The sequence below is a fragment of the Salarchaeum japonicum genome, assembly GCF_049705945.1.
Taxonomy (GTDB): domain Archaea; phylum Halobacteriota; class Halobacteria; order Halobacteriales; family Halobacteriaceae; genus Salarchaeum; species Salarchaeum japonicum_A.
The window spans coordinates 56,433-113,671 of record NZ_JBNAMV010000001.1 but is presented as its reverse complement, the minus strand read 5'-3'; the positions used below and the strand labels follow the sequence as shown (position 1 = coordinate 113,671).

Below are 57,239 nucleotides of genomic sequence, written 5' to 3'. Positions count from 1 at the left end.
ACGCGCGTTCGAGGAGTTCCGCGACGCTGAACAGCACCGCGAGCGTCGCCGCCTCGAAGTAGAGCGACTCGCCGAACCCGACGCTCGCGGCGAGCGCGCCCGTGATAGCCAGCGTCATCAGGAAGTCGATGTCGAGGCTGTAGTTCCGCGCGGAGTAGTAGCCGTTCCGCACGATCTCCTGTCCGCCGACGGCGACGGCGACCAAGAACAGCGCGTCCGCGAAGTGGATCGGTTCGCCGAGCACCGCCGCGACTTGCGGGTTCGTGGGGGCGAGGAACTCGAACACCAGTCCGACCGCGAGAAACACGCCGCTCACCGCGGTCTTCTTCGCGCGCGAACTCCGCCAGACATCCACGCTCGCGTCGCCGTGGTCGTGACCGTCTCCGTCGTGGTCGTGACCGTCCGTATCGTGGTCGCTGGCGCGGTCGTCGCGGCCGCCCTTGACGTTGACGACCTCGTAGCCGGCGCCTTCGACGGCCGTGACGATGTCGCTCTGGTCCGCGTCGGCGGGGTCGAACCGTGCGACGACCTGCCCGGTGGTTGGGTGCGTTTCGTAGGACTGGAGGCCGGGGACGCGGTCGAGGCCGTTCTCGACCTTTCCGGCGCAGGACGCGCAGTCCATGCTCGGCACCGAGAGCGTGAGCGTTACCACGCTGTCGGGCGTGTCCTGCTCACCCGTCCCGTCGGACGGCAGGTCGGGTGCGTCGTCGGAGGGAGTCATTACGAGAGACTACCCGCTCGGGGACTATTAATTCGGCTGCTATAAACCCGGGCTGTTCTACCAGAAATTATTATTCGATACGCACTCAGTTATTAACTCGACTGGTCGTCCGTGTGCACCGTGAGAACCGGCATCCCTGCATCCCGGGCGACACGCTCGGTCGTACTCCCGAGCAACCGCCGAGAAACGCCGTCGCGGCCGTGCGTACCCAGCACGACGAGGTCGGCGTCCAGCTCGTCAGCGTACACGAGGATCTCCTCGTCCGGCACGCCCTCCCGGAGCACCGCTTCAACCGTCACACCCCGGTCGCTCGCCCGGGATTCCACGTCCGCGAGCACCTGGTCGCCGGCGCGCTCGCCCACGTCCCGCAGCGTCTGTTTCACGTCCGCCTTCGAGACGGCGAGCCAGCTCGTCTCCGTGTCCACGACGTACAGCGCGTACAGGGTCGCGCCCGTCTCGGCCGCGAGTCCGACCGCGTGTCGCACGGCCGCCCGCGCGGGCTCGCTTCCGTCGGTCGCGACGAGGATTCGGTCGTACACGTCAGAGCACCCCGAAGCCGAACTGACTGTACGGCCACACGTAGTGCAGCGCCACGCCGACGATGAGCGCCGGAATCGTCGTGTAGATGGTGGCGACGATGGCGGCCTTCACGTCAATGGCGAGCAGCGGGAAGAGCGCGTCGCCGTCCTGACTGATGGCGTTCGCGGTGAGCGCCGAGAACGGCAGACCTCCCTCGGCGTAAATCTGCGCGAACACGATCTGGGGCGCACAGCCCGGGATGAGGCCGAGCAACGCGCCACCGACCGGTGCGAGCACGCCCGCGGCCGCGGCGAGTGCAGCGATTTCGATGCCCGAGACGACGATGGCGTACTCGTAGATGAGGTAAGCGACGATGACCCAGACGGTCACCATACTCGTCTCCATCGCGGCGTGCTGCAAGGTCTCGTACGCGCTCTTGAAGTCGTCGCGGACGCGGCCGGCTTGGCCTTCACCGATGAATCCGCGGCCGACGAAGTGGAGGTAGAACGACGCGGTCGTCCCCAGGAGGCCCGCGACCGTGAACAACCCGAAGAACGTCGGCGTGAACGCCACCGGAACTTCGGGCGCACCGCGAGCGAGGTAGAGAACGCCGGCGACGAGGCCCGCGAACGCGAGAACCCACCAGCCGACGTGGACGAGGTGGCTGAACGTCGTGAGCGCGGGCGTGAACCGCTGAACGAATCGGTCCTTCACGCCGCGAACACCGGGGCGCGGCGTTCGGTCGGTGTGGCCCGTTTCGGCGCGCTGGTGGGCGTGCGCGTCCATCTCGAAGTCGGGGATGCTCGGCCCGCCGTCGGCGACGTTCTTCGTCGCGAACCCGCCGTCGGTGACGGGGCGGCTGATGCGACTGACGGCGCGGTCGACGCGCGAGACGCCGAGGCCGTAGCGGTCGACGCTGTATCCGAAGAGGACGGCGGCGATGAACGCGAGTCCGTACGCGTACGCCGCGGCTTCGGGTGCGAGCGCGAGGATGACGAACGCGGAGTCCCCCGCGGTCGCGGCCAACGCGGCGATGACGGTTCCGAAGCTCACGGTTCCCCGGATGTAGAGCGGCATCGCGATGATGGCGCCGCCGCAGCCGGGTGTGAGGCCGAGCAGCGCGCCGGCGAGCGGTTGCATGTGTTCGTTCTCCGTGAGGTAGGTGACGAGACGGCCACCCGTCCGGTACTGGATGTAACTGAAGATGAGGACCGTGACGGCGACGAACGCACTCACCTGCACGAAGCCGTCGCGCACCGAGAACACGAAGATGTCGATAGCGTCGTTGAGCGTGAGGTTGAGCATGTCTGAGAGCCCAGCGAGGAAGAGTGGACTCGCGGTCAAGACGCGTCCACCTCCGTGTGGCTGTCTGTGAAAATACGCAGTGAACGAATAGATTCGATCATCCTTCCCACTATACTCTGTCCCACCAAACTATAAAATAGTTTCTAGTAAAACCGGATTTAGACGCATCTAATATGCGGTGGGGCGTGCGAAGTCACCCTCTGAACCAATTCCCTCCCACGATACTGTGACCGTACTTCACCGCTCCGACCATGTCGTCATCGCGAAACGTGTCGACCTGAGGCGAAGGACTGCAGAGATATTCCGCCCTGAAACCGGCTTTGGGCGCGGTAAAAGCGGTCGCATACACGTCGACCCCGTCGTGAACTTCGCGTGAAGCGGTATCATCGCCGAAGGTGGTGGACCGATGCCCGAGACAAAGACCTCAATCAATTAGTAGATTTGTCACTTGGGGCTACGAGCCTTTTGTCACGGTGATGAGTCGTGTGTATGCCTGCAAAATATAGAGCAAGGAGCTTACAGAGAGTCATCTTCCACCTGGCTTAGGTAATTATTTAATGTGCCATGTTTACAAGTCTGTAGGTATGATGGGTGGGCCGATATCGACGAGTCTGATTGCTACCGCAATTGCGGACGTAGCTTCTGCCTCAGGCGTAACTATCTATGAAAAAATTCGCAACCGGGTTTCAGCGGAGGATGCAGAACAACTGGAGAAGAAGCTTATCTCGTCATTGAAGGGTCGACTCGACGAAGAGAATTCTTCTAGCCAGGTTATCAATGAAGCTATTGAATCAATTGACGCCAATGCTGTAGAGTCTGTTTATTTGTCTCAAGACGAGATTGCTGTTCAAATCGGTGAAAGACTATCTAGTCCAACAAACTCCATTAATATCCCCTCAGATTCTACTGCACCAGCGATCGCAAGAGAAGCCATTGACGAGGCTCTTGAAAATTGGCTCGATTATATTTCCCGGGAAGACCGTGGCCAAAAGTACATCCTTGAGGGGATTTGGGACAACAAAAACCAACTTCAGGAAATACGGCAGAAGTTGGATGCAGTCGTTGAGCACCAAGGGCCGGAACTGCGATACTCCACAATTGAGGTTGTCAACGATGGTGATGCAGCAAAAGAAGTGTCGAAACACTTAGAGTCAGGTCGACCGGTGACCTCTGGGATTTTCGTTGACCGTCCAGAAGTTCCAGAGAAATTCACGGAAAAGCGGTATCTGGTTATTGGCCGTCGGGGGATGGGTAAAACACGCACGCTAGATTATATTCAGAAGAAGGTGCTCGAAGAAGAGGAGATTGACCATGTGGTGATCCCGGAGAACGATTTCATGGCGTTAGAGGATACTGAAGGTTTTAGACAAGCTACCTTTGACGGCGATGTTCTTCTGGTTTGGGATGATATCCAAGGACTTCGAGCTGGTGAACAACAAAGTACGGTACGACAAAGTATCGTTAGGTTGTCTGAAGCTGTAGAGAACTCAGGTAATTCGTTGTACGTAATAGCATCACTTCGGTCAGAATTTCTTGATGAGATTCCACATTTGGATCGGACCAAGGATAGAGCCTGGCAGGAATTTGAGGAAATTAGACTGCAGCCGTTAAACGACGAGACAGTAAGAGAGCTATTCACGAAAGCGGCAAACGCACATAACCTTGAATTGGATGAGAAGGTGCGGGAAGGCCTTGTTCAAGAGATTCAGTACACCGACCCATCCCCGCTATACGTTGAGTCTGTTGTCACATCTATCGACGAAGATCAAGACATTGCTAAACAGATCGATGAACTACCAAGTAACGTTAAGGAAATCTGGGAAAGCCAGTATGACCGGTTAACCAAAGAACATCCGGAGACTCGTTTTGTGGGGAATTGACCTGCTCCGAATGGGTGCAATTCCGCTTTACAAGCCAACATTGAGGATACTCTATTCGGAGGTTTTCAATCAGGACCGCTTTCAATTCCAATTGTCTGCGGATATCCTGAAACAGAAACAATGGATATGGGAGACCACCAATCCTGGTCCGGATATTACTGAAACCGTTTATGCTACTCGGGCGGCCCAGATGTCAGCTGTTTCTGAGGATCGAATGCGTGTCATTGACGAATACATCGATTTCCTTCTGAACACACTTCCTGAAACCATCCCAGACGAGGTAGAAGATTGGATTCCCATCTACTACGCAAATACAGCCATGTTTTTGATTGAGATCTTCTCTGGTGAAACAGCCGAATATACAGAGGCTCTTCTTGAGAAAGCTGTTGGCTTAGACCCCTACAATCCGATGGTTCGGAATAACTTTGCTACGTATTTTCAGTTAATCGGCGAGCCTGAGAAATCCTTGGAACATTACGAAGTCGCACTATCTGTGTCTCCCGAGTGGGCCGAGCTGAGGAATACATACGCAGCTACACTTGACGACCTCGGTGAGGTAACAGAGGCACAGAAACAGTACGAAAAAGCGATCCAATCTAGTCAGCCACAGCCACAGGCGCATTTCAATTTAGCGTCCCTGATGGCTGATTTGGGGCAGTTCGAAGAGGCAAAGCACCACTACGAAAAGGCACTTCTCAGTGGCTACCACGTCCCTGAGCTATACAGTAACCTAGGTGTTCTTCATACGAAATCTGGTGATTATATTGAGGGAATCAGAATTATGGAGGAAGGACTAGAAGTCTCTGAATCAGATATTATGCTCCGAATTAATCTTGCAACATCATATCTAGACATTGAACGGCCAGATGAGGCTGTTGACATTCTGAAACCAATGTTGGATGACGAGAGCGATTCTAGAGTTCACGGCCTGCTCTCATACGCGTATTCTAATCTTGGAGCGCGTGAGAAAGCAGTTCATCATGGAGAGCGGGCAAAGGACACTGAGTCGGGGCAGAATCCCTTGGAAGAAGAGTATCTGGAAGATCTGGAGGTAAACGATGTTCGTGATGACCCTGATTGGGAAGAGAAACCAGACTTATTCCGCGTATTTTACTTTCTTGCGAGCGAGGAGAACTATTCGAAAGCTTGGGAGAAAGGGAATGAGGTGCTGGAAACCGGCTACGATTCATCTGAGTTCCGTCGCATGTTAGCTGACGTGGCTGAGATTCTCAATTTAACTGAGGATGCCGAGCATCACCATGAAAAAGCGATTCAGCTAGATCCAGAGGACGGACTTGCTCATCACCACTATGGGAACTTCTTAAAACACCAAGGTCGGCTTGATGAAGCGGAAAAGCGGTTCAAAGAGGGGCTCAAAGTATCAGACAATCCGGAGATATACACTGATTATGGTCTCTTGTTACTCAAAATTGGAGATTACGAAGAAGCCGTAGAAGTCCTATCCTTGTGTTTGGAGAGATTCCAACAGGCAGAAGATACCGTTATCGGGGAGGCTCAAATCCACCATAATTACGCTCAGGCTCTCTTCCATCATGGGAGTGAAGAACTCGCGAGAAAACATTACGAACGAGCCATTGAACTCAGGACCGAGTATCCAGAGCCAAGGGTTGGGCTCGGGCAGTTGGAGACAGAAGCCGGAAATATCGACACCGGTGTTGAGTATCTTGAAGAGGGCATGAGACTACTTGCTCAGGATGGCCAAATTGAAAAGTGGAAGGATACGCTGAGATTGGCCATCGATATTTTGGAAAACGCTGGACGAAATCAGGATGCGATAGATAAGTGTGAGTATGGCATCAATACGCTCCTGGATATTGGAGGAAGCCACTTACCAATTTTTGGCGCGTTGCAGCAAAGAAAATCGGGGTTGGAGAAATGAGTTCAGAGGTGGCGAGGTGAAAATACACCGTCGTATTGACTACGTCCAGAACATGAGCTGATGAGCGTTGAATTCATATACGTGTACGCGCCAACCGCTGGAAATATCGCGGAGACCGCCGCCACCGGCCCCGCCGAGTGAGCCGCCCCAGTATCAGCACTTTCATCGCGGCGGAGCCACCCAGCATAGACAGATGGGTTTGCGAACGGAACTCCGCCGGGAGGCGGCCGGGCTCTGGAACGAGGGCACGGGCGTCTCGCTCGCCGCGGTCGCGACCGGCTGGGGGCTGCTGAACGGCGTTCGAATGGTGTACCCCGTGGTCATCCCCTACCTCCGATCGGACTACGGGCTGAGCCTCACGCTCTCGGGATTCCTCGTGACCGTGCTGTGGTTCTTCGCCGCCATCGGCCAGCTCCCCGGCGGGATGCTCGCCGACCGGTACGACGAGCGCGCGCTCATGGCCGTGAGCCTCGCCGCCGTCGCGGGCGCACTCGCGCTCGTCGCCACCTCGACCTCGACGCTCGTATTGTTCGCGGCGACCGCAGTCTGGGGTGCCGGCCACTCCCTCTACCCGATCGCCCGCATCACCATTCTCTCGAAGCTCTACACGAGCCGACTCGGCAGCGCGCTCGGCGTCACGATGGCGACCGGCGACATCGGACAGACCATCCTGCCGCCGGTCGCCGTCGCACTCGCGACTGCGGTCGCGTGGCAGGCCGGCCTCGGGTTCGTCGCCCCGCTCCTCGTCGCCGCCGCCATCGCCATCTACGTTCTCACACCCCGGCAGACACCCGCGGGCGGTTCCACGCAGTCGCTCCGTGACACCCTCGACATCGTCTCCGAACTCCGCACGCCCGCACTCGGATTCATGACGGTCATCCTCTTCCTCTACATGCTCATCTGGCAGTCGTTCACCGCGTTCTACCCGACCTACCTCACGACCGTGAAACACCTCTCCTCCCAGCAGGCGAGCGTGCTCTTCGGGTTCTTCTTCGCCGTCGGCGTGGTCGTGAAACCGCTCGCCGGCGCGGCCTACGACCGGGTCGGCATCCGGCGGTCGCTCGTCGCCATCCTCCTCCCGGCGGCCGCGGGCTTCCTCCTCCTCCCGCTGCTCGACAGCGCGTGGCTGCTTGTCGGCGTCACCGCGCTCGTCAGCACGATGCTCGGCACCGGTGCCGTCACCCAGTCCTTTCTCGCGGACGCCTTCTCCGACGAAATGCAGGGCACCGGCCTCGGCGTCATCCGCACCCTCACCGCGTCCCTCGCGGCCGCCGGCCCCGTCGTCTTCGGTATCGTCGGCGACCACGGCTACTTCGACGAGGGATACATCGCGCTCGCCGTCGTGATGGTCGTCGTCATCCTCCTCACCTACCGGATGCCAGACTCCACCACCGCCTAATTTCGTTGACTGCTCGCTGGTGGTCGCTCTCGCGGCAGAAAGCTTTCACCACAGCAACTGTTCTCTCCGGTATGCGACGCCGCGAGTTCCTCGCCGGCGGCACCGCCCTGCTCGCCCTCCCGCTCGCCGGCTGCGCTCACCCGCCGGTTGTCCTCGACATGGAGAAGGCGACACCCGATCGAATCGCCGACGAGCGCTCGCTCGCCCCCGACCCCGGCTCCGAGGAGTACGAGGTGGTCGCGGCGGCCGCGGAAGCCGGCGAAAACGAGTCCGTCACCCGCAGTCACCGGAACGACCTCTTCTACGACACCGACACCGTCCGCGTCAACAATACCGTCTACGAGGTCTCGGAGACCCCCATTGAAACCACTGAGGTGACCGAGTACGAACTCCACATCGACTTCAACCCGGACGACGCGACCGCGACCCGCGGCGAAATCGCGTACACGGACCTCCCGCAAGCGGACAAAGAACTGCTCGACATCGTCGTCACCGACGAGTCGAAACGCACGGTCGACGGCGTCGACATCACCGTGAACTACGGGACGGCCGCGGAAGCCGGCGACTCCGTCTTCGTCCCCGACCCCCAGTACGACATCCTCGTCTACAACGGCGACCGATACCGCGTCACCGTCACGTCCCAGCAGAGCACTCGAACGACGTACCGCTACGACGTGACGACGGTCGCGGACAGTGTCGGCGCGTTCGTCGACCGAATCCGCGAACAGTATCGGTTCACGCTCTCCGGCCTCTCGGCGGCCGAGCGCGACGTCGTCGACGACGCAATCGAGGGCGGGTACTTCGAGGAGAGCGAGGCGTTCCAGTCCGTCGCGGAGCGTTTCCGCGCGTACGACGCACTCTCCCGAAGCGACTCCTACGGCACCTGGCTCGTGCGGTACGAGAGCACGGAGTACCTCGCGTACATCGAGTGGTAGCCCGGGGTGTATCGGACCGTGCGTAGGTCGTCACAGCACGATCGAGATTACTGCGAGCACGACGAAGATGACGACGAACCATTTCTCGCCACCCCCAAACGATTTGCGGACCCGGATGCATCTCCCAAGTATGTACGACGACGTTCTGCTCCCGTTCGACGGGAGTGACGGCGCCGCGGCAGTCCTCCAGCACACCGCGGACCTCGCGGAGGGGTTCGACGCGACCGTGCACGTCCTGTTTGTCGCGGACACGACGCGCGACTCCGTCACCGTCGTCGAAGGTCAGACGGTCGATGCACTCGCGGAGCGGGGTGAGGATATCGTCGGGGAGGCCGAACGAACGCTTCGTGCCGCGGGCGTCGACTACGATTCCGACGTCGTCCAGGGGAATCCAGCCCCGATGATCGCCGAGTACGCCGAACAGTACGGCTACGACCTCGTCGTGATGCCGACGCACGGCCGCCGCGGCGTGTCGCGCTACCTCGCCGGCAGCGTCACCGAGAAGGTCGTCCGGCTCTCCTCGGTGCCCGTCCTCACCGCGCGCATGCAGGACGACGAACGCCTCGCGTTCCCGTACGAGAACGTCCTGATTCCGGCGGACGGGAGTGCCGGCGCTATCCGTGCGGCGAAACACGGGTTCGCGCTCGCCGACGCGCTCGACGCGACCGTACACGCCCTCTCCGTCGTCGACACCGCGTTCGCGGGGTACGACGTTCGGTCGCCCTCGGCCGGGGAGGCGGCCGCGAACGACGCGCTCGACGAACTAGAAATGGCCGCTGCTGAGCACGGCATCGACTCCGTCGTCCGCCACGTAGACCAAGGGGGTCCGGTGGACTGCATCCGCGACTGCATCAAGACCGCCGACATCGACGCCGTCGTGATGGGGACGACCGGCCGGCGCGGCGCCGACCGCATCCTCCTCGGCAGCGTCGCCGAGAAGACGGGTCGGTCCGCGCCCGTCCCCGTCATCACGGTCGGTGGCCCCGATAACGCCTGACACGCGACCGTTGGCCGCGTTCCCGGCGTGGACTTATCCGCGTGAACCGCCTACGTGTTCTATGGTCGATTCTGCGGGGTCAGGACGAGAGGGGTCGAATACGGTGTCCGTGGCGAGCGCGGACCAGGGACCGTCGTTGCTCGTTCGCGCGGTCTACTTCGTTCTCATCGGCTGGTGGGCGAGTGGTATCTGGCTCGGCGTCGCGTGGCTGCTCAACGTGACGATCATCCTGATGCCGCTCGGTATCAAGATGATAAACTACGTTCCGAAGGTCGTCTCGCTGAAGGACCGGACGCTCGAAACGACGGCGGTCACGGAGGCGGACGGAACCGTCACGGTCTCCCAGCGCGGCCGCGACCAGCACTCCCTGCTCGTTCGTGCCGTTTACGTCGTTTTCGTTGGTTGGTGGGTGAGCGGCGTCTGGATGAGTCTCGCGTGGGCTGCATCGATTACAATCATCGGTCTCCCGCTCGCCGTCTGGATGTACGACCGTCTCCCCTACGTCGTCTCCCTCTACAAGTACTGAGCTAGCCGATCCACTCGCCCTCGATGTCGTCACGCACGCGGTCTATCCAGGATTCGAAGCTCTCCCGGCACGCGGGCGTCGCGTCGATGTGGTCGATGAACCCGCTGCCGCCGTCCGTGAGGGGCGTGCCACAGAACGGACACTGCTCGGGGCTATTCCACTCCGTGTCGTCGCGCGCCGGCGCGTCGTCGACCACGGTCAGTCCTCCAGGTACGCGTACAGGAGTTCCCGGCCGCGTCCGCAGCTCGGACAGCGCTCCGGGAGTTCTTCGAGGTCACCGAGTTCCCCGCACTCACTACACCGCCACACGAGGTAGCCCTCCCCGCTTGACTTATCGGGTGCGCGTTTGAGCGACACCGTCTCGACACCGCCGTGGGTCGCTACCTCGACACCATTCTCTGTTGGCGCTCGAACCACGCCGATTTCGCGGCCGCTGTCGTCGTACACTTGTTGCCCGCGTTCCAGCGGGTCGGGCGTCGTCTCGGGCGCGTTCGAATCGCTCATGCGACGCCGTTCCGGCCGGTCGACCGTTCCGCGCGTCCGCCGCGCGCCCCCGGTCGACTGGTGGTATCGAGTCTGCTTCCATACTGTCCGGACACCCGACGCGCCGAGTAAGTAATACTCCACCTACGCGCCACAAGCGACCAGTAGAAACTCTCTACTCTTCGGCCGTGACTGGATTAGAGTTGTTTCTGGTAGCCGACGTAGTCGTGGTCGGCGTCGTCGTTCTCCCAGACGGTGTACTGTTCGTAGCCGCGGGATTCGTAGAAGTCGATGAGGAACGGGTGACCCGAGTACGTTCCGAGTTGGAGCTGGTCGTAGCCCTGATTGCGGGCGTACGCTTCGGCGCGCTCGAACAGCGCAGCGCCGATGCCCGCGCCTTGTTCGTCGGGAGCGACTGCGAGGCGTTCGGCGAACGGATACTCCTCCGTTTCGAGTACGCGAACCGCGCCGACGACCGCGTCGTCGCGTTCGGCGACGAACTCCGCGGACGGTTCGTCATCGGCGAACCACGACCGCACGTACTCGCGCTCCACGTCGGTCATGCCCGTCGGATAGCCGAGGTCGGCGGTCGTACGGTAGGCCGCGCGGTACAGCGGGACCAGCGCGTCCACGTCCGCGACGGTCGCACGCCGGATCTCCACCGTCTCACTCATTCGACTCTGGATACGCCGCGAACGCGGCAAAACCGTGTCGATGCCCGACGCCGTCCGCCGATACACCGAACGAACTTTGCCCACGTTACTGACGCGGGAAACGTCAATTAACGCATGATTTACGTCAGGGGGCTTGGAGGAGGCGGCGAACGTTGTGGACCGTGACAACCGTGTTGAGAACGGCGGGCACGCCGTACCCGACTATTCGAAACGCGACGCGGTCCCGCGATGAGAGGGTCGCGACGCGCTGTAGTCCCGCGAGCAGTCCCTCCATCACGAGCAGCGTCGCGAGTAGCGCGACAGCCGTGCTCGTGGCGAGTGCGAGTACCGTCCCGTGGTCCACGTACTGGCGGGAGTCCTTATGCCCTCGTCGTGGGTGTCGGTTCGTCCGTCCCGCGTAGTGTTTCGAGGAAGTCTTGCGCGTCGAGCGCGGCCATGCTTCCGGTTCCAGCAGACGTAATTGCCTGCCTGTATCGAGGGTCAGCGACGTCGCCAGCGGCGAATACGCCGGCAACGGTCGTCCGGGCCGTCGGTCGACCGGTGTCGTCCGTCTGCGTGAATACGTAGCCACGTTCGTCTCGTTCGACGCCGGTGCCGTTGAGGAATCCTGTGTTCGGTGTGTGGCCGACGGCGTAGAACACGCCGCCGATGTCGACTGTCTCTCGGTTGATGTCGTGGCCGGATTCGGATTTCTCTGTGGGGTAGCCGTCGGGGTGGGTGACGAGCGTCGCGCCGGTGACACCCTCCTCTGGGGAACCATGGATAGCTTCGAGTTCCGTGTTCCACTGGAACACGATGTCGTCGTGGTCGCGGGCGCGGTCCGCCATGATTTCGGACGCGCGCAGGTCGTCGCGGCGGTGGACAACCGTCACGGAGTCCGCGAACTTCGTGAGGAAGAGCGCTTCTTCCATCGCGCTGTCGCCACCGCCGATGACGAGGACGTCGTCACCGCGGTGGAATGCGCCGTCACAGGTCGCACACGTCGAGAGCCCGTACCCCATCAGTTCGTCCTCGTTCTCTGCGCCGACCCACCGCGCGCTCGCGCCAGTTGCGACGACGAGGGTACGCGTACGAATCGTCTCGTTGGTCGACAGCGACAGTTCGAGGGGCTGGTCGTCCAGCGCGGCGTTGTCGATTCGGCCGTGCCGGAACCGGGCGCCGAACTGCTCGGCCTGCTCCTTGCCGCGCTGGATGAGGTCCATGCCGCCGACGCCGTCAGGAAACCCGAGGTAGTTCTCCACGTCGGTGGTGAGGGTGAGCTGGCCGCCCGGTTCGTCGCCCTCGAGCACCAGCGGGTTGAGATCGGCACGAGCCGCGTAGACCGCCGCCGAGAGGCCGGCGATTCCCGATCCAGCGATGACGAGGTCGTGTACGTCCGTGCTCATTCAGTTCGTGTACGAGTCGACGAGCGTTCGAAGTTGTTCTTCGCTTTGTAGGCCGACGAGTTCCTCGACCTGCTCGCCGTCGGCGAACAGGACGAGCGTTGGGACGCCGCGGACACCGTATTCGGCGGCGAGCGGTTGGTTCGCGTCGACGTCGACCTTTGCTACCGTCGCATTTGTGTCGGCGGCGATGGTTTCGACGATCGGTTCGAGCATCTGGCAGGGGCCACACCAGTCCGCGTAGAAGTCAGTCAGGACGATGTCGTCTCGGCTGACGAGGGTATCGAGTGCGGCTGCTCCATCGATGTGGAGCGGTTCGTCGCTTGGTGTGGCGTGCGCGTCGGTTGCGGTATCAGTTGCCATCACTTGGGTCTACGCGTTGGCGCCGATTAAGTCTTGCTCTATAAATACAATACTATACAATTGTACTGCGTGGGGAATTGCGGCACCAGCGAGGTATAATATGCGCAAACACCGGGGTACAGCTCGACCCCAAGAATCAGTCGCTGTACTGGGCGATGAGGTCGCGAAGTGTCTGTTCAGTTTGGCCGCCACGAAGCTGTTTTACGGGCTGTCCGTCCGCAAACAGGACGAACGTCGGCGTGCTCTGTGCACCGAACTCGATGGCGGTTTCGAGGTGCGACTCAATGTCGACCGTCATGACCGTCGCGTCCGTGTCCTCGGTGAGCGCGTCCAGAATCGGTTTTAGACGCTGGCAGGTGCCACACCACTCGGTATAGAACTCGACGAGCGTGATGCCGGTGTCGTTGATGACGGTTGTTAGGTCGTTCTCACCGAGCGAAACCGCCCGGTTCGTCTCCGCTATCTGCGTTGCCATAACAGAGGATACGTACGCACGACGTAAATAGTCTTGCCTAAAATATACAATACTACTTGTCGCGAGCCCTCAAACAGCGGAAGGAACGAGCGACGGTACATACCGTCACTCTGGTGGGGGCGATTCGTGCGTTCCAAACTCGGGATGGGTCTCCTCCATCCAGACGTAGACGAGTGCGCCCGAGGCGAACATCAAAAGTCCGATTACGTAGAACGCGGCGCCGACGTTCAGGAACTCCATCACAAGTGCGATGAGAATCGCGCCGACACCGTAGCCAGTATCACGCCACATTCGATAGACTCCCATCCCGGTCGCGCGCCACGTCGGATGCGCGGCGTCTCCGGGTACTGTCATCAGGTTCGGGTAGAGAAGCGCCATCCCGAACCCCGACACGCCGGCGAGCACGACCCACGCGAGGTACCCCTCAACGAGTACCATCCCGAGGACGCCCGCGCCGGCGAGGAACATCCCGGCGAGGATCGGCGGCCGACGGCCGATGCGGTCGGCGAGTCCACCGGTCGCAATCTGGAGGAAGTACATCGCGCTGTGAACGGCGACAACGAACCCGACCGCTGCGATGCCGAGACCCTGATTCGTGAGGTACAGCGGAACCGCGAGCCAGAACAGCGTATCAACGAACTTCTCGACGTGGCCCGCTTGCGCCGCGGCGAACAGCGTCCTGTCGCCATAGGTCGCACGTTTCAGAACCTCAATGAAGGGCAGGTTCGCATCGTAGTGGTTGTCGCCTCGGACCTCCAACTCCGCGAGGTGGACGGTTTCCTTGATAAGGAAAATCGAGACGAAAAGCGCGAGCACGACGACGACAGCGAGGAAGAAGAACGGCTCGGGGCGAAGGCTCGTCCGAGCGGCGATGACGCCAGTGACCCAGGCACCGACAGCGACGCCGGTGTAGCCGAATGCCTCGTCGATGCCGACCGCAAGTCCGCGCTGCGTGGGGCCTGCGATGTCGATTTTGGCGTTGATGGCCATGCTCCACGTCAACGCCTGATTGACGCCCAGGAGTACGTTCCCAGCGGTTATCCACGTCCAGTTCGGCGCGTAGACGAGAATGAGTGGAAGTGGGAGTGCGGTTGCCCAGCCGAGGACGAGCACTGGCTTGCGGCCGTACTCGCCGCCCCACTTCCCAGCGTAGAGGTTCAGGAGGCCCTTGACGAACCCGAACGAAACGACGAACGACCCGATTACAAGCAGCGACTCGACGCCGAACACGTCGCGTCCCAGCACCGGGACGACTGCCCGCTCGGACCCGATTGTCAATCCGGTTGCGAACACCAGCAGAACGTGAAGTGAGAACTGCCCGACGTGTTCACGGATGCCTTGTTTATCGGCGAGGTCCGTACTCATCGATACGCGGCGGTTCGGTTGTTTGAGCGCACGTTCGCGTTAGTTAGCCGCGCAGTTGTTCGGGCCGAGTTCGAGGGATTCGACATCTCCTCCGGGCTGGGTTTTCCCCCAGTTGATCTGTTTTATCTCGTTGTAGTTCGCAGGCTCGTCGGAGAGGCTTTCGACGATAGTTTCGACAAACGCCGTCTCGTCGCTGTCCGCGACGTAGCTCAGGAGTTCGTTGTTGGCTTCCGCGGTGAGGTCGTCGAGTTCGGTTGCGACGGGGCGAACGCCCTCATCGCTGAAGTGCCCGGGCAGGACGACAGTGTCGTCGTCGAGATCGGTGAGCCGGTCGAGGCTGTCGAACAACCGGGACGCGGCGTCCCGAATCGCGTTCTCGGAACTGTCCTCGAGATCAGGGCGGCCGACGCTGCGGAGGAACAAAGTGTCTCCGGAGAGGAGGGCGGAGCCGAACTGGAAAGACGCGCTACCTGGCGTGTGACCGGGCGTGTACAGCACGTCGAGGCCGCGGTCGCCGACGGAAACTGTGTCCCCGTCGGCGATTTTGGTGATATCGTCGAGCTCGCCCGCGTCGGATTCGTGGAGGTAATACGGGATATCGAGTTCGCCGGCGAGGCGACGCGCGCCAGAGACGTGGTCTGCGTGGGCGTGTGTGTCCGCCACGCCGACGATGGAGAGGCCGTGTGCGTCGGCGATATCGAGGTACTGGTCGATGTACTGTGTTGGGTCGACAACGATGGCCTCCCCGTTGTCGTGGACGAGATAGGAGACACAGCCTGTGCCGGGACGGACAACTTGTATAACGCCGTCCGTGGTGCCGTCGTACTCGCGGTGGACGCGGCCCCACCCATTCATGCCGTTCTCGACGGACGCCGCGTTGAAGCCGTGTTCGCGGAGGAATTCGGCGGCGCGGGCGGAGGTGAGTCCGCCGATGCAGACGACGGCGATTTCTTCGTCTTCGGGGAGGTCGTCGAGGTGGGTTTCGAGTGTCGAGTAGTCGTAGTCGAGTAGGTCGTCGTATATCGGGAGGTTGGCACTCTCAGATATCTGCCATTCCTCGTAGGCGTCTTCGTTGCGGATATCGAGGACGAACAAGTCCTCGGCGTCGTCTTCGGTGATGCGTCGTGCGACCTCGGACGGGTCCAGAGTAGTATTGCTCATTACAATCAATACTATAGGCGGGTTCGGTGTAAATGTGTTGGACTCGGCGAATTGCGGAAACGGATACTATACGAAAAAAGCCTCCACTGGGCCTGGAACCGTTCAGAAAAACTCGATACCGGCCGTCTTCCCCGACCACTATTTATTTCACAGTTCTCCCACAACTACGGGATATGGGACACCACACGTTCGACGCGTCACGGGCTGCAAAGCTCGAGGACGCAGCCGCACGATACCAATACGTCTCTCGGGAAGAACTACTCTGGGCGCTCGACCCCAGTGGAGACGAGACGGTCGCCGACCTCGGAAGCGGCACCGGCTTTTACACGGACCTCGTCGCGTCCCATGTCAAACACGTGTACGTCGTCGACGTACAGGACTCGATGCACGAGTTCTATCGCGAGAAGGGCGTCCCGGAGAACACCGCGCTCGTGACCGCAGACATTGCCGACCTCCCGTTCGACCAGAACCACCTGAACGCGGCGGTGTCGACGATGACGTACCACGAGTTCGCGACCGACCAAGCGCTCTCGGAACTCGCGCGCGTCCTCGCGCCCGGCAGCCGACTCGTCATCGCCGACTGGTCGGCCGACGGAACTGGCGAGGACGGACCGCCGTTAGATGAGCGCTTCGACGTCGACAGCGTGACGACCGCGCTCCGCGACGCCGGCTTCAATATCGGCTTCCGGGCGTTGCGACCGGAGACGTTCCTCGTCGTGGGTGTCGCGGATGAGTAGCATCGGCCCCGCGCGGCTCGACGAACGGCGGGCGGACGGCGACGTGTTCGTCCTCGACATCCGCCCCGAACAGGACTACCTGGAGAGTCACATTCCCGAGAGCGCCAACGCGCCGGTGTACCACGAACTGCGAGGCGGAAACGTCGACGCGCTCGACCCCCATCTGTCAGCGCTCCCCGACGACACGGAAATCGTGACTGTGTGCAAGGCCGGAATCGTCGCACGGAACGCCACCGACTACCTCGACGAAGCCGGCTATACGGCGACAACACTCACCGGCGGCTACACCGGCTGGCGACAGTACGAACAGAACACGGTCCCCTACCGGATTGTCGCGTTCCTGCAAAATATCGTGTCCCGGAAGTGAGACGCTCGCGGAGCCGGTCTAGCTCTCGGCGGGCGTGGCGGGTCGAGGTTCGTCGCCGTACTTCTCCTCGAACTCGCCGATGAGCTGCCCCATCTTCGCGTACCAGTCGTTGAGCAGGCGCTGCATCTCGTTGGTTATCTCCTCCGCGCTCCGGGACTCGTAGACGTGGTAGTAGCCACCCTGTTCGTAGTTCACCTGTTCTTTCTGGATGAACCCGGCCTGAAGCAGGCGCTGGACGGCTCGATACGCGGTCGAGCGTTCACGGTCGACTTGGTCCGCGATTTCGTCGACGGTCAGCGGTTCCTTCGTCTCCTGGAGTAACTGGAAGATGTCTCGGTCGATCGCCTTGAGGTCGTGGAAACACTCGAGCAGGCCCTCGCACTGCATGTCCCGCCGGAGCATCTCACTCATGGAGTCAGCCATTGATACAGAATTCTAGGTGACACAGCCTCAAAAGTGTTTGTTTAGTCGGTACAATACTGTGCGCTCGTGGTGTCGTCGCGGGGCTTACGAACCGACGAGCCGACACCACGTCCCGTGCCCGTCGTCCCGCAGTTGACAGACAGCAGCGAGGACGACGGCAGCGCTGACGAGCAGCGCGGACCCGAAGATAAGCGCGGTACTCATCGTGTTGAGCAGTTCGATGCCGTAGACCGACCCGAGCTTGTTCGACGCGACGGCGAGGCTGCCGGCGAGCAACATCGCGGCGAAGTACCCCTTGATGTCGTCCTCGTCTACGAGGTTCGTCGCGCCGGCGCCGACGCGCGCGCCGAGCGCGCTCCCGAGAAGGAGGAACGCGACTACGGGCAGTGCGACCGACCCGGACTGCGCGTACGTGAACGCGCCGAACGCTCCCGATATCGTGATCTGGAGGATGTCGGTCCCGACGGCGATAGCTGCGGGAATCCCGAGTCCGTACATCATCGCGGGCATCAGGAGGAACCCGCCGCCAACACCGAGGAACCCGGAGAGGACGCCGATGACGAGTCCGACCGCGAAAACGATGGCACCCGAAACGCGAACGCCGCCCCGGAACGTCACCATCGGCGGGATGTGGATGGACTGCACGCGGTCCGCGAGGTCGTGCCCGTCGTCGCCGGTCGAAGTTGAGCGCGCGTCGCGGAGCGTGAACGCGCCCACCGTCGCGAGCAGACCGACGTACGCGACGTTAATGATGAGGTCAGCGCGTCCCGTCGCCTCGAGGAAGAACACGACGCTCTTCCCCGCTTCGATGCCGATGGTCATGGCGGCGGTCATGATGGCCGCGAGCTTGTAGTCGACCTGACCGTGGTCGCGATGCCGGAGCGCGCCGATGACGCTCGTTCCGAACACGAACGCGAGCCCGCTCCCGACGGCGACCGTCGAGGAATACCCCATCACGAGCAGTGCGGGCGTGACGAGGAACGACCCGCCCATGCCGAAGAACCCGAAGAGGGTGCCGATGAGCAGGCCGAACCCGACGAACACCGCGACCATCGCGAGACTCATTCCGAGAATCGCCATCGTCAGTCACCCCCGAGGGCGTCGAGGACGGTCGCCCCGACCGTTTCGCTGAGCGCACCGTACGCGAGGTAGAGGGCGATAGCCTCCGCAAGGACGGTTCCGACGGTGATACCCGCCTGTACCGACGCGCTCGCGGACTCTATGCCGAACATCTTACGCACCCCTCATACGAGTGTTTTGATGTGCTAATACTATACAATACTGCTGGCGTTGTCGGGTTTCGAGTGGTTTCGAAGACATGAGGTTTAGTTCCCCTCCGTAGTGCCGCTGAGACGCGAACGGACGTATCCCTGGGCGTACGCGCCGAGGAACATGCCTGCGATCGCCCAGAGGATGATGTAGTTTCCGACGCCAAAACTCGCGTAGGCCGCCCCGGGACAGATGCCGGAGACGCCCCAGCCGACGCCGAATATCGCACCACCCACGACGACGTTGCGGTCGAACTCCTTCACGCGACGCGTGTACTCGCTCGCGGTGAGCGGCGCATGGTCGAGGTACCGCGTCGCCACGGCGAACGTGACACCGGTGACGACAGCGGCGCCGCCCATCACGAAGACGAGGCCGAAGTCCTCGAACTGGAGGAAGTCGAGAACGACCTCCGGGCGCGCCATGCCGCTGACAGCGAGTCCGAGCCCGAACACGAGCCCGCCGACGAAGATGACGGGCAGGAACAGCGGGCTCTGCGCGTCGTCGCTCACGGCGACACCCCCGCCGCTTGGACGAGCTGTGCGGTTCCGATGGCGAACACCATGAACGTCGCGACGTTCACGAGCGACGTGTTGGAGAGCGAGCCGACGCCGCAGACACCGTGGCCGGACGTACACCCCTTCCCGAGACGGGTGCCGATGCCGACGAGCACGCCACCGCCGAGCAACCGCCACCACTGAACGTCAGTCGTCCAGATGCCGGGATCGGGTGCGAGCACGAGCCCCCAGACGGCCGCGCCGACGACGATACCGAGCGTGAACACGACCCGCCAGTCGCGCGACTGAACGTACTTGAATCGATTGAACCGCTCGACGCTCGAGACGTACGAGAGCGTGGATTCGAGGAACGTGCTCGCGCCCGCGATGATTCCCGTCGCGAGGTAGATGACTGCCGCGCCGAGGCCGACGAGGAGGCCGCCGGCGAGATACGGCAGTATCCCGCGCGGGAAGAGCGAGTCGGATACGAGCAGCGGTGTGAGTGTATCCATCGTTAGTTCGTCAGCGCCTCCTCGCTTGCGGCGCAGTTGTTCGGGCCGAGTTCGAGTTCGAACGCCTCCTCGTCGTCGGGCGACTGCCGGCCGAGGTTAGTCGCGATGATGTCCTCGTAGTTCGCCGGCTGCGGCGGCATATCCGAGACGATGAAGTCGACGAACTCGTCTGCGTCCATCGTGAGCGCTTCCATCCGCTCGGTGAGGTCGCCGAGTTCGGCGGTGTACGTGCCGTCGTCGTTCGGAGTCGCGGCGTCGCTGAAGTGCGCGGGCGCGACGACCGTCGCGTCGGGCCACGAGAGAACCTTTCCGTGGAGGCTGTCGTAGAGCGTGCGTGCGGCGTCCTTCGCGGCCTCGGGGTCTTCGAGGTCGGGACGTGCGACGCTCTCCGTGAATAAGCCATCGCCCGTGAACAGGACTGGCCCCACCGCGTACGCGGTCATGCCCGTGGTGTGTCCGGGCGTGGCGACGACGTCGATTTCGGTGTTGCCGAGTGTGAGCGTGTCGCCGTCCGCAACGGTCTCGTAGGGGGTATCGTACTCGACGCCGCGCTCGACCGCCGCGTCGGGGAGGACGGCCGTCGCGTCCGTCTCCGCCGCGAGGTCGCGGAGGCCGGAGATGTGGTCGGCGTGAATGTGCGTGTCAAGCGCGTACGTGAGGTCGGCGCCGAACGCGCGTGCGTCCTGCACGTACTCCTGGGTGAACGCCCGCAGTGGGTCGACGACCGCTGCCTCACCGTCCGAAACGATGAGGTACGCGAGACAGCCGCTGGAGGGGCGCTGGTACTGGACGACCGTCGCGTCGGCGTCCGCGTCGAGTTCTTGGTACTCGTAGATGCGGGCCCATCCCTGCATTCCGCGTTCGAGGTGGTCGACGTCGTAGCCGGCGTCCGCGAGGTTCTCGGCGACGAGTTCGCTGGAGCCGCCTTTCGCGCAGAGCGCCGTGATGCGGCGGTCGTCAGGGAGGTCTTCGTGGAGGTCTGCGGGGATACCGTCGAGCAGTTCGAAGTACGGATAGTTGACGATGTCGACGTTCTCGCCGTCGATATGCCACTCTTCGAAGTCGCCTTCGGCGCGTGCGTCGAGGATGAACACGTCCTCGCCGTTGTCGATGCGCGCTTTCAGGTCAGTCGGTGTGACTGCGTCGATCGCCGCGTCGTCGTTCTCAGTCATCTTCACTGCCTCCTATCGACTGCTCGCAAATAAGACTTTGTATAGTAATTCATCTATTGCACAACATCATAGCGGCCGTAAATGGCCTAATAGGCCTAAATTACGCCTTTTCTGCCGTAAAGCAGCACTCTGTATTGTTCTTTATCTGGATTACTACCGATACGTTTTTCTAAGGCCGCACAATATTGGGTAGTGAAGTCAAAACCATGACGCAGTACGAAGTCACTGAGACGCTCGACGTGAAAGGACAGAACTGCCCGATGCCCGTCGTCAAGACGAAACAGGCGACCGACCAGCTCGACACCGGCGACGTGCTGGAGGTCCTCGCCACCGACCCCGGAAGCATGAGCGACCTCGGCGGGTGGGCCGATACGACCGACGGCGTCGAACTCGTCGACCAGCGAGAGGGCGACGACGTGTACACGCACTACGTCCGGAAGACGGAGTGACGATGAGCACGGACACATCCGATGCGCCGGCCGAGGCCGCAGTGGACGCCCCATCGCGTGCAGAGCTTGCCGCGCGTATCGACGAACTCGAACAACAGCTCGCCGCGGCGACCGACGACGACCAGCAGAAGATGAGCATCATCGCCACGAAGGGTACGCTCGACATGGCGTACCCGCCGCTCATTCTCGCCAGCACCGCCGCCGCGTTCGGGTACGAAGTCACCGTCTTCCACACGTTCTGGGGACTCGACATCCTGCACGAGGAACGCTCGAAAAACCTCAAACTGAGCTCGGTCGGTAACCCCAACATGCCGGTCCCGAACGCCGTCGCCGCGCTTCCCGGCATGGATCGCGTGACCACGACGATGATGGAGCGGAAGATCGAGGACAACGACACGGCCACTATCGAGGAACTCATCGACACCTCACTCGACATGGGCGTCGAATTCCAGGCCTGCCAGATGACCATCGACCTGATGGACTACGACGAGGACGACTTCTACGACGGCGTGACGACAGGCGTCGGTGCTGCCACCGCAATTCAGGACATGGCCGACGCCGACATCCAACTCCTCGTCTGATCCGCACACTGGCGGACAGTACGGACGTGACCGGCCGCTTCGCAACGATGCTACCTGTCCTTCCGGACGCAATATCTATTACTGAGGCAGCTGTATTGGGTAGTATGTCCTATACTCTGGACAAGCGCGTCGAAGGTGAGTTCGATGAGGTCGTCGAACAGACGACAGCGGCACTGTCCGAGGAAGGCTTCGGGGTGCTCTCCGACATCGACGTCCAACAGACTCTCACGGAGAAACTAGACGTGGAGTTCCGACAGTACCGGATTCTCGGCGCGTGCAACCCGCCGCTCGCGCAGCAAGCGCTCGAAGACGAATTACGAGTCGGCGCGCTACTGCCGTGTAACGTCATCGTGTACGAGACCGACGATGGCGACATCGGCGTGAGCGCAGTCGACCCCGAAGTCATGCTCTCCGTCGTCGACAACCCCGAACTGGACGCGGTCGCAACAGACGTACGGGAGCGGTTCGAACGCGTCCTCGACGCGCTACCGGACGCTTAACCGAATCAGGGAGTTTGAGACTATGCGCATGTGTTGCGTTCGTGGGTTCTGACAACATCCGTGAGCAGTTACTCGTCACGTTGGAAGTTGTCCCCGTGGTCATCGATGAAGTCCCGCATGCTCTCGGGTGCCGGTCAAGGAATCGGCGGCTGTCGTCGGTGACGCGGGCGGCCAGTCCGAGGCGTGCAGTGGTGTAGATGCCGCACATGACGGCGATGGCTTTAACCCCTCTGTCAGGAGTTGCTATCGCGAGTTATGTATTCGGACGGGTCTCTGAAACTGAAGCGGTCTAAGCGGTACGTACAGAATCCTTACGCAGCAAAGGCAGCCGATTTGCCAGCTGAATGAATGGTGCTGTGTAGGAGATGACTCACTTGTGTTTCGCAACTAGAAACTCTGATAGGGAATTATAGTAATCAGACAGGTCATTGGGTCATATGGACTGGGCGTTCAGGATTCGGAAAGATGTCCCTTCGTGGGTCATGCTACTCGTATTGATTGTTGCCATCTTGCTAATTACTGGTCTTCAGTATTTTAATATCATATAGACACCACCCCAGATTGGTAATCTTGGTAATAAATTTGTAAGTAGTCTGAATGTTTGTTTCTCCCTCTCTAAATAAAGACTCCGTATGAAAACCACTGCTATCGTAGCAGTCGCTTGAACGCACCGCCCATGTGGTGTGCACGTAAGCCCAATCAAGTCCGCTACGAGCGGACCATAGTCGGCTATCCGCCGCGCTGCGTGGTGCTCCGGGCCCGACCAGTATCTTCGCCGACAGGTGTAACTCAACGGTACGTTGAACCGGACCGAGCGAGTACGACCGACCAATGGCCAGTACTGCCACGGTCCTCGATTCCGCACGGCTCCTCCTCGTCGGCACGACATCGTGGGTCGAGACGCTCGCGACGACCCTCGACGCGCAAACGAACGCACGCGTCGATACCGCGGAGACGAAGGCGAACGCGATCAACGCGCTCAGCGACGACCACGACTGCGTCGTCTCCGCCCACGCGCTCGCGGGCACGGACGGTCTCGACCTCGTCCGAGCTCTCCGTTCCGAGACCGGGTCGCTCCCTGTCATTCTGTGTACGGCGAGCGGGTCCGAACGGCTCGCCAGCGACGCTATCGCCGCGGGCGTCACGGATTACGTCGCGTTGAGCGACGACTCGACAGTACCGGATGACCTTCACGAGCGGATTGAGCGGCACATCAGGGCTGCGCGGCGAACGACCACGCAACGTGAGCGCGCCAGGCAGTTCGACGCGATCTTCCACGATTCGCGGACCGCCACGTGGGTGCTCGAACCGACGGGGGAGCTCGCGCGTGTAAATGAGACCGCCCGCGACCTCATCGATGCGGATGTCGAATCACTCGTCGGACAGCCGTTCTGGGAACTCCCGTGGTGGTCCGCCCGGGCAGGCACGCAATCCGACGTTCGACAGATCGTCGAGAACACCATGCAGGGCGCGTTCGGCAACGTCGTCGTGACACGGGACGTGACAGACGACACCGCGCGTGTTCTCGATATCGCCGCGCGCCCCGTTCACGACGAGCGCGGGAGGCTGGTCTCCATCGTCATCGAGGGCGTCGATATCACCGACCGCGTCGAACTCGAGCGGGACCTCCGGCAGTCCGAAGAACTCCATCGGGTCACGCTCAATAACATGACCGATACGGTTCTGATGACGGACGAGGACGGCGACTACACCTACGTCTGTCCGAACGTCCACTACATCTTCGGCTACACCGCCGACGAAATCCACGCCCAAGACACGATCACAGAACTTCTCGGGGACGACCTCTTCGACCGGGACGAACTCGCGGAACGCGGCGTGTTGAAGAACATCGAGTGCACGGCGACCGACAAGGCGGGCCGCGAACACACGCTGCTCGTCAACGTCCGCGAGGTGTCGATTCAGGACGGCACCATCCTCTACAGCTGTCGGGACATCACGAAGCGCAAGCAGCGCGAGAACGCGTTGACAACGCTCCAGGAGACGACGCGGGATTTCCTGTACGCGAGCACGCACCGCGAAATCGCCCAGCACGTCGTCGACGACACCCCGAGCGTACTTGACGTGGACGCGAGCGGGGTGTATCTCTTCGACGCCGACGCGAACGAACTCGAACCAGTGGCTCAATCCGCCGCAATGGATCAAGTGAACGGCCCGCTCACGACCGTCCCAGCGAACAGCGAGTCCCCGGTGAGCTACAGTTTCGTCCAGAATAAACCTCTGTTCATCGACGACATCCACGAGTCAGAGTGGCTCACCGAGCCGGCGACGGACCTGCGGAGTGTGGCGTTCATCCCGCTCGGCGAACACGGCGTGTTCGTCGCGGGCACGCAGACCGTCGGGACGTTCGACGACATGACAGGGGAACTTGCCGACCTCCTCGCAGCCACCGCGGAAGCGGCGCTCGACCGAGTCACCCGGGAGTCACGGCTCCGCGACCAGGACCGGGAACTCCAACAGCAGAACAAGCGACTCACGCATCTCAATCAGGTGAACGAGACGATTCGAGAGATCGACCAAGCGCTCGTCGAAGCGGAGACGCGCGAAGCGGTCGACCACACGGTCTGTGAACTCCTCACGGACGACGACCGGTTCAACTTCGCGTGGATCGGGACGACGGACCCCGCGGGGGAGACGGTCGAACCGCGAGCGTGGGCAGGGGCCGAGCAGGGATACTTGGACAGTCAGTCGTTCGAGCTCGACGCGACCGGTGTCGAACCGGCGGCACGGACGGCCGCCTCCGGGGACGTGGTTCGAATCAGTAACGTCGCGGCGCGCCTCCGGGAAGAAGCGTGGCGGACGGACGCGCTTTCGCGGGATTTCTTGTCCGTGTTGAGTATTCCGCTTCAGTACAATGACCTCACGTACGGTGTGTTAACCGTGTACGCGGCGCAACAACACGCGTTCGACGAGACCGCTCGGGAAGTCCTCGCGGAACTCGGTGAGACCATCGCGTCCGCGCTGAGCGGAATCGAACGGAAGAACGCCTTGCTCACGACAGCGGTGACGCGGGTGACGCTCGACGTAGCGGACTCCTCGTTCGTACTGTCGCGATTGGCGGCGGCGGCGGACTGTACGGTGTCGTACGAGGGCGGCGTGCAGCGGACGGCCGAGGGGACGTACGTCTTCGTGACCGTGGAGGATGCAGCGGTCGAAACCGTAGAGACGGTTGCGGCGGACTTGGTCGCCGTCGGGTCAGTTCAGCGCGTCAGCGGGGACGGGCAGCGAGGCGTGTTGCGCTTGCGATTGACGCAGCCGTTTCTCGCGCTCGAGTTGGCGGACCACGGGGCGGTGTTCCGTGCGGCAACGGCGACGCCGACGGAGACCCAGCTCACGATAGACGTGCCGGAAAGTGTAGACGTGCGTCACGTCACGGGGCTCGTCCGGGAGGCGTTCGCGGACGTTACCCTTCGATCGAAGCAAGTGGTGGACGAGCGCTCTGAGTACGATCTGTACTCGCGGTTCATGGAGGCGTTGACTGACCGGCAGCGGGAGGTCGTGCAGACGGCGTACTACAGCGGGTTCTTCGAATCGCCGCGGGACAACACTGGTGAGGAGGTGGCGGGAATGCTGGACATTTCGCCGCCGGCGTTCTACGAGCACGTGCGGGCGGTTCAGCGGAAGTTGTTCGCGGCGCTGTTCAGCGAAACCCACGTCCCGACCACACGCGAGGACGTTCAATAACAAACCCCCGATGTCGCAGATGGTTTGATAGTAAACTCAAGGATATTCCCTAACAGTCCTATTATTTCCGCGTGAGTCACCGGTTCGCGGGACTCGGAACGCATCCATGAGAGACGCAGACCCAACGCAAACCACCGAGACGCCGTACGAGTGCTTCGAATGCGGGAACATCGTCGTCGCGGACACCCATCCCGGGAACTGCCCTGACTGCAGCGGCCCGCTACGAAACCGCTATCTTCCTCTCGAATAACCATGTCAACACCAGCCACACCATCCTCGGACACGCAACCGGACGAACACGAAACCGCACTCGAAACCGCTCGCCGCCAACTCCACCAAGCTGCAGCACACATCGACATCGACCCAGATATTGTCGAACGCCTCGAACACCCGAAGAACGTCCACGAAGTCACCGTCCCGATTGAACGCGACGACGGCTCAGTCGAGGTGTTCACGGGCTACCGCGCCCAACACGACAGCGTCCGCGGCCCATTCAAGGGCGGGCTTCGCTATCACCCCGAGGTCACGCGCGACGAGTGCGTCGGCCTCGGTATGTGGATGACGTGGAAGTGCGCCGTCATGGACCTCCCGTTCGGCGGCGCGAAAGGCGGTATCGCCGTCAACCCGAAAGCCCTGAGCGACGCCGAGAAAGAACGCCTCACGCGCCGGTTCGCCGAAGAACTCCGGGACATCATCGGGCCGAACCGGGACATCCCCGCTCCCGACATGGGCACCGACCCGCAGACGATGTCGTGGCTGATGGACGCCTACTCGATGCAGGAAGGCGAAACCACGCCCGGCGTCGTCACGGGAAAACCCCCTATCGTCGGCGGGAGCGAAGGACGGAACGAAGCGCCCGGCCGTAGCGTCGCCATCATCACCCGCGAAGCAATCGACTACTACGACCTCGACATCCACGAGACTTCAGTCGCGATTCAGGGTTACGGAAGCGTCGGCGCGAACGCGGCCCGATTACTCGACGACTGGGGTGCGAACGTCGTCGCGGTAAGCGACGTGAACGGCGGCATCTACGATACCAACGGCCTCGACACACACGCGATTCCCTCCCACCACGAGGAACCAGAAGGCGTCAGAGGACACGACGCACCACGAACCGTGTCGAACGACGAACTTCTCACGCTGGACGTCGACGTGCTGATTCCCGCAGCAATCGGGAACGTCCTCACGCAGTCGAACGCCGACGCCGTCAGCGCCGATCTCATCGTCGAAGGCGCAAACGGCCCAACGACGAGCGCCGCGGACACGATTCTCACGGACCGCAGCATCCCCGTCATTCCGGATATCCTCGCGAACGCCGGCGGCGTCACCGTCAGCTACTTCGAGTGGCTGCAGGACATCAACCGACGGTCGTGGTCGCTCGAACGCGTTAACGAGGAACTCGAAACGGAGATGCTCGCCGCGTGGGCGGACGTCCGTGACGAAGTTGCCGCACACGACGTGTCCTGGCGGACCGCCGCGTACATCGTCGCACTCTCCCGCGTCGCCGACGCACACGAAACCCGCGGCCTCTGGCCGTGACAGCCACGCCACGCTAACCTCCGAAATCGCTCGGAGTGCGTCGCCCCCTCCCAGTTACGGAGACCCCACCGAGTGCCGAACTAATGTGTCGCCGTCGGAAACCCGAACCATTAGTCGGGTCGTGGCCGAACAGTCACCGGTATGTCGTGGTACATCCTGTTCTTCGCCGGACTCTTCGAAATCGCGTGGGCAATCGGGCTCGAGTACTCGGACGGTCTTACGAAACCCTGGCCGACGCTCGCTACCGTCATCGCCCTCGTCATCAGTATGCTTCTCCTCGCACACGCCGTCAAAGAGCTCCCCGTCGGAACGGCGTACGCCGTCTGGACCGGTATCGGCGCCGTCGGCACCGCCATCCTCGGCATGATCCTCTTCGACGAACCCGCCACGCTCCTCCGCACCGCCTGCATCGGCCTCGTCGTCGTCGGCATCGTCGGCCTCCATCTCACCGCAAGCGGTCACTGACTCCACGCCACCACACTCTGAGAGCACCTACTTTCACGAGTCCCAGAAGGCCGCGCGTACAAGAACTAGCGTACGTTCGTTCTTAAACGACCTAGTACGGTATCCGAACGCGGGAATCGTGTGTCTAATTATTGAAGCAGGTCGCGAACTGTCGCGTATGTTCGCGTCCGTAAGCGCGGTCGACCCGGGATGGATAGCGTTCCTGTCGCCGGAACTTGCGAGTCGCGCGCAGTTCGGGTGGACGATCTCCGTCCACATCCTCTTCGCCGCGCTCTCCGTCGGCCTCGCACCCTTCATCGTCTACTTCACGTGGAAGGACGTCCGGACGGACGACGAGCGGTACACACGACTGCGGTCGTTCTGGGTGAAGGTGTTCGCGGCGGGGTTCGTCATGGGGACAGTCACCGGAATCCCGATGAGCTTCCAGTTCGGCACGAACTTCCCGCGGTTCGCCGAGGTTGCGGGTGAACTCATCGGCGGCCCGCTCGCGTTCGAGGCGAAGATGGCGTTCTTCCTCGAAGCCGTCTTCCTCGGCGTGTTGCTCTACGGACGCGACCGCGTCGGCGACCGCACGTACATCCTCTCCTCCGTCCTGGTGGGCGTCGGCGCGTGGCTGTCCGGGTTCTGGATTCTCGTCGTCAACGCCTGGATGCAGACGCCACAAGGCTACGAGATGGTTACTCGCGGCGGTCTCGAAATCGCAAAACTGACCGACCCGATTGCGGCGTTTTTCACTCCGCGGCTGCCGTGGATGTACGTCCACATGATCAACGCCTCCGTCATCTCGGTCGCCCTGCTCGTCGCCGGCGTCTCCGCATACATCGTCTGGAAGAAGCGCGACGCGGCCGCGTGGAACACGGCGCTGAAGCTGGCGGTCGTGATTCTCCTCATCTCCGCGCCCTTCCAAGCACTCCACGGTGACGCGTACGGCCGGCACGTCGAGAACACCCAGCCCCAGAAGTTCGCCGCGATGGAAGCCCACTACGAGACCGGCCCGGCAGACCTCCACCTGCTCGCGTTCCCGACCTCCGTTGACGCCATCACCAACCCGAAAGCGGAGAACCTCTTCACCGTGAGCCTCCCCCGACTCGGGTCGTTCCTCGCCAGCGGCGGTGATTTCGACGCCGTCATCACTGGATTGAACGAGTACGAAGAGAACCCGCCGGTCCCGCTGGTCTTCTGGTCGTTCCGCATCATGGTCGGACTCGGCTTCCTGTTCATCGCGCTGGCGTTATGGGGTGCGTATCTCATCTATCGCGACCGACTCGCGGAGAGCGAACGCTACCTGAAGGCGATGATCGTCGCGTCACCGTTCGGATACGCGGCCTTACTCACCGGCTGGTACGTCGCCGAAATCGGCCGCCAACCATGGGTGATTCAGGGCGAACTCAAGACCAGCGACGCCGTCTCCACGACCCTCTCCAGCACCGACGCCACGCTGACACTCACCGCGTTCGTCGTCATCTACATCGGCCTCGTCGCGACCGCACTCTACGTCCTGAAGTGGCTGATTCGGGAGGAACTCCAAGACCTCGGTGCAGCGGCGTCAGACGAGCGCTGGCGCGGCCCGCTCCCGGAGGTGAACGAGAATGACTGACTGGATCCCCGTCGACGCGTACCTCGTCGAGTCGCTCCCCGAAATCTGGTTCGGGGCTGTCCTGTTCGCGCTCGGGATGTACCTCGTGCTCGACGGCTTCGACTTCGGCATCGGTATCCTCTACGCAACCCTCGACGACGAACACGACCGGGAGATGTTTCTCTCGGCGTTCGGCCCGGTCTGGGACGCCAACGAAGTGTGGCTCGTCGCGTTCGGAACCATGCTCCTCGCGGCGTTCCCGCGCGTCTACTCGCGGCTCCTCGCCGACCACTACCTGCTCGCCATCGGATTCGTCCTCGCGCTGCTGTTCCGCGGCCTCGGCCCCGAACTCCGCGAGCAACGCGACGACGACCGCTGGAAACGGTACTGCGACTACTCGTTCATTGCCGGGAGCGCGCTCGCACCACTCCTCTTCGGCATGCTCGCCGGCTGCTGGGTGTTCGACGCACCGACACTCTCACTCCCGTCCGTGCTGACCGGCGTCGGATTAGTCGCCGTGTCGGTCGTCACGGGCGCAGCGTTCCTCGCGGCGAAAACCGACCCCGACCTCGCCGCAACGCTCCGCAGGTACGGTATCGGCGCGACTGCGGCCTACTTGGGTGGCGTGGTAGTGCTGTTAGCGACCGTCGTCCTGACCGACGCCGGCGGGGCCGCCGAGGCAATTCTCTCGTGGCCAGTCGCCACACTCGTCGCCGCCTCGGTTCTGGCAGGCGTCGGCGGGAGTGCGTTAGCCGTCCGCGGTCGGTACACCGCATGGCTGGTGACCGCATTCGCTTTGCCAGCACTGTTGACCGCGCTCGTCGCCGTCCTGCTCTACCCGACAATGTACCCGCCGACTGGGGTGACCGTTCGGGAGGCCGTCGTCTCGCCCCTGGCGCTCAACCTCACAACCATCCTCGGCTTCCCCGTACTCCTGCTGGTCCTCTGGTACTTCAAATTCCTCTACGGCGTCTTCAGCGGCCCAGTCGAGGGCGACGGCTACGGTGCCTAACTCTCGACCTATCTCCGCGCCGACTACGAGTGCATCCGGTAGGCATCGACGAGTCGACTTCCGAACCCACGTTCGCCCTCAAGTTCAGTGATTTCAGCGCGGAGCGCGCGTTGTGCAGCATCAATCGCGGATTCAGGCACGTCCTCGAGGCGTTCGATGCCGTCGCGGTCGTCACGATGAACGACACGCCACCCAGCATCGGGGTCGAACGCGACGCCGCGAACACCCTGGCTCGTGATGAGAACGACCGCAACGACGAGCGTCTCTTCGACGGCCTCGAACTCAAACCGCTCAACAGGCCGAACTGCGATAAACGCGGCCGACTCGCCGAGTGCCGCGACTTCCCGTCCCGTCAACGGCCGCGACGGCAGTGACGACAAATCCATACCACAAAATCAGCGTCCAACGCCCTCCGCCTTTCGATTCCCTGCCTGGCCGTTCGACTGCCCTCCACTCCCGAAAACCCGCCCATAGGTGGTATCGATAGCGGAGCGACTTTACGCAGGTCGCTAGTGCGTAGGGAGTATGTTGGGGTCGAATGTCGCCAACGCGGTCGGGAGCACGGCACTAGTGTTCGGCGTGCTCATGCTGCTCGCGTCACCGTTTGTGTACCGTGGTTGGCAGAACCGCGCGACATATCAAGCGTACGCAGCGCTCCCGGCACAGCAACCGGCAGACGCGACCCCCGGCGAGACCGTGATGATTACCGGCTGGCTGGCGGACACAGACCGTTCGGTGACCGCGCCAGTTCACGGGGAGGAGTGTCTGGTAGCGCTCTGGCGGATGTCGACGTACCGTCGCACCGGCGCGTTCAGGACGCGCGCGTTCTGGTCCGAGGAAGGCCTCGGCATCGACGTCAACGACCCCATGCTCACTGACGAGCACGACAGCATCACGCTCGACGGCGTAACCGTCGAGAAGGAGCTGTCCGCACGGGAGAAACTCGGGAAACTCACCGGGTCGAAACGCGACTCCGTCCTTCGGTCGATTTCCCTGGCACTCGACAACGAGGGCTTCGAGGAGACGGTGCAGCCGGCTGGAGAGTGGTGCGAGCGCTACCGAACCCTCGGAGCACGCGTCGGCGTCCAACGGGAGGAGAGTGAGCCGCCGGGCGTTCTCGGCCGCCTGCTGAACACGGTTCGGACGCCGGACGGAACGGTGCGCTTCGAGGAGGCAACCCTGACGGCGGGCGAATCGGTGACGGCCGTCGGCACCGTCACCGCAGACGGTCAGAGACTTGATGTAACACGTTCCGACGCAATCGACCCACTCATCACGCGACTCTCTCCGTCGGAACTCCGCGCGAAACACCGCCGACGTTACCGATACCAGCTGTACGCACTTCCGGTCGTCCTGCTCACGTTCGCTGTTCTGATGGGCGCGGCCGTCGCCGTCTAGAAGAAAACAGACGACTGGATTAGTTTTGGCCGCGTGTTCCTACCGGTGACGCCGCAGACTGGTCACAAGCGCGCCGTCATTGACGCGTGATTCCAGTGACATTTCCGGCCGTGGTTTCCGTAGTTTCCGAGGTTCCCGAGGTTTCGGTAGTCTCCGTGGTTTCTGTGGTTGTCGGGCGTACTGTGGTCGGCTCGGAGTCGGTGAGCCGGACGTTATCCAGGAAGCCGACCGCGCCGGTTTCCCAGACGATGTTGAATCCCACTGCAACAATCCCCTCCGAATCGTGGGGGACGTCGTAGACGAAGGTTTTCCAGCCAGCCGCGTCGTGGCCCGAAAGCGAATTGGACCGGTCGAAGTCCCGTTCTTCGAGAGAGTCGGTGTCAGGGCCGGTATAGACGGCTGCTTGCAGGATTTCGTTGAACGACCGCGACACCTGGTAATCGACCGCGAGGTAGTCGTACTGGGACAGGTCTACTGGTTGTTGTACCCAAACGGTGCCGTCGTCTTGCCGCCCGTCGATGAACGCCCGGAGACTCGTTTCACCGTCACTCGCGTACCGCGAACTCACACCGACCTCGGAAGCAACCCGCTGTGTTCCCGATGCATTCGGATCTTCGGGAAGATTCCGACCAACCGTCCACTCCTGCCAATCCGATTCGAAACTCCCGTTCCGAAGAGACGCCGACGATTGTTGTGTCGTCGTCTGATCAGGTTGTGTCGTCGAGTCATCCGGTGTCGTACTATCTGTGCTACCCAGCGAACTACAACCCGCAAGGCTGGTTGCAAGAGCGCTACCGCCGAGAGCGAGGAGGGCACGTCGCTCCATACCAACCCCGATGACCGAGAGCCGCATGTAACCGACGAACAGTCAAATAACGATTTAACAAACTCCAGTATCCCAGCAAGCGACCCCCCAAATATCTACAACTATCCGATCTGTGAAGTCCATGGGTAACCCGCTTCAACCCGACCGGTACAGCTGAAACGTTTCCGGCAGTAGCATTCTCACTGGCCGTCTGATTCACGAGGTCTTTTTCGGTGCTGTGCGGAACGACAAAACGCCTACCTAACATCAACGACTATGTCAACGCAAAGATGGCGACCGCAGATAAACAAATCCGGGTGAGCGAAGATGCCAAGCGCGCTCGATGAGCAACGGCGTGAGGGTGAGAGTTATAACGAGGTTCTCGAACGTCTCATCGAGGATGATCGTGACTTACCGAGTGGCTAGTGAACCAATGTGTACATAGTTAGCGGTACACCAGTCGGCGACGACAGACTATCTACACCGATTTCTAAGAGACACAGGCCGCAAACGCAGTAACAGCCGCGCGAGTTGACACCATACTTTTCACGGTGAGTGGTAAAGACTGCCGTATATGGGCTTGGATACTGACACGATCCGCCGCGACTTCCCGGTTCTCGACCGAACCGTCAACGACACGCCGCTCGTCTACCTCGACAACGCCGCCACCACTCATACCCCAACCCAGGTCTACGACACCTACGACGACTACTACAGCCAGTACAACGCGAACGTTCATCGCGGTATCCACACACTCAGCCACGAAGCCTCTCAAGCCTACGAAGCGGCGCACGACCGACTCGCCGCGTTCATCGGTGCCGACAGCCGTGAAGAGATGGTGTTCACGAAGAACACCACGGAAGCGATGAATCTCGTCGCCTACGGCTGGGGCGTCAACCGCCTCGACGCCGGTGACGCCATCGTCACCACGGAAATGGAACACCACGCCTCCTTGGTCACCTGGCAGCAAATCGCGGAGAAAACTGGGGCCGACCTCCGCTACATCCGCGTGACCGCGGACGGCACCCTCGACATGGACCACGCACGCGAGCTCATCGACGACGACGTCGAACTCGTCTCGGTCGCTCACGTCTCGAACGTCCTCGGAACGATCAATCCCGTTCGCGAACTCGCCGACCTCACTCACGACCACGGCGGCGTCATCCTCGTTGACGGCGCTCAATCCGTCCCCACCCGCCCTGTCGACGTCCAATCGTTGGACGCGGACTTCCTCGCGTTCAGCGGCCACAAAATGGCAGGCCCGACAGGCATCGGCTGCCTCTACGGCAAACGCGGCCTCCTCGAAGAGATGGAGCCGTTCCTCTTCGGCGGCGAAATGATCAGTCACGTCACCTTCGACGACTCCTCGTGGAACGATCTTCCCTGGAAATTCGAAGCCGGCACCCCACCAATCGCAGAAGGCATCGCACTCGCCGCCGCCGCCGACTACCTCAACGACATCGGTATGGACGCCGTCCGCGACCACGAAGCAGCCCTCGCCCGATATTTCATCGACAAACTCGACGCCCGCGACGACGTCGAATACTACGGCCCACCGGGAGACGTCGAGCGAAGCGGATTAGTCTCGTTCAACGTCGACGGCGTCCACGGTCACGACCTCTCCGAACTCCTCGACAACCACGGCATCGCCGTCCGCGCCGGCGACCACTGCACCCAGCCACTCCACGACATCCTCGACATTCCCGGCTCCGTCCGCGCATCGTTCTACGTCTACAACACCCGGGACGAAATCGACCGCCTCCTCACCGCACTCGACGACGCCCAACAGCAACGCGATACTCTACTCAGTAACCACTACCACGACCTCATCGCGGACTACTACCACAATCCCACAAACCCGGACGGACTCACGAACGCAACCTTCCGAAAACACTCCGCGGAGACAAGCTGTGGCGACGAAGGCGAATTCCACGTCCGCGTCGACGACACCGGCCGCATCGAAGCGATGGGATTCCAGAGCGACTCCTGTGCCGTCAGTCAAGCCGTCGCCAGCCTCCTCGCCGACCACCTCACCGGCGCAAACATCGACACTCTCACCGACCTCGACGGTACCGTTGAGGGCCTCCTCGACGGCGACTTTCCCGACATGCGCCGCGACTGTGTCGTCGGCCCCGAAGAAGTCCTCCAAGCCGGCGCCCGCGAACACCTGATAGACACCTAAAGAGCCCGCCGACAGCGTTGATCCGGCGAGGAGACAACGGCGCCCTCCTGTTGCTCCTCATTGTCCATAGATTCGTTTCATTCTACTCCACCGCCACATAGTACACCAACCTAACAGCTGTGACAGCCAGGAATAAATCAACTCAGTAGAACGGCGATAAATCCGGAATAAGAGCGAAGTCGACGCGGTGTTAGTGGGTGCGTCGTGCGAGCAGCCCCGCACAGAGCGCCGCCACGACAGTAAGCACGAGGCCGAAGCCAGGTGTACTTCCCGAAGACCCGGAGTCAGTCGGCGTCGCACTCGTCGTTCCACTGGTCGTCGTGTCCGTAGTTGTCGATTCTGCCGTTGATGTCGTCGTATCTTCCGTTGTTACCGTCGACGTCGTAGTCGTGGTGGTCGGTGTAGTTGTTGTAGTCGTTATCGTTGTGGTCGTCGTGGTTGTTGTGGATTGTTGGGTTGTGGTGGTTTCCTGTGCCGGCGGTGAATCGACGGAGTTGGTCGTGTCGCTGTTTGTCTTGTCGTTCGTGTTGTCAGTGGAGTCTGTGTCGTCTGGTTGGGTGGCGGTTGTGTTTTTCTGGATTTGGAGGGGGCCGCTGGAGTAGTGCAGAGAGATATCGACGAAGGCACCGTCTGCGGTTTCGGTGACGGTCATGTCGAGGTCTTGTCGCTGGAAGGATGCCGTCAGTTCTTCGGATGGATCGCTGACGTTCCAGCTGTTGAGGAGTCTGTTCGGAAGGAACGCCTCGTAGTACCCCTGGTTGACCTCTCCCTCGACGGTCTTGTGCGGCGCTGCGAGCGAAACTTCAAGATACGGAGCGGAATTCTCCGGGGTGACGTACCGCGGCATGCTGAACATCTGAGCGTCGGTCGACACCGTCATCCCCGCGGCCGCAGACGCATCCGCGGATGGAGCTGCCGTATCTGCATTGCCAACACGGAATTGAACGGCCGTATCCCAGCCGTAATCGGCGGTGTTGTTCTCAACGGCACTCGCCCATTCGGAGGGGCTTGCGGGACGTTCGCCCGCGAAGTTATACTTGTAATCGAGTTCGCCCGGCTTGATGCGGACGGACACGCGTTTCGTATCGGGGTCACTGGTGTTGGTGACGGACAAGTTCAGGTCGTGTCCACTCCCCACGACGATTCGGGGCGTGTAGTCGGTCACGAGGAAGCTGACGTTGAACGCGGTCGTATTGTCCGCTCCAAGTGCGGAGAGGTCGCGGACGTAGTTCCCGTTCTGCGTCAACTCGACGTACACCGAGCCGGATCGATATTCGGCCTCAACGACTGGCGACTGATTAGGTTCAGTACCAGCGACGTGTGAGACGCTCACCGAATCGTCAACGACGACTTCTGACCGCACCGACCCGGTGAAGTTCCGCGTCGCTCCATCGGCGATACTGAGCGAGCCGTCAAAGTCGCCCGTTTTCGTGAACGTATGCTCCAAGTAGACGCTTTGCGTTTGACCGGCGGGCACGTACACGGTCTCGTTCGCCACCGCTGTGCCGTTGAGTGTGAGTGTTACCGTCTTGACGCCGGTGGCGTTCCCGGTGTTTTCGACTTCAGCGTAGAAGCCGGTCAGGGACCCGTTCACGATTCGATCCGGAGTGTACACTCGCTTGAACGAGAGATTCGCTGTCCCCGACGTATCGGCGACCGCGTAAACCGTGTAGGTGGTTCCATCCGCCCACACCCGTTTCGCCCCGGGCGTTGAGAATTCTACTTTCGTTGAAACGTCCTTTGTCGCACTCTTCGGGACGTTCGTGCGATGGGAGTTGCCCGCGACCTGCGTGAAGTGTGTTCGGTCTTTGCCGGTCGGGTTCCGGAGTGTTTTGTTCAGATAGATTGGTTGGCCGACTGGCACCACTTTCTGTGAGAACGAGAGGTTTTTGACGAGAACTCCGGGTTTCACCTGGAACGCATCAACAACCTTGTCGTTCGCCCGTACCGTGTAATTCCCGATCGAATACGGCCGAACCAATAGCTGGGTTGTGGTCTCCGAATTCGCGGGAACACTCACAACCGTCGTGTTCGTCACCGTATAGTATTCGGAAGTGTTCTTATCGCCCTCGACGGTTACGGCGAACTGCTTCTTCGTATCCGCCGTATTGTTGAGCGTTACCTCTACTGGCAGACTATCACGTTTGTAGGTGGTGTCCGAGGTTGCTGCACCCGAGACGACGGAGACGTTCGTGGAGGACACTGAAACTGTCCCCGCTTCCTCATATCCGATTTTCAGCTCGTGGGTGCCTGCGACCGTGAACGTCGGGGTGAACGTGACCTGCTTCGTATCGCCGGCCAGGACGTGGACCGTTTTCGAAAGCTCCCGTCCGTTTTCTCCGTAGTCAGTTCCGCCATCAATCTTGAGCACCGTCTGGTACTCCGCACCCTCACTACCGTGATTCCGCACCGTCGCTGTGACGGACGTATTGTTTCCAGGATCGATGCTTCGTTCGGAGACCGCCGTACTTGCCACATGAACGGGCGTGTCGGTAACCGACACGGTGAACGGATCGGTGTTCCCGAGACGCCGGGTTTGTTCACCATCCGAGGTAAACACCACCCGGAAGGAGACGTTCTTCGTCTCACTTGCGTTCAGCGAGACCGTCTTCTCCGTCGACGGGTCCGTATACCAGCTCGACTCGTATTGTTGCTGCAGACCGAGTGTAGTCTTCGTCTCTGAATCCAGACGGTTGGTGACCGTCGCGTTCACATACACTGGTTCACGCGTGAACGCGTCTGTCGTAGACACCGACACATTGGAAACGTTCACCGTCGATTTGACCGTGACCGAGAGATTCTGCGAGTTCCCAACCCGCAGCGTTTTCTCGCCAGCCTGCTGGAACGCAGGTGTGAACGTGAGCGTCTTCGTTTCCGAACCGTTCAGACTAATCGACGTCTGATTGAGATCGGTCCAGTACCCGCTCTTGTACTGTTCCAGGGTGATATCCCGGCTAATCTGCGTGGATTTCCGGTTCGTAACGTTCACCGACACCGCCGTCTTCTGGCCGACGACTGACGACTCGTCGACCGTGAGGTTCGTTGCGTTGTATGGTCGCTTGACGGTCGCGGTACCGATATCCTGGCGGTTGATACTAACCGTGTAGTCACCGGCCGTACTCACCCATGTGCTGAGGGTGACGTTCTTCGACTCAGACGCATTGAGCGACACCGTTGTCGTGGCGTACTGCGTGGCCCTCGCGGACGTATTGGCCACCAGAACGACCGAATAGGTCGTTTTCTCCGTGTCGGTGTTGTTGACCGTCGCGTTCGCTCGGATGGTTTCGCCCGTGTAGAGGGTCTGCGTGAGAACGGTTTGATTCGACAGTTCGACCGAGCTAGCGGGGTCATTTACTCGGATTGGGTCTGAGAAAGTCGATCGAACCTCAGGAGCGTGTACGCCTGGAATTGTGAACGTCGGCGTAAATTCGACATCCACGGAGGCACCTGCTGGGACTCGAACCGTCTTCGTTATTTGAGAGGTCGTGGACTGATTTCCCCAGTCGAGGGAGAGCTCTCGATCAACAGCCGCGGATTCATTGTAGTTTCTGACAGTCGCAGTGACCGTCGTCGAATTCCCAGTTTCGAGCGACGTCGTGTCTGGTTTAACCGATTGGATATGTGTTGGTGTGCGCGTGATGGGAAGCGTCGAGTTAGTAAGAGTCGTCTCAGGCGTCTTCACACGGAGCGTTGCCATCCCATCGACGGGAGCCCGTTTGATCGTATACGAGACGTTGGCTGTTTTGGTCGTGTTCGCGTCGACGATGACTGTCTCTTCGCCAACGGTCGTCCATCTGCCATCAGTATAGTGCTGGATGGTGATGGTTTTGGATTCCTGTGTGTCGTTGGTGTTGTTGACTGTGACTGATGCGGTGAGCGGTTCGTAGGTGTATCCGGAGTCGTTAACGAGTGTGTAGTCGGCAGCTGTTATTGTTCCGGATGCGGCTACGGCAGACGTAGTTGTAAGTGGAATTCCGGCGAATACGGATATGATGAGTAGTCCTGTAAGTAATATCGCCCTTAGCGAGTGCTTATTACCCTGAGAGGTCATTCCGGCCGAATCGTTTTGGCCACAACCTTTAATCGTCGTGCTCTCACGAAAAACCAACCGCATCCCAAAACCACCAGACACAATCCACCTAACCCCACTACCATCCCACATTAAACCGTTTGTTTAGACGACACTATTCCAGGTTGGTCCACCGAGTACGTGGACACAATGCATCTCACAAACGGCAACGTATACAGCGATTCGGACGGCTCCGATAGCTTCTGGAAACGCACGATTTTACAACCGGTGCTCCCTCGAAACATCGCCGCCGAGAGAAGTCGTACCGAACTCGACTAGTACCCTCTATCACATCGTCCAGCTATTAGTTCCGTTAGTAGGTCTGTGGTGGTTGTTCGAGAATCTCGAAAATCTCGCGAGCACGATACTCTTTGTTCCGACCGTGTCGGGGTACCTCCTCAAGGACGCCTTCGTCGACCAGCCGGTTGATCGCCCGTGAGGCAGTTGGTTGCTGTACATCGAAGAGTCGCTGAACGGTCTTGCTCGTGACGTAGGGCTGCTCGAATAGGGTTACTGCGAGCTGGTTCGTCGTGTATGATTTCCCTCCGTATTCGCCCTCGTATTCGCGGCGAAGGTCGGCTAGCGCAAGCGTCCTCTCCACCGATTCCCGGGCTTGCTGCGCAACTCCTTCAATGAAAAAGGAGAGCCACGCCGCCCACTCACCGTGATATCGGATGCCTTTCATGCGCTCGACGTACGTCGTCTTGTTCCGATTGAAGTACTCGCTGAGGTAGAGGTTGGGACGCTCGAGGAAGTCGGCATCGTACAACTGGAGTGTAATGAGAAGACGGCCGAGCCGACCGTTGCCGTCCCCATACGGGTGGATAGTCTCGAACTGGTAGTGGAACAACGCGATGTCCACGAGTGGATGGTAACGACCGCCAGTCCGATAGTAGGTGAACAGGCCGTCCATCAGGTCCTCAGCGGTGTCGGGTGCGGGCGGGAGGAAGTCACCCAGGTAGTTCGGTTTTGTCTTGTACGCACCAACCGTATGTGTGTCGACGCGGTCGTCTGAAACGTCAGTGAGAAGCGTCTCGTGGAGGTCATGAAGCAACTCGACGTTCAACTCACCACCTACGTCGAGAGCAGTGATACCGTCCTGGACTGCAGTTTCGTAATTGAGGACCTCACGAGTATCCTTGGTGTCGTCCGCTGCAGTGGTCGCACGCGGTTCGTTCCGGCCTTCGTCGAACGTGCGTGTTTCGAGACTGTACAGCGCATCGTAGTCGACATCGGCCCCCTCCATCTCCGCAGATTCTATGGCCTCCTTGCGGAGTAACGAGATGTAGAGGACTGGCACTGGCGTAGACAACGCTCTCTGACCGCGATTGGTATTTCGATACTTGCTCAGTTGTCTTGTTGAGCGCGCTCGCTGCCTAGCGATTTGGGGAGACGATAGTTTTGTAGCAGTCCCTGAAATCTGATCGGACGCACTGTTCACCCTCCCGCACTGTCAACACTGTCAGAGTGCAACGAGTTCGATTCAGCCGATATTGAGTGAATCTGTTTGTACTATGCTTCTCCGAGGCGTTTGAGTGCTCATCATGCGAAGCCCTCAATTTGATACCATTTGGAGAGTTTCGTAGAGCGCGCCGATGACGGTGATACCCAAGAGAACCAACAATGAGACATCTACGAGCGTGTTGACGGCCGTTAGCCCATTGGAAATGAGGTCCTGTAGCGTATCCCACTGAAGTGACGCGAAGAGCGCACTTAGTAAAATGAGCATCATCACCTCACGCCACCGCGGTATGTCACTAGTGGAGGGCATTATCCCAGTTCCCCCTCAGAAAGTGAAATATTTTCTGGTGAATAGGTAGCCTGAACATCGCATGTCGACAGCGTTCCGCATTGCCTTTACCTCATCTAGAGGTACCGTTCGCATTCCATCAGGAACCCGTGGAGATTACGGCCGATATTCCGGTCGAACGTAAGGACAATTCCAGTATCAGCATCGGTTCTGAATTGGATGGCGAAGGCCGTCTCGAAGGTGTGCACCGTTGCCTGATACTCTCCAAGAACTGAGGCTTTAGGTGCTTGTTTCAGGACGGTCGTATGAATCCCCCAGGCCGCTTCTCGAAACTCTTCCAGCCCGCCTTCCGCGAACGCCCCCTTCATGTCTGGCCGGACATAGTACGGGTCTGCGGAGTTCTCGGTATACGTGAACGCCGATTGAAAACTATCGCCAGCCTGCCGCTGACAATATTCCACTAACTCCTCATACTGGCCGTCCATGTCACGAACCGTCGATAGGGTACTTCAAACAAGTTCTGGCCAGCCCGGGACGCGAACGGGCCGGCTTGGAACGTCTGTTTCGACACCTCCGCATAACGAGCACGCGGCCTTGAGCGAGAGTCTCTGTGAAGAACACCGTTTTGATGACCGTGTTGAACCCGTCCACTCACCAGCCGGCGCACGCCCGTGGGATGACTAAAATACACTGTCATCATAGACGCGGCGCGTAACAACCATCGGCCCGACTCCACCTCGCGTCAGAATGGGAACTTGTCCCTAGCGGACTGAAACGCCAACCGCCCGAGCAACTGACTGGGGCCACGCGTCGGCAAGTCGCGGGCGAGGTCTAGCTTGCTCGGCGGGTCACTGCCTCCGATGTCAAGTTCCCACTCACTCTCCGCCACGAAGCGTTCGACCGCGGATTCGACCCGCTCACGCACGTTGTCGGCATCCATCGTCTCGATCTCGCCATCGGTCATCAGCACGTCGCCGTCAACGATGACCATCTCCACATCGGCGGGCCCCGCATTGTTAGTGACCTGGGCCGGAATGTTAGTCACGGGAGTGAACTTCGGCTTGTCCAGGTCAACCACGAGTACATCAGCGCGCTTGCCAGGTTCAAGACTCCCGATCTCATCGCCGACACCGAGTGCCTCCGCCCCGTCAATAGTGAGCATCCGCACCAATTCCATCGACTGGTACTGGCCAGCTGACCGCTTCAGGTTGGCCGCAAGCCGCGCCTGTCGCGCCTCACCGAACAGACTGTACGAGTCGTGCCAGTAGTGATCGTCGATGCCGAGACCGACATCGACACCGGCATCTCGAAGTTCTGGGACCGGCGTCCACTGCACATCGCCGTCCGTGTTCCAATAACAGAAAATCGACGGGCAGTGTGCGACCGACGCGTCAGCCTCGGCCGTCCGCCGAATGTCCGCCTCGTCGGCGAGACGGAAATGGGCAGCCACCAACCGGTCGTCCAACAGACCAACATCGTCGAGGAGGTCAAGCGAATCTGCTGCGCCGTTCGACCGCGCCATCGTGTTGCTCGCCTCAAGTTCGAGCAAGTGAGTGTGAACGAGCAGGTCGGGGTACTCGGCAGCAAGGGCGGCAGTGCGCTCCCACAATTCGCGGGTACACGACCAGTCGTCATGCGGGGTGATCGTCGCCCGGATCCGGCCGTCGTAGGTGTCGTGGTACTCGTCGATGAATTCGCGGGCGCGAGCGAACTGCTCGCTGACAGGAACGTCCCAGAAGAGATCGGAGAGCGCCAGCCCGAAGAATCCGCGGAGACCAGCCTCACCGAACGTCTCCGCACCTGCGCTCGGCCGGACGTCCATCGAGTTGACGGTGGTGACGCCACCAGCGAGGAAGTTGAGAGCCGCAAGTTCGTATCCGGCCTCGGTGAGGTAGTCGTACTCACCGGCAGCGATCTGGCCATAGATCGCGGTCATCCCGCCCATCATCTCCAGCAGGTCGAGATCGCTGAATGCGCCCATTAGCGGCGTCAGCTCAAGGTGGGTGTGGGCGTTGACCAATCCTGGCATCACGAGTTTGCCTTCGCCGTCAATGACGCGGTCGGCCGCGATGTCCGCATCGTCGTCCTGGGCAGCTCGCACCTCAGTGATGCGACCATCCTCGATGAGGACTGTTCCTCGTTCGTAGAGTCGGTTTCGGTCGTCAATCGTGAGAACGTATGCGTCGTGAATCGCGATATCGGCTGCCATCAGTAATCGTCTCTGACGGTTGCGAGGTTTCTAAAATGTCGTTTTCCATATCTATCAGTCGCAGGCTCGCGCTCTGCAAGCGTTCGCTGTGACGCAGTTCGCCATCCCAGTTACAGCAGGACCGTAGTGGCGTTGAAGCGCGTTCCGGAAGAGGTTCTTCACTAGTCCACGGCTTTATCTGTATGTGTGCGTGGGGTTGAGCAACTATCACAGTGCCGTAGTGGTATTATGAGGGGGGAGAGGGATTGATAGCTTAGTTGGTGCGCCGGTCGAGGACTGCGTCCGCGAGCGTGTTTTTGTGGGTTTCGTTGGGGCTGCGGGCGATTGTGAGGGGGTTCTGGAACGACGGATGTCGTCAGCGTTCGGCAGGAGTTCGGCGGTGTCCAAGCACTCGACCTGAACGAACAGATCGCGTTAGAGGCGGGACGGCTGCAGGATCAACTGATGGCTGACGGCGAACGGATGGCCGCCCGCGACCGCCTCGTCGCCGCCACGGCACGCTCCACCGGAGACGAACTCATCGTCGCACGCCGACTTCGAGACACACCTCCTCACGGACCTCCTTGACGTTACGAACCTCCGCCGAACAGACTAACGACATGCGTCCTGGTTGTCGCGGGTTCGGTTCCGGAACGAGAGCGTCCACGCGCACACCGCTCGTCAGGTAGCGCCGCCCCCGAACCGTGAGGTTGTACAGCTTGTTGTCGCAGCGGGCGGCTGAATGGAGTGCACCGCACTCGAACAGCTGTCACCGCTCACAGAGCTGTGTTCGAGAGTGTTAATCCAGTAGTGGGTGTTGCCGTGTTGGGGCCCAACAGGTGCGGGCGGTGGTCAGCTGGGTAGCGATTGACTTGGCGGGGTGGCTCGTTTTAGCTGGGAGGACGGGGGCCGCCAAGGTAGAGCTCTAAGTGTGTGTTATGGCCGCCAGCGTTCGCGGTGGACTTCTTCTGCGTTCTCGCCGGCCGGGTAGGTGACGATGATTTCGTCGCCGTTGGGGTTGATGCCGACGACGAGGTAGTTGAGGGATCCGGCAGGCTCGGCTTCTGCGCTTCCGCCTTGGATGGTTGAGGCGATGCGGACGCGGCCCTCTCGGTCGGTGTCGTTGAAGGTGACGCGGGCGATGGCGTCCCGGCTGTCAGTTTCGGGGTCGGTGACGAATTCGATGGTGTCGACGAGGCGGTCGGTTTCGGGGTAGCGCTCGCGGTGAACAACATGGTCTTCGGTGTCGATGGTTGCGGAGACGACGACCTCGTCCCGGTCTGACGCGATGTCTACGTCGAGGGTGGTTACGCTTTCGGGCGCGTTCGTGGTCTTGGACGCGCCGGATTGGCGCGCTTCGACGGTTACGCTGTCTGCGGCGATATTGTCGACGAATTGTACGGAGGCGACGCCGGCGCGTTCGTCGAACATGATGTTCTCGACCACCCATGCCGACAGCGTTTCTCGGGCCTCGGTCGTTGGAGGGAGGCCTTGTGCCAGGACCAGCCATCCGCCGTTTTGTTTGACGGTGATGAGCTGGACGGTTTGTGTGCCGGAGTCAGTGTTCGCGGTTGCTTCGACGACTACAGACTCTGTGTTTGCAAGCGCGTTTGTGACGGCGTTCCGGTCGACGTTCGTTCCGGGGAGGGTGGCGGATACGACGAGGTCGACGGTTATGTTGCGGTCGACGCGGGTGACACTGGTGAGGTCGCTGGCGTTCTTGAGGAGGGCCTTCGCGTTTTCGCGGGACAGCTTCGCGATGCTATACGGGTGGAGGGGGTGGAATCGTGACTGGAAGCCGTCGACGGTCTCGGCTGTGAACGCCGTCTGGACAGCGGCGACGGGGCTCGATGCCGGGTCGAGTGATCGGTCGCCGGCCGTGGTCGTCTGGGTTGGGTCAGTGCCGGTGGAGGGGGATTGGTCGGTGGTTGTTCTGGTTGTGTCGCTGGTGTCGCTCGTCGCGTTCGTGCAGCCGGCGACACCGACGACGCCCGCGGTTGCGAGCGCGCGTACCGCCGCTCGCCGAGAGATATCGGGGACCATCGTGTCTGCGTAGTGTCCGCCGGTATGTAAGTCGGTGTGGAGTGTTTCTGGCAGTGTAACGCGCTATGGGGACGATTCGAGGCTGTGGGGTATGGCGGACGTACGGGAACCGATGGTCTGCGTGGGAGGGGCGTGTGCGTGTGGCTCATCTGGACGTGCTCGGGATTGGTTCGGCGGAGTAGTGTGCCGTGAAAATCGGCCCCTGGAGCGCGAGTATGGAGGGCCGATAAAGTGAGGGGGAAACGGTTGGCTGCCCGCCGAGGACCGGCAGGCAGGAGAACCATCGCTTGCGGTCGTCAAAGAGCCCGGGTGCGTGTTTCAGGACGTGAAACACCAACAGATAGTCGATGGGTATTGCCGGTGGCGTAACGTCTGCGACTGTGTTAGGGTGCTGGTGGGTGGTGGTCTGGGAGGGTTACTTGGACGCAACTGCCTGGGTCGACGTCGCGGAAGGAGAGGTCGCCGCCGAGTCGGGTGACGGCCCAGGAGACGAACCAGAGTCCGACGCCGGTGCCGTGTTCGAGCGGGGTTTCTTCGCCGTCTTGGACGACGGCGCGTTCGCGTTCCGGGATGCCGGGGCCGTAGTCGCGGACGCTGACGCGCACGCCGTGGGTGGTCTGTGTAGTGGTAATCGTCACGGTTGGTGTGTCACTGTCGGTGTGTTCGACCGCGTTCTCGATGAGTTCATGGAGGATGATACGAAGGACGTCGCGGTCCGTTGTGAGGTGCGGTCCCCGTTCGCTCTCGGTCGGGGAATCGTATTCGATGTGGCAGTCAGTGCGGTCGCGAACGTCGTCAGCGACGTCTGTGATGAGGGCGGGGACGGCGACCTCTTGGTGGTGGAGTGTGTCGCCGGTTAGGATCCGTTCTGCGCGTTCGACTGTGGTGCCGAGGTCAACGAGGTCGCGTGAGGTCCGTTGGATGCGTTCGGCGACAAATGCCGGGTCGTCGACGGTGTCGTCGGAGAGTGCTTCGGCGAAGGCGCGGATTGCGTCGAGGTCGTTGCGGAGGTTGTGCCGGAGGACGCGGTTGAGGACTTCGAGTCGTTGTTTTCTGGTTTGGGCGTCTGTGACGTCTTGGAGGACGTACGCGGTGCCGATCGGGTCGCCGCTGGTGTTCGTGAGCGAGGATTGTGTGGCGTCGAAGCGGCGTTGCCCGTTGGGTGTCTGGACTGTGGCTGGTGATGTGACGGCGGTTGCGGGATCCCAGCCGAGGACCTCTTGGAGTGGGCGGCCTGCGGTACGGGCGAGGGTGACGCCGAGTGTGCGTTCGGCGGCGTCGTTTGCGTCAACGAGGCGGTGTGATTGGTCGACGACGATGACGGCGTCGTTCATCTCTTCGAGGATTGATGACCGGGCGAGCGGGCCGGCTCCGGGTGTGTCACTGAACAGTCCACAGGGGTACACGCTGACGGTGAACGCCCCGGCAATGAGGGTTAGAAAGCCGGTGGTTGTCCAGGGGAATGTTAGGGGGTTGGGTGCGGTGAGCGTGCTGAGAGAGAACAATAGAATCGAGATGGCGAGGCCGCTGATGGATAACGCGATGCTTCGGCCGCGGGGGAGGTCGTCGTAGGTGGCGGTTGAGCGGACGAGTAAGAACACGCCGAATAGTCCGACGCCGATGAGGGCGGTTTGGAGGATTGAGGTGGTGGTGCGGACGAGGAGTTCGAGTGGGCCGGTGAGTGCTGTTCCGTGGAGGCTCGCGACGCCGGTTCCAAGCACGTAGACGGCGGTGATGGCAATTAAGGGTCTGGTGAGTGGTGGGCCGCGGCCGGTGTACTCGAACACGAACCCGGCCCAGAGGGGGACGATGATGAGCCAGCCGGCGAGGAGCGCGCTGGCGACTGGCCGTCCAGCGACGATGTCGGTGCGGGCCAGCACCAGAGTGGTGCTGAGTGCAGCGAGCACGAGCCACAGGGCCGTGATGATGCGTGCGCCGGGACGGTCTCGGTGGCGAATACCGACCGCGGCTAACAGGAGGAAGACAGCGGCGACGGTGGCATCGATGATAACGAGTGAGGGTGAGACGGTCATCGTGTGTTCGGTTCGGTGTCTTTGTCGGTGTCCGCGGGGTGTGCGGGGAGTTGAACGCACACGGCGGGGTCGTTGTCGCTCGTCGTTGTTTCGACGGTCCAGTCGGTGTGTGTGGCGGCGAGTTGGGCGATTTCGAGCGCGCAATCAGCGATCGTGTCTGTGTCACGCTGTGGGTATGGGGTGACCGTGATGGTGACGCGGTCGGCTTCGGTGTTCGCGTGGAGGGACACCATCGTGTCCGTTGTTTCTGCGGCGGTCACGAGCGTTTCGAGGAGTGTGACGACGAGTTGGCGGTCAGCGGCGACCTGGAGTGGCGTTCCAGCGGCTGGTGTCGAGACATCGACGGGGAGTGTGCTCTGGAGGTCGTCGACGAGGGCTTGGACGGTGGTCTGGGTGGACTGGGCTGGGTTACGGTCGGCTAGCGCGCGCTCCACGCTTCGAACACGGCCGACCAAGGTCGCCGTGTCGGTGGCAGTCTCGAGGATACGTGCTCCGCCGTCGGGTGCGGGGTGGTCGCCGGCGGCGATGGCGTCCGCGATGGTCGTGACGGTCCGCATCTCGTTCGTTGTCGCGTCGGCGACGAGCTGTGTGAGAACGCTGAGGCGGTGTTCGCGGCGGCGTGTTTCAGTGATGTCACGGCAGACGAGGAGGTAGCCGAGCGTGCGGCCGCGAGTGTGGGATACGGACTCGGCAGTGACGGAGACGATTCGACCGGAGTTACCGCGGATAGTCTGCGGGTCTGCCTCGGGAATCTGGTTGGGGGCTGGGAGTGTGGCGGCAATCGTGTTCAGTGACGCGCCCAAGACGTCCGTGCGCGAGCTGTCGAACAGCGATTCTGCGGCGGGGTTTAGGTCTCGGATGCGGCCGTCGGTGTCGGTGAGGATGACGCCGTCGGCCATGTCGTTGATGACGCGGTCGCGGCCGGCGATGGAGACGACGGGGAGTGTTTCGAAGACGCGGTAGTGGTGGACGACGGTGGTGAAGAGGAGTGCGGAGGCGGTGATGGCGAGGGGGGTTGCGATCGGTTCTTGGAGGGTTGCGGTGACGAAGGGGAGCGTCAGGATTGTGGTGACGGCGAAGGTGAGGAGTGCGGTTTGGGTTGCGGGGAACGCTTTGTGGCGGAGTGTTGTTGCGCAGAGGAGGAAGATTCCGATTACGGCTAGTGAGTCTGCGAGGACGATTGTGATTCCGAGGACCGTGTTGAGTGTGGTTGTCGAGACGCCGATGAACGCGCCGACCATCGCCAGGGCGACATTGGGGGCGATGAGGAGGACGAGGAGGACGGCGACCGCTGACAGCGCGATTGGTGTTGCGTTTCGATCGCGGCCCGTATATTGGAGTGCGAACAGGAACCAGAGGACGCCAACGATCGCTGGAATGTCGAACGCGATGAGCGTCCAGAAGCCGCCGGGTGAGTCTGTTGGCGCCCACTGGATGCCGAGCGCGTGCCGTATGGGGGCGATGTCGACGACGGCGAGGTGGAGGACGGCGCCGGCGAGGAGGGTGACGGCGATTCCGAGGACGGGCCCGGTCGTGGGGTCGTGGCGGTGTCGGAGGAGTGTGGCGAGGAAGCCCAGACTCGTGAGTACCGCGACGATGCTGGCGGCAAGTGCAGCGGGCCCGGTCGCCGTGATCATATCGTGTCGTCTAGGTCAGTTCCGCGGCGTGCGTGGCGCAGTGGCCGTGATGTGGGCGGATGTCCACACTAGGGGCTGAAAACTGTGCCTCATCCGTTTGGGCGGGTGTGTGGCGCCGCGGGGCATCGGCGGTCACTCATCGACGCTGACGATCGCTTGGAGGCAGCCGTCGGCGAGGGAGACCGAGAGGGAGTCGGCGACGGCTTCGAAGCGTTCGCGATGGTGGCCGTCGTCGCTGATGACCATCTCGGTGCGCACGAGGCCAGCGTCGTGGAGGGCGTTGAGGCGGCGATATGCCGTTGGGCGGGAGACGTCGGCGGCGTCGGCGACAGCGCGTCCGCAGCGCGGTTCGTCGGCGATAGCCTCGTACACGCGGCGGGTGTACTCGTCACCGAAGAGATCGAAGAGTTCCTCAGATGTCAGGTCCTCGCTGTTGGAGTTGTCGGGTGGGTGCTTCGTGGTGGGGGTCGTCAGTTGTGGGGACATACGGTAGGAGAGGTGGGTGTCCCTACTGGAGGGTGGGGCTAGCTATCCAGATCCAGAGTTGTGCCGGTGTCTAGGAGTGCAGACTTGGGAGGGAAGCCAATCAGTTATGGGGATGTAGGCATGACCCTGAACCACTCCTCAGAGATGGCGGACAGTGACCGGTCGAACGAGTTGCGAGCGCTCGTTGTGGACGACGAGCGAGAGGTGGCTGACGCGTACGCGCTCCGCCTGCGTGGGGTCTGTGATGTCGACACTGCCTACAGTGGCGAAGCAGCGCTCTCACTCATCGAGGACACTGCAATCGACATCGTGCTTCTGGACCGCCATATGCCTGATATGTCGGGTGACGAGGTGTTGGCGCAACTGGACGAGGCCGGCTATTACGGTCGTGTCGTGATGGTGACGGCGGTCGATCCGGACTTCGACGTGCTTGAGCTACCGTTCGACGAGTACCTCTGTAAGCCCGTGGACAAAGCGGACATCCACTCCGTCATCGATCAACAACGCCGAATTCTCGCGTACGAAACGCTCGGTGCGTACTTCAGCGCCGCGTCCACGTGTGCGGTCCTCGAAGCCGAAACGAGCCCGGCCACCCGCGAAAACCACGCAGAATATACCGACCTCGCCGAGCGTGCGGACCGCCTCGAAAAACGCGCCCGCCGACTGCTCGACGACCACGACATTCTTGACGAGTTCAAACGAATCGGGCGAGAAGAAGCGTGAGTTAGTCGGTTACGGTGGTGTCCTCCGCGAAGAACACGTCGAGTAGCTTCCGTTGGCTCGCGCGAAGATGATGCAGGAGCGTTGACCCAGTGATATCGAGTGAGGCAGCGACTTCTTCTGCGGTGCTTCCGCGCGGCGATTCGAAATAATCAGCGAGGTACGCGGTGCGAAGCACGGTTCGCTGCCGGTCCGTCAATTCCGTTTCGAGATTATCGCGGAGTTCGCGTGCCGTCGTCACGGACCGGTTTCGTTCCCGTTTCGCGACGACTTCGACACCTGTGCCGTCACCGATGGCGGTCGTGATTCGATGGATGTCGCTGTCCTGGGGAAAATTAGCGACGATGCGCCCAGAGCCATCGTCGAAGGTTGCCTGCCGGATACTGCCGCCGCGGGACACAACCGTCGAGAGCGGCGACGAATCGTGGAGTTCGAGTTCGACGGTTCCACCCGACGCCGTTTCGCTAATGAGACGCGCATCCGCGACGCCGGCAGTCGTAGTGACTGCCTGATCGAGTGCATGCTCAGTCCCACCTGTAATCTCGACGAAACAGAGCATCGTGTCGTGGTTCTGTGGGACGACCCCGGTGAGCGTAACTGTCGCGTCGAGGTCGTCGCTGAGCGTGGCGAGAACGGACGTATCCTCGACCGCGAAGGTGACTTCGGTGACTGCGTCCGACAACAGCAGATTCTGGTTCCGTGTCGCAGTGATGGCGAATCCTGCGATTTCGCCGAGCGTCTTGAAGCTCCGTCGTTCACGTGCGGAGAAGGCGTCGGTGCCGGCTGCATAGACGCCGACTACACCGTGGACATCCGACCCGGAGACGAGTGGGATTGCCAGTGCGGACTGGACGCCGTCAGCGAAGCCGGCCATGCGGATCGCGTCCGGGAGGCTGTCAGCCTCTGCGAGCGGTTGCATCGCTTGGAGGTGTCCGGATTCGACGGCGCGCTCTTCCGGCGTCTGCGCGTCGGATTCGAGTGTTTCCTGTACGGCTGTGAACGTTTCTCCAGTCGTTCCGGCGGCTGCTTGAACGACGAGTCGGTTACTGTCAACGGTGCGTTCGCCCACCCACGCGAACTCGTACAGGTCGGTTTCGCCGAGCCCGTGACAGATCGTGTCGGCGATTTCGGCACGCGATGACGCAGCAACGAGGTCGGCTAGTACAGCCGAGCGGACCCCGTCGACGACGCCGGTTCGGTCGCGTTCTGCCTGTAACCGGTCAACCGTCTCTGCATGCCGGTGGCGTGGCGTGACATCTTGGAGATACACGATCGTCGCGTCATCCACGGGCACGATTGAAACGGCGAGCCATCGGTCGAGCGCAGGGTAGTACTCTTCAAACTCGGTGTCAGTGATCGGGGCGTCCGCGAAGGCATCGATCAGTGAATCCTCGACGGACCGGGGGAGCACATCGGCGACGGCAGCCCCGACGGCACTACGATCGATGTCGAGGAGGTCCTGTGCGGTGTCATTGACACTAACGATGGTGTCGTCCGAGACTTCGATGGCGCCGATCGGTGCGTGCTGCAGGCGCTCATTCATAGCCATAGATAGCTCGACGGGTCAAACGGGGGTCGGCTGGTCGCGTCACTGGGTGGTTCCACGGATGGTGTCACCATCGTACCTCGAAGCGAGCGCCGCCCGACTGTGCGGTTGTGAGACGAATCGTCCATCCGTGTGCGGTGACGATTCGGTTGACGATCGCCAGCCCGAGTCCCGTCCCCGCGTTCTCGGTCGAGTAGCCGGGTGTGAAGACGGCGTCTGCTTCGGCAGCTGGGATTCCGTTGCCGTCGTCAGCGATGAAAATCCCGTTCTCAACGTTCTCAAGGGGGCCGACACGCACGGTGACGGTCTTACCAGCGTGCTCCACCGCATTCCGGAAGAGGTTCTCGAACAGCCGGTGGACTTGCGCCGCGTCCGCGAGCACTGTGGGAAGCGTGTCAGTGATGTTGAGCGTCGCGTCGGTGGTGTCGATAGCCTGCCAGGCGTCCGTTACAGCGTTTTTGAGGGCGAGTTGGTCTGTGGGGTCGATGGCGTCTGGGTCTCGTTCAAGCGTCAGCACGTCCCGGATGATTCGCTCCATGCGGTCGTGCGCGTCAGCGACTGTCTCGAAGTGTTCGGAACGCCCTGTCTCGCGGGCGGCTTGGAGGTGCGCGGTCGCGACGTCGAGCGGGTTTCGGAGTTCGTGGCTGATCATGCTAGCAACGTCTCCGACACCCGTTGTTTCGGCGTCAACAAGACGGTCGTCGAGCAGCGTGAATGCGAGAAAGCCGGTCGTGTCGGTGACGGGGAGGACGCGCGCGAGATACGTGTCGACCGCACCGAATCCGTCGAGGTAGACGCCGGTTGCAGTCCCATGAACGAGAGCATTTAGGGGGTCGTCGGGGCCGGGTGATTCAACGATATCGAAGTGGTCGAAGACGGCTGCAACGGGCGGGTCGTTCGGAAGCGGCTGGAACGTGTCGTCGAAGGCATCGTTCGTCGTTGTGATAACTGGTGTGTCGTCTGTAACCGTGTACTTGAGGACGGGGGCGGGATATGCGTTGATCGGGATTGCCGCCGTACGTTCCCCGGTCATTCTTACTGCCTGCGGGGGTGGTCTGCGGGCTTTTTCCGGGCGGGTGGCGGTGATGTCGGCCGACGTGGTACGGCCGGCATGCGTGGCATACGTAGTCACTTGACTGGGTGGTGCTTTAGTGTTGTCTCAGTTTGCTGGGACAGAAACACGGACTCGGTGTTTACGTTCATGTCGCACGGTAGCTTCGCGTACAGCCGAGTGGCTCGGCGGTAGAATTCATGAATATTGACGAGTTCGCCTCTGAACACGGCTCGACGGAAACGGACGAATCGTTCCAACTGGAAAACAACTACACGCTTGATGTCGCCGTTGACGGCGACGTAATGGCGAAAGCAGGCGCGATGGTCGCGTACACCGGCGACCTCTCGTTCAAAGGAAAGAGTTCGGCCGAAGGCGGACTCAGCGGCTTCCTCAAACAAGCCGCGACCGGCGAAGGCACGCCCGTGATGACCGTCACAGGAGACGGCCACGTGTATCTCGCCGACGAGAAGAAGAAAGTCCAACTGCTCGACCTCGACGACGGCGAATCAATTACAGTCAACGGTGAGGACGTCCTCGCGTTCGACTCCGAAACCACGTACGAAATCACGTCGATGGACAGCCTCGCCGGCGCGTTCGCTGGCGGATTCACGAACGTCACACTCACCGGCCCCGGCTACGTCGCCATCACCACGCACGCCGACCCAATTGTCCTAGAACCCCCGGTTTCGACCGACCCGAGTGCTACTGTCGCCTGGAGCACCAGCGCTCCCGACGTGCACGTCAACAAGAGTCTCTCCGACATGGTCGGCCAGGAATCCGGCGAACGCTTCCAGATGGAGTTCACCGGCGACGACGGCTACGTCGTCGTCCAACCCTACGAAGAACACTAATAGACTGACAGTCCACCACGCGTCCAATCCACACTGACGGGTATCGTCCGGTGCGCACCCACCCCTCTGTCACTTTGAACGCGCGTCGTACGGCGCGTTCCTCACCGCTGACGGACGGAATCGGTTGCTTTAGGGTGGAATAACCAACACGCCGCATACGAAGAAGAACGGCTGACAGCACTATGGAACATCTCAATCGCCGGCAGTTCGTCGCACTCGGACTCTCAGCGACAGCAACAGCAGTAGCTGGCTGTAGCAGACCGCAAGATAGCGATAGCGAGCCGTACGCTGAGTGGCTCCCGGCGCGCGACGGCGGAACAATCACTGCGTATCTCGACTTCACGCTGTCCGAAGAGACAGCCCATATCAATCCTGCACTCCCGCTAATCGTTCCCACGACCGAACAGGACGACGGGAATCTCGCACCCACGCTGCCGAACATCGACGACATCAACGACCCACTCGTGACGTTGCCGTTACAGACCGGCGGCCGCGTCCTCGGTGGCGCAGCCCTCTCACTGGCCATTGTCGGCCTCGGCCGATTGGTAGATCCGGCACGACCGACACAGGGGATTACGGAGTTGTTTTTCGCGGACGGCGTCACTATCGGGCGCGGCGACCTCGACCCAAGTACCATCGATACACGACTTCGAACCGGCCCCAATCGGACCCAGTTTGAGACGGTTGGAACCGACGGCGACTACGCGATGTATGGACTCATTGAGGGGACCGATGGGTTCGTCGCCGTGAACGAGACGACCGTTGTCATTGCTGATGCGCGCGACCGCGTTGAGGCGGTCCTCGACACACAGCGAGGCAGTCGGGCGCACGCGAGCTCGACCGATGATAGCTTCGCAACGCTGCTTACCGAGACGGACATGGGGCACGTGATGGTTGGCTGGGACGGGCCAATCGACCTCAGTCAGAATACCTTCGGGGACGGTAACGGCCAGCTGGCTGGTGGCCTCATCTCACAGGAGGATGCGGTCGTGTCATCGGTGGCGTTCGATCCGGACAACGGCGAAATCACGGCTGATCTCGGCCTCCACGCTGCCGGCGAGGTGAACGAAGCGACGCTGAACGAGCGTTTCGGAGCCGCCAGCGTCGAACACACCGTCTCAGTCGATGGAAAACACGTCACTGCGTCGGGACGGTACACCGAGGAAACGATTGATGTCGATTTCGTGGCGAACGAAGACCCCACGACAACAACCACCATCCCACGCGAGGACGACCTCCCACCCAAGGTTGCGAACGCAGTCCCGGAGAACGCGTTTGAATTCACGGTTGATGAAGCCGAGGAGCGAGTGCGAGTCGAATTCGTGTCGGAGTTCAATGCCGACGAAGTAACCGTCAAAGCCACAAACTCCGGCTACGAGAGCACAACGACAACCCCGGACCCGATCAGCTATTTGGACGTCTACGTCAACCCCGAGGACGATACCGTGCTGGTGATCGTCACCGTCGACGGCGTCTCGGGCGTCGTAGCTCAATACGACATTCCCTGAACAAACCAGATGCGGCCAGTCGTGTTCAGTCCCACTCATCGTCTGTCGGTTCTCGCTCGTTCTCCGACAGCGACTGTCCCAAGTACAATCTAGCGCACCGCGTGTCGAAACTATTCGAGCGACGTGTCGTCGTTCAGCGCGCAGAGGCCGTCAGCGTTTCCGTACCCAGTTGCCGAGATAGCCGCCGAGCGCGCTCAGCCCGATGAAGTAGACGATGCTGAAAAACACCCCGATACCCAAGACCACAGCGACCCCGATAACCGCTTCTGGAGATCCGCTCACGAACAAGCCAACGCTCGTGAAGAGGCCAACGATGAAAAGCGGGAGACTCGCGAAGACGCCGGCAATCGCACCGACGCTAATCCCGCGTGCGGCGTGGTCTGGGTCAAGGTATCCGCCGGCAGCGCCACCAAGAACCGGTGAGAAGGGGACGAAACTGAGTATCGTTGAGACGGTCGCTCCAACGACACCGATGATCCATGCCGGTGTTCCTCGATTATCGCGTCGGGCGCGGCGATGACCGACGAGGACCGCGATACCGATGAGGAAGATGCTCGCGCCGGCGACAATGAGGCCAAGGCCACCCCAGTGGCTGAGCGCGACAATCAGGTCAATCGCTTCGGCCTCCGTGAGTACGTCCGATCGAAACTCTCCCTCACGGATCACGGTCGCAACCTCTTGGCGAGTTACGCCATAATAGAGCGCTGCGCCACCGAGTGCGACGACACAGCCACTAATCCAGAGAACCGCCCCGAGCACCCAGTCACCCAAGCTATCAAAAACGATTGTGCGGTCTTCAGTGTGTTCGCTCATACAGAGACGGTAGCGAGTCTAATCGAATAAAGGCAGGAGAAGGGTTTCTCCGCCAGCAACTCGTGACGTGACTGCGTTCACCGAGCGGGTCGCCCGCGTAGTCGTGGTCTCGGAGGGGGAGCGACTGCTCGTGCTAGGTTTTTGTTGAAATCTGGGCCGAAAGGAGTTGGACGCCATGGAGTAGTCATCGACTATCGCTACCTGTGGTCACCTGGTATCGTGGGTGTAGTTTTCCTTCAGATAGTTCGGCTTAGAGTCGTAGTAAGCAAGAGTTCGAAAGATTACCGGTGGGTAAAACGTCCAAATGAAAGGCACAATCGCATTAAATAGTCAGTGCGTAGTACGACTGACGACCTCAGACTCACGGAGGAACACGATATGCCTACAAAAATAGACGAGACGCGACTTGTTACGCTTCTCCTCGTTATCATCGGCGCCGTATTCATCGTCCCATTGTTCTTCATGGGGATCGGAATGATGGGGTTCGGTCCGATGATGGGCGGGATGTGGGGGGGTGGAATGAGGGACGGAACAATGCCTCGTTGGATGTTCGTCGTCGGCATCGTGATGCAGTTCCTGTTCCTTATCGCTCTCGTCGGTGGGGGATACCTCATCTATCGTGCGATTGCGCGGGATCCGAGTGACGCAGACCACGCACTCGAAGAGCTTCGGCTCGCCTACGCCCGCGGAGAGCTGACCGACGAGGAGTACGAACAGCGCCGCGAAGCACTTGAACGAGATACCTGAGCACGACCAGACAAAATTGAAGCATGGCCGGGTTCTCCAGTCTTCGTCACCAGTCGACGCATCGACAACTTCCAGAGTGGCTTGACCGATACACGACGCTCGGACTGTACGGACTTCTCGTCGGAACAGGACTCTGTTTGGTCGCGTTTCTCACGAATCCCGTTCCCGATCCCTCGTTTCCGTGGGCGACGGTTCCTGAGACACTACGACTGCCGATTGCACAGCCGCGAATCGAACACTGGCCGGTGACCTACACCGTCGGTATTTGGTTGTGGATCTTCTGTTTCCCCGCGCTCTTCCTTGCGGGATACCGGCGATACGGCAACGTGAATCGTGGGAAAGCAGTCTGGCTCGTTGGGTTGCCGACCGTCGCGATGCTGGGTTGGACGACGTACTGCCGGGTGTTCTGGCCGAAACTCCATCCACCGACGTGGAACGCGCCGGCCTACACGTTCGTTTGCTGGCTGTACTGTTCAACCTACGACATCATTTGGAGCAACGCGGCGTTCCTGATCGCGGTTCTCGG

56 protein-coding genes and 1 pseudogene (2 of these 57 cut by a window edge) are annotated in these 57,239 nt (G+C 61.0%); 25 read left to right on the top strand and 32 right to left on the bottom strand.

What is annotated here, in order from left to right; genetic code table 11:
* From ACOZ4O_RS00545 to ACOZ4O_RS00535, 3 genes are all read right to left on the bottom strand, one after another.
* Positions 1-721 carry the 5' portion of a heavy metal translocating P-type ATPase gene (locus ACOZ4O_RS00545; RefSeq protein ID WP_424523421.1) on the bottom strand. The gene continues 1,664 nt to the left of window position 1, outside the view, so 721 of the gene's 2,385 nt are visible here — the first part of the coding sequence; its start codon is at positions 719-721; its stop codon lies off the left edge, out of view.
* A gap of 92 nt (positions 722-813) precedes the next feature.
* On the bottom strand, positions 814-1,260 hold the full coding sequence (locus tag ACOZ4O_RS00540) for a universal stress protein (RefSeq protein ID WP_424523420.1): 447 nt from the start codon (positions 1,258-1,260) through the stop codon (positions 814-816).
* A 1-nt stretch (position 1,261) separates the two neighbouring features.
* Positions 1,262-2,545, bottom strand: coding sequence for a putative manganese transporter (locus tag ACOZ4O_RS00535; RefSeq protein WP_424523444.1), 1,284 nt, complete (start codon positions 2,543-2,545; stop codon positions 1,262-1,264).
* Between the two features lie 220 nt (positions 2,546-2,765).
* Here ACOZ4O_RS00535 and ACOZ4O_RS00530 point away from each other — a divergent pair.
* From ACOZ4O_RS00530 to ACOZ4O_RS00500, 7 genes and pseudogenes are all read left to right on the top strand, one after another.
* Positions 2,766-2,918 (top strand): annotated as a pseudogene (locus ACOZ4O_RS00530) (pyruvate dehydrogenase (acetyl-transferring) E1 component subunit alpha); the annotation flags it as partial.
* Between the two features lie 211 nt (positions 2,919-3,129).
* Entirely contained in the window at positions 3,130-4,425 is a 1,296-nt protein-coding gene (locus tag ACOZ4O_RS00525; RefSeq protein ID WP_424523419.1) for a hypothetical protein, read from the top strand.
* Positions 4,426-4,435: 10 nt separating this feature from the next.
* Entirely contained in the window at positions 4,436-6,325 is a 1,890-nt protein-coding gene (locus ACOZ4O_RS00520) for a tetratricopeptide repeat protein (RefSeq protein ID WP_424523418.1), read from the top strand.
* Between the two features lie 193 nt (positions 6,326-6,518).
* Positions 6,519-7,724, top strand: a complete 1,206-nt coding sequence (locus ACOZ4O_RS00515; protein WP_424523417.1) for an MFS transporter — start codon at positions 6,519-6,521, stop codon at positions 7,722-7,724.
* Positions 7,725-7,795: 71 nt separating this feature from the next.
* Positions 7,796-8,659, top strand: coding sequence for a hypothetical protein (locus tag ACOZ4O_RS00510; RefSeq protein WP_424523416.1), 864 nt, complete (start codon positions 7,796-7,798; stop codon positions 8,657-8,659).
* Positions 8,660-8,789: 130 nt separating this feature from the next.
* On the top strand, positions 8,790-9,656 hold the full coding sequence (locus ACOZ4O_RS00505) for a universal stress protein (protein ID WP_424523415.1): 867 nt from the start codon (positions 8,790-8,792) through the stop codon (positions 9,654-9,656).
* Positions 9,657-9,717: 61 nt separating this feature from the next.
* Positions 9,718-10,182, top strand: coding sequence for a YccF domain-containing protein (locus ACOZ4O_RS00500; RefSeq protein WP_424523414.1), 465 nt, complete (start codon positions 9,718-9,720; stop codon positions 10,180-10,182).
* Position 10,183: 1 nt separating this feature from the next.
* Here ACOZ4O_RS00500 and ACOZ4O_RS00495 read toward each other — a convergent pair whose 3' ends face one another.
* The 9 genes from ACOZ4O_RS00495 to ACOZ4O_RS00455 form a co-directional block, all read right to left on the bottom strand.
* Positions 10,184-10,378, bottom strand: a complete 195-nt coding sequence (locus tag ACOZ4O_RS00495) for a DUF7501 family protein (RefSeq protein WP_424523413.1) — start codon at positions 10,376-10,378, stop codon at positions 10,184-10,186.
* A gap of 2 nt (positions 10,379-10,380) precedes the next feature.
* Positions 10,381-10,686, bottom strand: coding sequence for a DUF7130 family rubredoxin-like protein (locus tag ACOZ4O_RS00490; RefSeq protein ID WP_424523412.1), 306 nt, complete (start codon positions 10,684-10,686; stop codon positions 10,381-10,383).
* Positions 10,687-10,862: 176 nt separating this feature from the next.
* Complete coding sequence (locus ACOZ4O_RS00485) at positions 10,863-11,339, bottom strand: N-acetyltransferase family protein (protein WP_424523411.1); 477 nt, start codon at positions 11,337-11,339, stop codon at positions 10,863-10,865.
* A gap of 124 nt (positions 11,340-11,463) precedes the next feature.
* On the bottom strand, positions 11,464-11,682 hold the full coding sequence (locus ACOZ4O_RS00480) for a hypothetical protein (RefSeq protein WP_424523410.1): 219 nt from the start codon (positions 11,680-11,682) through the stop codon (positions 11,464-11,466).
* Positions 11,683-11,698: 16 nt separating this feature from the next.
* Positions 11,699-12,724 (bottom strand): NAD(P)/FAD-dependent oxidoreductase, encoded by a 1,026-nt coding sequence (locus ACOZ4O_RS00475; RefSeq protein WP_424523409.1) that lies wholly within the window; start codon positions 12,722-12,724, stop codon positions 11,699-11,701.
* Complete coding sequence (gene trxA, locus ACOZ4O_RS00470) at positions 12,725-13,084, bottom strand: thioredoxin (RefSeq protein ID WP_424523408.1); 360 nt, start codon at positions 13,082-13,084, stop codon at positions 12,725-12,727.
* Between the two features lie 136 nt (positions 13,085-13,220).
* The gene (locus ACOZ4O_RS00465) at positions 13,221-13,559 is read right to left on the bottom strand and encodes a thioredoxin family protein (RefSeq protein WP_424523407.1); all 339 of its coding nucleotides are present in this window, start codon (positions 13,557-13,559) and stop codon (positions 13,221-13,223) included.
* 105 nt (positions 13,560-13,664) lie between these two features.
* Positions 13,665-14,924: an MFS transporter gene (locus tag ACOZ4O_RS00460; RefSeq protein WP_424523406.1), complete on the bottom strand. Its 1,260-nt coding sequence runs from the start codon at positions 14,922-14,924 to the stop codon at positions 13,665-13,667.
* A gap of 39 nt (positions 14,925-14,963) precedes the next feature.
* Entirely contained in the window at positions 14,964-16,085 is a 1,122-nt protein-coding gene (locus ACOZ4O_RS00455; protein WP_424523405.1) for an MBL fold metallo-hydrolase, read from the bottom strand.
* A 173-nt stretch (positions 16,086-16,258) separates the two neighbouring features.
* On the opposite strand from ACOZ4O_RS00455, the gene ACOZ4O_RS00450 reads away from it, so the two are divergent.
* Together ACOZ4O_RS00450 and ACOZ4O_RS00445 are read left to right on the top strand one after the other, a co-directional pair.
* Positions 16,259-16,822 carry a class I SAM-dependent methyltransferase gene (locus ACOZ4O_RS00450; RefSeq protein ID WP_424523404.1) on the top strand — a complete coding sequence of 188 codons (564 nt, stop codon included), beginning with the start codon at positions 16,259-16,261 and terminating at the stop codon, positions 16,820-16,822.
* Positions 16,815-17,189, top strand: a complete 375-nt coding sequence (locus ACOZ4O_RS00445; protein ID WP_424523403.1) for a rhodanese-like domain-containing protein — start codon at positions 16,815-16,817, stop codon at positions 17,187-17,189. The genes ACOZ4O_RS00450 and ACOZ4O_RS00445 overlap by 8 nt, the downstream gene beginning before the upstream one ends.
* A gap of 18 nt (positions 17,190-17,207) precedes the next feature.
* Here ACOZ4O_RS00445 and ACOZ4O_RS00440 read toward each other — a convergent pair whose 3' ends face one another.
* The 6 genes from ACOZ4O_RS00440 to ACOZ4O_RS00415 all read right to left on the bottom strand — a co-directional run bounded on the left by ACOZ4O_RS00440 (position 17,208) and on the right by ACOZ4O_RS00415 (position 21,059).
* On the bottom strand, positions 17,208-17,612 hold the full coding sequence (locus ACOZ4O_RS00440; protein ID WP_424523402.1) for a helix-turn-helix domain-containing protein: 405 nt from the start codon (positions 17,610-17,612) through the stop codon (positions 17,208-17,210).
* Between the two features lie 84 nt (positions 17,613-17,696).
* Positions 17,697-18,692: a sulfite exporter TauE/SafE family protein gene (locus tag ACOZ4O_RS00435; protein ID WP_424523401.1), complete on the bottom strand. Its 996-nt coding sequence runs from the start codon at positions 18,690-18,692 to the stop codon at positions 17,697-17,699.
* 2 nt (positions 18,693-18,694) lie between these two features.
* The gene (locus tag ACOZ4O_RS00430) at positions 18,695-18,844 is read right to left on the bottom strand and encodes a DUF7512 family protein (RefSeq protein ID WP_424523400.1); all 150 of its coding nucleotides are present in this window, start codon (positions 18,842-18,844) and stop codon (positions 18,695-18,697) included.
* 93 nt (positions 18,845-18,937) lie between these two features.
* Complete coding sequence (locus ACOZ4O_RS00425) at positions 18,938-19,390, bottom strand: DUF6691 family protein (protein ID WP_424523399.1); 453 nt, start codon at positions 19,388-19,390, stop codon at positions 18,938-18,940.
* Complete coding sequence (locus tag ACOZ4O_RS00420) at positions 19,387-19,887, bottom strand: YeeE/YedE family protein (protein WP_424523398.1); 501 nt, start codon at positions 19,885-19,887, stop codon at positions 19,387-19,389. Before ACOZ4O_RS00420 ends, ACOZ4O_RS00425 begins: the two co-directional genes overlap by 4 nt.
* Positions 19,888-19,889: 2 nt before the next feature.
* Positions 19,890-21,059 (bottom strand): MBL fold metallo-hydrolase, encoded by a 1,170-nt coding sequence (locus ACOZ4O_RS00415; protein ID WP_424523397.1) that lies wholly within the window; start codon positions 21,057-21,059, stop codon positions 19,890-19,892.
* 206 nt (positions 21,060-21,265) lie between these two features.
* Here ACOZ4O_RS00415 and ACOZ4O_RS00410 point away from each other — a divergent pair, with 206 nt between their 5' ends.
* The 9 genes from ACOZ4O_RS00410 (at position 21,266) to ACOZ4O_RS00370 (ending at position 30,883) form a co-directional block, all read left to right on the top strand.
* Positions 21,266-21,508 (top strand): sulfurtransferase TusA family protein, encoded by a 243-nt coding sequence (locus tag ACOZ4O_RS00410; RefSeq protein WP_424523396.1) that lies wholly within the window; start codon positions 21,266-21,268, stop codon positions 21,506-21,508.
* Positions 21,509-21,510: 2 nt separating this feature from the next.
* Positions 21,511-22,089, top strand: coding sequence for a DsrE/DsrF/DrsH-like family protein (locus ACOZ4O_RS00405; protein WP_424523395.1), 579 nt, complete (start codon positions 21,511-21,513; stop codon positions 22,087-22,089).
* Between the two features lie 104 nt (positions 22,090-22,193).
* Positions 22,194-22,589, top strand: coding sequence for a DUF302 domain-containing protein (locus ACOZ4O_RS00400; protein WP_424523394.1), 396 nt, complete (start codon positions 22,194-22,196; stop codon positions 22,587-22,589).
* 831 nt (positions 22,590-23,420) lie between these two features.
* On the top strand, positions 23,421-26,291 hold the full coding sequence (locus ACOZ4O_RS00395) for a bacterio-opsin activator domain-containing protein (RefSeq protein WP_424523393.1): 2,871 nt from the start codon (positions 23,421-23,423) through the stop codon (positions 26,289-26,291).
* Positions 26,292-26,397: 106 nt separating this feature from the next.
* A complete protein-coding gene (locus ACOZ4O_RS00390; RefSeq protein WP_424523392.1) occupies positions 26,398-26,541 on the top strand; it encodes a rubrerythrin-like domain-containing protein in 144 nt (47 codons plus the stop codon).
* Positions 26,542-26,543: 2 nt separating this feature from the next.
* Positions 26,544-27,830: a glutamate dehydrogenase GdhB gene (gene gdhB / locus ACOZ4O_RS00385; RefSeq protein WP_424523391.1), complete on the top strand. Its 1,287-nt coding sequence runs from the start codon at positions 26,544-26,546 to the stop codon at positions 27,828-27,830.
* Between the two features lie 141 nt (positions 27,831-27,971).
* Entirely contained in the window at positions 27,972-28,295 is a 324-nt protein-coding gene (gene sugE, locus ACOZ4O_RS00380; RefSeq protein ID WP_424523390.1) for a quaternary ammonium compound efflux SMR transporter SugE, read from the top strand.
* A gap of 157 nt (positions 28,296-28,452) precedes the next feature.
* Positions 28,453-29,892: a cytochrome ubiquinol oxidase subunit I gene (locus ACOZ4O_RS00375; RefSeq protein WP_424523389.1), complete on the top strand. Its 1,440-nt coding sequence runs from the start codon at positions 28,453-28,455 to the stop codon at positions 29,890-29,892.
* Positions 29,885-30,883 (top strand): cytochrome d ubiquinol oxidase subunit II, encoded by a 999-nt coding sequence (locus ACOZ4O_RS00370; protein ID WP_424523388.1) that lies wholly within the window; start codon positions 29,885-29,887, stop codon positions 30,881-30,883. Before ACOZ4O_RS00375 ends, ACOZ4O_RS00370 begins: the two co-directional genes overlap by 8 nt.
* A gap of 23 nt (positions 30,884-30,906) precedes the next feature.
* On the opposite strand, the gene ACOZ4O_RS00365 is transcribed toward ACOZ4O_RS00370, so the two are convergent.
* Positions 30,907-31,269, bottom strand: a complete 363-nt coding sequence (locus ACOZ4O_RS00365) for a hypothetical protein (protein ID WP_424523387.1) — start codon at positions 31,267-31,269, stop codon at positions 30,907-30,909.
* Between the two features lie 139 nt (positions 31,270-31,408).
* Here ACOZ4O_RS00365 and ACOZ4O_RS00360 point away from each other — a divergent pair, with 139 nt between their 5' ends.
* On the top strand, positions 31,409-32,281 hold the full coding sequence (locus ACOZ4O_RS00360) for a GIDE domain-containing protein (RefSeq protein WP_424523386.1): 873 nt from the start codon (positions 31,409-31,411) through the stop codon (positions 32,279-32,281).
* 76 nt (positions 32,282-32,357) lie between these two features.
* Here the strand turns inward: ACOZ4O_RS00360 and ACOZ4O_RS00355 are convergent, their stop codons facing one another.
* A complete protein-coding gene (locus tag ACOZ4O_RS00355; RefSeq protein ID WP_424523385.1) occupies positions 32,358-32,849 on the bottom strand; it encodes a hypothetical protein in 492 nt (163 codons plus the stop codon).
* An 811-nt stretch (positions 32,850-33,660) separates the two neighbouring features.
* Here ACOZ4O_RS00355 and ACOZ4O_RS00350 point away from each other — a divergent pair.
* Positions 33,661-35,268: a SufS family cysteine desulfurase gene (locus ACOZ4O_RS00350; protein WP_424523384.1), complete on the top strand. Its 1,608-nt coding sequence runs from the start codon at positions 33,661-33,663 to the stop codon at positions 35,266-35,268.
* 190 nt (positions 35,269-35,458) lie between these two features.
* Here ACOZ4O_RS00350 and ACOZ4O_RS00345 read toward each other — a convergent pair whose 3' ends face one another.
* The 9 genes from ACOZ4O_RS00345 to ACOZ4O_RS00305 all read right to left on the bottom strand — a co-directional run bounded on the left by ACOZ4O_RS00345 (position 35,459) and on the right by ACOZ4O_RS00305 (position 49,474).
* Complete coding sequence (locus tag ACOZ4O_RS00345; RefSeq protein WP_424523383.1) at positions 35,459-39,319, bottom strand: PGF-CTERM sorting domain-containing protein; 3,861 nt, start codon at positions 39,317-39,319, stop codon at positions 35,459-35,461.
* A gap of 331 nt (positions 39,320-39,650) precedes the next feature.
* Positions 39,651-40,637 (bottom strand): Fic family protein, encoded by a 987-nt coding sequence (locus ACOZ4O_RS00340; RefSeq protein ID WP_424523382.1) that lies wholly within the window; start codon positions 40,635-40,637, stop codon positions 39,651-39,653.
* Positions 40,638-41,203: 566 nt separating this feature from the next.
* Complete coding sequence (locus tag ACOZ4O_RS00335; RefSeq protein WP_424523381.1) at positions 41,204-41,572, bottom strand: DUF7522 family protein; 369 nt, start codon at positions 41,570-41,572, stop codon at positions 41,204-41,206.
* A 257-nt stretch (positions 41,573-41,829) separates the two neighbouring features.
* Entirely contained in the window at positions 41,830-43,296 is a 1,467-nt protein-coding gene (locus ACOZ4O_RS00330) for an amidohydrolase family protein (RefSeq protein WP_424523380.1), read from the bottom strand.
* Positions 43,297-43,710: 414 nt separating this feature from the next.
* Positions 43,711-43,851 (bottom strand): hypothetical protein, encoded by a 141-nt coding sequence (locus ACOZ4O_RS00325; protein WP_424523379.1) that lies wholly within the window; start codon positions 43,849-43,851, stop codon positions 43,711-43,713.
* A 360-nt stretch (positions 43,852-44,211) separates the two neighbouring features.
* Entirely contained in the window at positions 44,212-45,318 is a 1,107-nt protein-coding gene (locus tag ACOZ4O_RS00320; protein ID WP_424523378.1) for a hypothetical protein, read from the bottom strand.
* Between the two features lie 383 nt (positions 45,319-45,701).
* Complete coding sequence (locus ACOZ4O_RS00315; RefSeq protein ID WP_424523377.1) at positions 45,702-47,351, bottom strand: ATP-binding protein; 1,650 nt, start codon at positions 47,349-47,351, stop codon at positions 45,702-45,704.
* Positions 47,348-48,988 carry a PAS domain-containing protein gene (locus tag ACOZ4O_RS00310; protein ID WP_424523376.1) on the bottom strand — a complete coding sequence of 547 codons (1,641 nt, stop codon included), beginning with the start codon at positions 48,986-48,988 and terminating at the stop codon, positions 47,348-47,350. Before ACOZ4O_RS00310 ends, ACOZ4O_RS00315 begins: the two co-directional genes overlap by 4 nt.
* A gap of 132 nt (positions 48,989-49,120) precedes the next feature.
* Positions 49,121-49,474, bottom strand: coding sequence for a winged helix-turn-helix domain-containing protein (locus tag ACOZ4O_RS00305; protein WP_424523375.1), 354 nt, complete (start codon positions 49,472-49,474; stop codon positions 49,121-49,123).
* 144 nt (positions 49,475-49,618) lie between these two features.
* On the opposite strand from ACOZ4O_RS00305, the gene ACOZ4O_RS00300 reads away from it, so the two are divergent.
* Positions 49,619-50,197: a response regulator gene (locus ACOZ4O_RS00300; RefSeq protein WP_424523374.1), complete on the top strand. Its 579-nt coding sequence runs from the start codon at positions 49,619-49,621 to the stop codon at positions 50,195-50,197.
* Between the two features lies 1 nt (position 50,198).
* On the opposite strand, the gene ACOZ4O_RS00295 is transcribed toward ACOZ4O_RS00300, so the two are convergent.
* Complete coding sequence (locus ACOZ4O_RS00295; protein ID WP_424523373.1) at positions 50,199-51,737, bottom strand: bacterio-opsin activator domain-containing protein; 1,539 nt, start codon at positions 51,735-51,737, stop codon at positions 50,199-50,201.
* A gap of 70 nt (positions 51,738-51,807) precedes the next feature.
* Positions 51,808-52,773, bottom strand: coding sequence for a sensor histidine kinase (locus ACOZ4O_RS00290; protein WP_424523372.1), 966 nt, complete (start codon positions 52,771-52,773; stop codon positions 51,808-51,810).
* 218 nt (positions 52,774-52,991) lie between these two features.
* On the opposite strand from ACOZ4O_RS00290, the gene ACOZ4O_RS00285 reads away from it, so the two are divergent.
* On the top strand, positions 52,992-53,645 hold the full coding sequence (locus tag ACOZ4O_RS00285; RefSeq protein ID WP_424523371.1) for an AIM24 family protein: 654 nt from the start codon (positions 52,992-52,994) through the stop codon (positions 53,643-53,645).
* A 182-nt stretch (positions 53,646-53,827) separates the two neighbouring features.
* A complete protein-coding gene (locus ACOZ4O_RS00280; RefSeq protein ID WP_424523370.1) occupies positions 53,828-55,153 on the top strand; it encodes a hypothetical protein in 1,326 nt (441 codons plus the stop codon).
* A gap of 150 nt (positions 55,154-55,303) precedes the next feature.
* Here the strand turns inward: ACOZ4O_RS00280 and ACOZ4O_RS00275 are convergent, their stop codons facing one another.
* Positions 55,304-55,966 carry a DUF5518 domain-containing protein gene (locus ACOZ4O_RS00275; RefSeq protein ID WP_424523369.1) on the bottom strand — a complete coding sequence of 221 codons (663 nt, stop codon included), beginning with the start codon at positions 55,964-55,966 and terminating at the stop codon, positions 55,304-55,306.
* A 378-nt stretch (positions 55,967-56,344) separates the two neighbouring features.
* Here ACOZ4O_RS00275 and ACOZ4O_RS00270 point away from each other — a divergent pair, with 378 nt between their 5' ends.
* Entirely contained in the window at positions 56,345-56,713 is a 369-nt protein-coding gene (locus ACOZ4O_RS00270) for an SHOCT domain-containing protein (RefSeq protein ID WP_424523368.1), read from the top strand.
* 23 nt (positions 56,714-56,736) lie between these two features.
* A protein-coding gene (locus tag ACOZ4O_RS00265; RefSeq protein WP_424523367.1) for a hypothetical protein crosses the window boundary here: on the top strand, positions 56,737-57,239 show its 5' portion. It continues 136 nt past the right edge of the window; 503 of the gene's 639 nt are visible here — the first part of the coding sequence; its start codon is at positions 56,737-56,739; the stop codon falls past the right edge of the window.

Coding starts and splice junctions, on each gene's coding strand:
- ACOZ4O_RS00270 (WP_424523368.1), top strand. CDS start 56,345: ATGCCTACAAAAATAGACGAGACGCGACTTGTTACGCTTCTCCTCGTT.
- trxA (WP_424523408.1), bottom strand. CDS start 13,084: ATGGCAACTGATACCGCAACCGACGCGCACGCCACACCAAGCGACGAA.
- ACOZ4O_RS00365 (WP_424523387.1), bottom strand. CDS start 31,269: ATGGATTTGTCGTCACTGCCGTCGCGGCCGTTGACGGGACGGGAAGTC.
- ACOZ4O_RS00435 (WP_424523401.1), bottom strand. CDS start 18,692: ATGGCGATTCTCGGAATGAGTCTCGCGATGGTCGCGGTGTTCGTCGGG.
- ACOZ4O_RS00395 (WP_424523393.1), top strand. CDS start 23,421: ATGGCCAGTACTGCCACGGTCCTCGATTCCGCACGGCTCCTCCTCGTC.
- ACOZ4O_RS00430 (WP_424523400.1), bottom strand. CDS start 18,844: ATGTTCGGCATAGAGTCCGCGAGCGCGTCGGTACAGGCGGGTATCACC.
- ACOZ4O_RS00465 (WP_424523407.1), bottom strand. CDS start 13,559: ATGGCAACGCAGATAGCGGAGACGAACCGGGCGGTTTCGCTCGGTGAG.
- sugE (WP_424523390.1), top strand. CDS start 27,972: ATGTCGTGGTACATCCTGTTCTTCGCCGGACTCTTCGAAATCGCGTGG.
- ACOZ4O_RS00415 (WP_424523397.1), bottom strand. CDS start 21,059: ATGACTGAGAACGACGACGCGGCGATCGACGCAGTCACACCGACTGAC.
- ACOZ4O_RS00525 (WP_424523419.1), top strand. CDS start 3,130: ATGATGGGTGGGCCGATATCGACGAGTCTGATTGCTACCGCAATTGCG.
- ACOZ4O_RS00280 (WP_424523370.1), top strand. CDS start 53,828: ATGGAACATCTCAATCGCCGGCAGTTCGTCGCACTCGGACTCTCAGCG.
- ACOZ4O_RS00510 (WP_424523416.1), top strand. CDS start 7,796: ATGCGACGCCGCGAGTTCCTCGCCGGCGGCACCGCCCTGCTCGCCCTC.
- ACOZ4O_RS00320 (WP_424523378.1), bottom strand. CDS start 45,318: ATGGTCCCCGATATCTCTCGGCGAGCGGCGGTACGCGCGCTCGCAACC.
- ACOZ4O_RS00440 (WP_424523402.1), bottom strand. CDS start 17,612: ATGGCTGACTCCATGAGTGAGATGCTCCGGCGGGACATGCAGTGCGAG.
- ACOZ4O_RS00475 (WP_424523409.1), bottom strand. CDS start 12,724: ATGAGCACGGACGTACACGACCTCGTCATCGCTGGATCGGGAATCGCC.
- ACOZ4O_RS00360 (WP_424523386.1), top strand. CDS start 31,409: ATGTTGGGGTCGAATGTCGCCAACGCGGTCGGGAGCACGGCACTAGTG.
- ACOZ4O_RS00505 (WP_424523415.1), top strand. CDS start 8,790: ATGTACGACGACGTTCTGCTCCCGTTCGACGGGAGTGACGGCGCCGCG.
- ACOZ4O_RS00450 (WP_424523404.1), top strand. CDS start 16,259: ATGGGACACCACACGTTCGACGCGTCACGGGCTGCAAAGCTCGAGGAC.
- ACOZ4O_RS00390 (WP_424523392.1), top strand. CDS start 26,398: ATGAGAGACGCAGACCCAACGCAAACCACCGAGACGCCGTACGAGTGC.
- ACOZ4O_RS00460 (WP_424523406.1), bottom strand. CDS start 14,924: ATGAGTACGGACCTCGCCGATAAACAAGGCATCCGTGAACACGTCGGG.
- ACOZ4O_RS00535 (WP_424523444.1), bottom strand. CDS start 2,545: ATGCTCAACCTCACGCTCAACGACGCTATCGACATCTTCGTGTTCTCG.
- ACOZ4O_RS00345 (WP_424523383.1), bottom strand. CDS start 39,319: ATGACCTCTCAGGGTAATAAGCACTCGCTAAGGGCGATATTACTTACA.
- ACOZ4O_RS00515 (WP_424523417.1), top strand. CDS start 6,519: ATGGGTTTGCGAACGGAACTCCGCCGGGAGGCGGCCGGGCTCTGGAAC.
- ACOZ4O_RS00405 (WP_424523395.1), top strand. CDS start 21,511: ATGAGCACGGACACATCCGATGCGCCGGCCGAGGCCGCAGTGGACGCC.
- gdhB (WP_424523391.1), top strand. CDS start 26,544: ATGTCAACACCAGCCACACCATCCTCGGACACGCAACCGGACGAACAC.
- ACOZ4O_RS00290 (WP_424523372.1), bottom strand. CDS start 52,773: ATGACCGGGGAACGTACGGCGGCAATCCCGATCAACGCATATCCCGCC.
- ACOZ4O_RS00350 (WP_424523384.1), top strand. CDS start 33,661: ATGGGCTTGGATACTGACACGATCCGCCGCGACTTCCCGGTTCTCGAC.
- ACOZ4O_RS00455 (WP_424523405.1), bottom strand. CDS start 16,085: ATGAGCAATACTACTCTGGACCCGTCCGAGGTCGCACGACGCATCACC.
- ACOZ4O_RS00300 (WP_424523374.1), top strand. CDS start 49,619: ATGGCGGACAGTGACCGGTCGAACGAGTTGCGAGCGCTCGTTGTGGAC.
- ACOZ4O_RS00305 (WP_424523375.1), bottom strand. CDS start 49,474: ATGTCCCCACAACTGACGACCCCCACCACGAAGCACCCACCCGACAAC.
- ACOZ4O_RS00315 (WP_424523377.1), bottom strand. CDS start 47,351: ATGACCGTCTCACCCTCACTCGTTATCATCGATGCCACCGTCGCCGCT.
- ACOZ4O_RS00370 (WP_424523388.1), top strand. CDS start 29,885: ATGACTGACTGGATCCCCGTCGACGCGTACCTCGTCGAGTCGCTCCCC.
- ACOZ4O_RS00295 (WP_424523373.1), bottom strand. CDS start 51,737: ATGAATGAGCGCCTGCAGCACGCACCGATCGGCGCCATCGAAGTCTCG.
- ACOZ4O_RS00485 (WP_424523411.1), bottom strand. CDS start 11,339: ATGAGTGAGACGGTGGAGATCCGGCGTGCGACCGTCGCGGACGTGGAC.
- ACOZ4O_RS00520 (WP_424523418.1), top strand. CDS start 4,436: ATGGGTGCAATTCCGCTTTACAAGCCAACATTGAGGATACTCTATTCG.
- ACOZ4O_RS00410 (WP_424523396.1), top strand. CDS start 21,266: ATGACGCAGTACGAAGTCACTGAGACGCTCGACGTGAAAGGACAGAAC.
- ACOZ4O_RS00420 (WP_424523398.1), bottom strand. CDS start 19,887: ATGGATACACTCACACCGCTGCTCGTATCCGACTCGCTCTTCCCGCGC.
- ACOZ4O_RS00500 (WP_424523414.1), top strand. CDS start 9,718: ATGGTCGATTCTGCGGGGTCAGGACGAGAGGGGTCGAATACGGTGTCC.
- ACOZ4O_RS00490 (WP_424523412.1), bottom strand. CDS start 10,686: ATGAGCGATTCGAACGCGCCCGAGACGACGCCCGACCCGCTGGAACGC.
- ACOZ4O_RS00335 (WP_424523381.1), bottom strand. CDS start 41,572: ATGGACGGCCAGTATGAGGAGTTAGTGGAATATTGTCAGCGGCAGGCT.
- ACOZ4O_RS00330 (WP_424523380.1), bottom strand. CDS start 43,296: ATGGCAGCCGATATCGCGATTCACGACGCATACGTTCTCACGATTGAC.
- ACOZ4O_RS00285 (WP_424523371.1), top strand. CDS start 52,992: ATGAATATTGACGAGTTCGCCTCTGAACACGGCTCGACGGAAACGGAC.
- ACOZ4O_RS00400 (WP_424523394.1), top strand. CDS start 22,194: ATGTCCTATACTCTGGACAAGCGCGTCGAAGGTGAGTTCGATGAGGTC.
- ACOZ4O_RS00310 (WP_424523376.1), bottom strand. CDS start 48,988: ATGATCACGGCGACCGGGCCCGCTGCACTTGCCGCCAGCATCGTCGCG.
- ACOZ4O_RS00275 (WP_424523369.1), bottom strand. CDS start 55,966: ATGAGCGAACACACTGAAGACCGCACAATCGTTTTTGATAGCTTGGGT.
- ACOZ4O_RS00445 (WP_424523403.1), top strand. CDS start 16,815: ATGAGTAGCATCGGCCCCGCGCGGCTCGACGAACGGCGGGCGGACGGC.
- ACOZ4O_RS00375 (WP_424523389.1), top strand. CDS start 28,453: ATGTTCGCGTCCGTAAGCGCGGTCGACCCGGGATGGATAGCGTTCCTG.